The sequence below is a fragment of the Arthrobacter sp. Y3221160 genome, from assembly GCF_059092585.1.
Map to the genome: position 1 here is coordinate 1,762,042 of NZ_JBNHHU010000001.1, position 55,213 is coordinate 1,817,254.

Below are 55,213 nucleotides of genomic sequence, written 5' to 3' on the forward strand. Positions count from 1 at the left end.
GCACTGGGCGCCGTACAAATACACCCGCACCGCCGACGACGTGAACGGCGCGCGCGTGCTGGAGTTTCCCGGCTGGCTGGCCGAGTGGGGCCGTCGGGCGCTGGCCGACGCATCGGGGGATCCGGCCGCGGCGCAAGGCTACGAGCCGGACACGGCCCTGATCAACTTCTACGACGACACAGCGAAGATGGGCATGCACCAGGACAAGGACGAACAGGCGGACTTCCCGGTGGTTTCGCTCAGCGTGGGCGACGACTGCTTGTTCCGCTTCGGCAACACCGAAACGCGGACCAAGCCGTACACGGACGTCCGGTTGCGCTCCGGCGACCTGTTCGTCTTCGGCGGACCGGCCCGGTTTGCCTACCACGGCGTGCCCAGGATCTACCCGGGCACGGCCGATCCCGCCTGCGGGCTGACCGGCGGCCGGCTGAATCTGACCATGCGGGTGACCGGCCTGACCTGAGGGTTCGCGGTCTTCCACAGCATGTGGGGGCGGGCCTGCGGGCTGTGCCGCGGTAGGAGAGAATCGAATCATGGAGACAACCGCTTCCGGCGTAGTCCTCTGCGAGGACGGCCTGGCCCGGCCCACGTGGGCGGCGACGGATCCGCTGCTGCGCGAGTATTACGACACCGAATGGGGCATGCCCGTCCGGGGCGAGCAAGGCGTCTATGAGCGCATCACGTTGGAGGGCTTCCAGGCCGGGCTCTCCTGGGCCACGATCCTGCGCAAACGTCCCGCCTTCCGGCAAGCGTTCCATGATTTCCACGTGGATACCGTCGCCGCGTTCACCGAAGACGATGTCGAGGCGCTGATGCAGGACGCCGGAATCGTGCGGAACCGGGCCAAAATCCGCGCCGCCATCACCAACGCGAACGCCACCATCGACCTGCGCGCAGAAGGCGGCCTGAGCGACTTCGTCTGGTCGTTCCAGCCGAAGGAGACGCCCGCGCCGCGGCACATCCAGGACGTGCCCACCACATCGCCGGAGTCCGTCGCGCTGTCCAAGGCCCTGCGCAAGCGCGGCTTTGCCTTCGTCGGCCCCACCACCATGTTCGCCCTGATGGAAGCCATCGGCATGATCGACACCCACTTGGTGGACAGCCACCGCCGCGGCTCCTCCGGCGTCTGGAACTGACACCGGCTTTCACAATCACTTCACGCATCCGCCGCACCGTGGGATGCGTGCCACAATGATGTGCACCCGCTGCCTTCGGGGGAACCGGACGTGCATGTTCGACCTGGAGCCGGCACCGCAGGAGTTATCCGGTAAGGAGAGCACGTTGACGATTCTTGTTGCCTTCGCCCCGCGTCCCGAGGGCCGTGCGGCCCTGAGCAAGGGCATTCAAATGGCCACGCAGAACAATGAGAAGCTGGTGGTCGTCAACGCCAGTCCGGGCGGGGCGCAGAAGGACGAGTCGTTCTCGGACGCCCACGACGCGGCCTGGGTGCAGCAGGAACTGTACAATTCCGGCCTGCAGGCAGAGTTCAAGCAGTATGTCCGCGGCAAGGACGCCGTGGACGAGATCGTGGAACTGGTTGACGAGCTCTCGGTCTCGCTGCTGGTCATCGGCCTGCGCCGGCGCTCCCCGGTGGGCAAGCTGATCATGGGCAGCACCGCCCAGGAGATCCTGCTGACCGTCGACTGTCCGGTCCTGGCGGTCAAGGCCCGCTGACCCATGCAGGCCGGCCTGCCGCTGCTTCCGCCGTTCGACTCCCCGGCCGCGCTGGCTGCCCTGGCCGCCCATGCGGTACCCGGCCTGGAAACCGTCGACGTGGCCGCGGGCACCTGCACCCGCCTGTTCAACACCGGCACCGGGCCGGTGCCGGTCACGGCCACCCTGTCGCCCGACGCCGTCGAGTTGGACGTCGGCAGCGACTCCCCCGCCGCCCTGAGGGAGATTACGACGGCGGTGCGCGGCTGGCTCGACCTGGACCTGGAACCGGAGCGGGTGGCGGCGGCCTTGGGCACCGACCCGGTGCTCGGGCCCCTGCTCGCCGACCGCCCCGGGCTGCGGATCCTTGGGTACCCGGACGGCTTCGAAGGTGCCGTCTCCACCGTGATCGGCCAGCAGGTCTCGCTCGCCGCGGCCCGCACTTTCACGGCCCGGCTGGTCGCTGCCTTCGGCCCGCGGACCGGCACCGGCCTGGCGCTCTTCCCCACTCCGGAGGCCCTGGCCGCCGCCGGCCCCGACGCCCTCCGCGAAGCCGTCGGCCTGACCGGCGCCCGCGCCCGGACCGTCCAGGTCCTGGCCGAAGCCTGCGCGGACGGGCTGGACCTCTCTCCGGATACGGACCACGCAGACACCCGCCGCCGCCTGCTGGCGCTGCCCGGCATCGGCCCGTGGACGGTCGAATACCTCGCCATGCGGGCGCTGCACGACAGCGATGCCTATCCCGACGGCGATCTGGTGCTGCGGCGGGCCCTCGGAGTGAAAACCGCGGCCGAGGCCCGCGCGCTCGGCCGGCCCTGGTCGCCGATGCGGGCCTACGCCGTCTTCCATCTCTGGACCGCCTCGGCGTACCTGCCTTAGCAAAGCCCTGCACCGGCGGCCCGTGCAGGGGCGAAAGCGGCGATTCCTTCCGGCCGCTTCGGCTCCGGGGCGTGCACCCTCATCCCCGGGCCGTAGAGCCTGCCTGCTCGATGCGTTCCAACAGCTCCGCCGGCAAACGGACCTGCGGCGCCTTGAGGTTGGAGCGCAGGTGTTCCGGTTTCACGGTGCCGATCACCGCACTGGAGACCCCTGGATGGCTGAGCACGAAGGCCAGGGCGATCTCGCTCGCGGAGAGGCCGTCGACGTCGTTGATGAACCGGTATTTCCGGCCTTGCACAAACTTGTGCCGGTGGTTCTTCAGCGCCCGCAACAGGTACCAGACGTCGCTGGGGCCGGTGATCTTGAAGATGTCGCGCGAGTAGAGGGTCTGGGCCAGCGGTGACTTGAGCTTGACGCCCACTCCGGCTTCCTGAGCCTCGGAGATCACCGGCGCCAGGGACCGGTCCACGATGTTGTATTCCAGCATGAGGGCGTCGAAAATGCCCAGCTTCAGCGCCTTCGCTGCCCCGCCTCGGCCGGTGGAGACGCCGAGCGCCCCGACCTTCCCCTGTTCCTTCAGCTTCAACACGGTGTCGATCGCGGGACCGGCCGGACGGGGGAAACCATGGAAGTGCAGCAAGGGCAGGTGGTCCAGCTGGAGCCGCCGCAGGCTGCCGTGCACGCTCCTTTCGATGGCCCGGGCCGAGTAATCCTTCACATTCCGGTTGTTGATCCAGTGGGATCCGACTTTTGTGGAGATCACGAGATTTTCGGTGCGGCCCTTGAGGAGCCGGCCCAGCCGCTCTTCGGCGTTGCCGCGGCTGTAATTCGGGCCGGTGTCGAAGGCGGTGATGCCGCCGTCGAGCGCCTGGCCGATCAGATGCGCCGCCTGCCGTTCGGGGAAAGCCTTCATGCCCCAGTACCCGCCGGCCCCAAAACTCAGTTCCGAGACGTGCAATCCCGACCGTCCGAGTGCGCGCTTTTTCACCATGTGCCTTCCTGCAACTACAAATCTAACCATTCACCAAGCTACCCGAGGCGGCTCGCCGGCCCTGCCCCGGACCGGTCGGGCCAGGCAGGTCAGCGCACGACGCCGGCGCGGTTGCCGTAGGCGCGGAGGGCGACGGCCAGCCCCGAGCACAGCAGGTATCCGGCGCCCACCAGCAGCCAGCCGGTATCGAAGCTGCCGGTGGCCTCGAGCAACAGGCCCATGAGCAGCGGACCGGCGGCGAAACCGGCATACATCCCCATCGAGACAATCCCGGAGGCTGCTCCGACCCGTTCGGCCGGAACCACGCGCATCACCCCGGCGATCACCACCACGTTGGTGCCCAACACGGTGGCCCCGTGCAGGACGACGCCCACCCAGAGCAACGCCGGGATTCCGAGCGACCCCGCGGCCAGGAACGCCCCCGCTCCGCCGAGCGCCCCGATGCCGAGCAGGATGAGCAGCGTGGAGGCCCGCACGCCCTTGGCCATGCGCCGCCCCCACAGCACCCGGGAGGTCACCCCGACGACGCCGGAGACGCCGGCTGCCACGCCGCCCATGACCAGGCTGAAGTCCAGTTCCCGGACCGTGAACAGCGGCAGATAGACGTTGGTGGCCTGCATGCCCAGGCCGGACAGCAGTGCGTAGCCGGCGAACAGCCAGACCGAGAGCGGGAACCGGGCCGGCGCGCCGGCGCCCTCGGTTTGCTTCGTGCGGCCCGGCGGGGCGGTCGGGGCGCTTGCGCCAGGTGCGGCCGGGGCATCGGCCGCCGGGGTGGCGGAAGGCGCCGCGTGGGCGCGAGGCCCCTTCGCCGCCGTCGTTTCGGTGCCCCGTTCCGGGAGTTGGCGCAGGCCGTAGAGCAGCAGCCCGACGGCGACGACGGCCGCCAGGGCAGTGGCGCCTTGCCAGCCGGCCCAGAGCGCGGCGACGGGGAAGAACAAGCCCGAGAACAGCTGGCTGCCCTGAACGCCGGACTGCTTGACCCCGATCCAGCCCGGGCGCTTGGGCGCCGGAACCTGGGTCATGATGATCCGGTTCGTGGTCGGGTTGGAAATGGCCTGCGCGGGGCCGGCCAGCAGCGCGGCAATCACCAGGACCAGATAGTGGTGGGACAGCGCGGCGACCACCAGGGCCACCGCCGTGCCGGCGAAGATCAGGATCAGCTGGGCGCGGCTGGAAATCCAGTCGCTGAGTTTGCCCAGCCACATGCTGGAGACCGCGGCGCTGGCGAAAATGGCCGTGGCCAGCAGGCCGAATTGGCCCTCGCTGATGCCCAGGTCGTCAATGACCAGCGGGCTGACGGTGCTCAGGCCGTAGTTCAGCAGCGGGCCGACGCCCATGGCGCAGGTCAGGACGAAAAGCAGTGCGCCACTGGGGTGTTTGGACATACTGCTCTCCTCGCTGCCCGGGTCGGGCTCCGTCCAGCAGGCTACTCCCCGCGCCGAACTTCCGGCGGCAGGCTTCGCAGCAGAAGGGTCTCCCGCCGTAACAATGGAGAGTTGGCTCACGTTTGACGGCGCCGGCTGGACTCGGCCGCCCTCGTGGTGCCAGGACGGACGCGGGAGGGCGCGGGCAGGGGGCTTCCGCACCGCCGGCGGGCAGTCGCGGAGCCACCGGCGGCGACCCGGCACCAACTCAGCCGGCAGCCCGGGCCAGCGCCCTGCTGGCGGCCTGCCCCACACCCTGTCTTCTTGCGCGGGGCCCGCCTGCTTGCCCGGGGCCCGCCTGCTTGCCCGGGGCCCGCCTGCTTGCCCGGGGGCCTACGTCCGGCCCTTCTGCGTGCCGGCGTGTGCCTCCACGAAGGCGCGGCGCGGGTGCTGGGTCGCGCCCATCGATGTGATGTCCCGGCCGCCGAACACCAGCGGGCTCCAGCCTGCCAGCAGGCGCCACTTATGGATCCAGGTGGGCAGCGCCAAGGCGTGGTAGCCCATGGCGGCGTACCAGGCGGGCTTGCCCTTTAGCTCGTAGCCGAAGATCTTCGCGGCGCCCCGGCCGACGCCGTAGGTCGCGACCGTGCCCAGCGATTTGTGCCGGTACTCGGCCGGCGGCCGGCCTTGCACGGCGTTGACCACGTTTTGGGCGAGCAGCTTGGCCTGGCGGACCGCATGCTGGGCGTTCGGCGGGCAGTAGGCCGGCTGCTTCTCCGCTTCCAGATCGGGTACCTGGGCACAGTCGCCGGCGGCCCATGCGCCGTGCACTACCTGGCCGGCATCGTCGATGACCTGCAGCCGGGCGTTGGCGTTCACGTGTCCCTTCGGGCCGCGCGGCACGTTCGTGTCGTCCAGCACCGGGTTGGGCTTCATGCCGGCCGTCCAGATGATGAGACCGGCCGGGATGCGCTCGCCGGTACTGAGCTCGGCCACCGAGTCCTCGCAGGACGGCATGGTGGTGTTCAGCCGCACGTCGATGCCGCGCTGGCGCAGTTGGTCCAGGGTCCACTCCGAGAGATTCGGCCCGACCTCGGGGGCCACCCGGTCCAGCGCCTCGACCAGCACCCAGCGCAGCTGCGAACGGTCCAGCTCCGGATGCGCGTCCACGGCGAGCTTGGACAGGTCGCTCAACTCGGTCAGGGCCTCGACGCCGGTATAGCCGCCGCCGACCACCACGAACGTGAGTGCCTTGGCCCGTTCCTCCGGGTCGCTCGTGCCGGCGGCCAGCGCCACGTTGTCGAGCACCTTGTCACGGCAGTAGATGGCCTCTTCCACGGTCTTGAACCCGATGCCGTGCTGCTCCAGCCCAGGCGTGGGGAAGGTCCTGGTGACCGCACCGACGGCGAAGACCACATGGTCGTAGGCCACCGAAGATTGGTCGCCGCCGAGCTCGAGCAGCCGGGCGTTCTTCGCCTGGACGTCCAGTGAAACCAGCTTGCCGCGGACGATGTCCACCTTCTTCAGCGCGCTGCGGAGGTTGACCGTGACGATCCGCGGTTCGATTTCTCCGCCGCCCACCTCCGGCAGCAGCGGCTGGTACGTCATGTAGGAGTTGGGCTCAACCACCGTGATCCGTGCCGACGACGGTCCCAGCCGCTTGCGGATTCCCCAGGCAGTATAGAGGCCGACGTAGCCGCCGCCCAGGATGAGTATGTGGGGCGTCGCTGAATTGGTCATGGTCCAGGTTTCCTCCCTGTTTGTCGACAGTGATTCGGTGGTCCTGGTGCATCCTTCGCCGGCAGGTGCGGGGCCGGCCTGCGGCCAGACTAGCACCGCCCCAGACGCAGCTGAACCCTCGGTCGGGCCCCGCTTCCGGCAGGGCCGCATTCGCCGGCCCGCTCCCCCGGCGTGCCCTGCGCGCCGGGCGCACGCGGCTGCCTACAATGTGCTCAGGTGCCCCTATTCGTGGGGCTGTCGTTGGGGAGTAGGAAGCGTGGAGGCGGCTAAGCACACCGTGCGCGGGCGGTCGCTCCGCACCTACCGCCGGGCCCGCGCCACGCTCTGCGGCGTCATGGTTTTCTGGCTCTGGCTGCTGCTGGGAGCCGCGGCCTTCGTGACCGGCCTGTTTGATTCCCCCGCCAAGGTTTTCCTGGCCATGTATGCCGGCGCCGTTGCCGTGTTGGTCTCCATCCCGGTCGCCTTGCTCGCGGCCATCCTGATGGTGCTCAACCGGCCCGAGGCGGGTGGCCGGCGCCGGGCTGCCGAACGGCTTTCGGCCGCGGCACGCGCCGCCGGCCCGGCGATCTCCGCCCTGCCATGGGCGGAGGCCGCGGGTCGTGCCAAGGAGTTGGGCGGCAAGATTGCTCCCGCTTCGCGCAGGATTGGCGCTGCCGCCAAGTCCGGTACGGGGCGGCTGCGCGCCGGTGCCGGACAGTGGCGCGGCGTCGCGGGCCACCGGCCGGGGACACCGCGTGCGCCGCAGCCCGCACCTACCCGGCCGCAGCCCGCCGAACGCCCGTCCGCCGACCTGCTCGGTGCCCGAAAGCCGGTCGTCCCGCGCCGGCCGCCGATGCCCCCGCGGCGTCCCGCGGGCCCGCCGGCCGTGCGCCCGTCAGGACAGGACCTGGAGGACGTGGCCTCCTAGCACTCCACGACGTTGACGGCGAGGCCGCCGGTGGCGGTTTCCTTGTACTTGTCGCTCATGTCGCGGCCGGTCTCGCGCATCGTGATGATGACCTCGTCCAGCGACACCCGGTGCGTGCCGTCCCCCATCAGCGCCATCTTGGCCGCGTTCACGGCCTTGGCGGCACCGATGGCGTTCCGTTCGATGCACGGGATCTGCACCAGCCCGCCGATCGGATCGCAGGTGAGCCCCAGGTTGTGCTCCATCGCGATTTCGGCCGCGTTTTCCACCTGGGCCGGAGTTCCGCCGAGGATTTCGGCCAGTCCCGCGGCAGCCATCGACGAGGCTGAGCCGACTTCGCCCTGGCAGCCGACCTCGGCGCCGGAGATGGAAGCCTGCTCCTTGTAAAGGACCCCGATGGCACCGGCGGTCAACAGGAACTTCACGACCACCTGCTCCTTGTCCTCGCGGCTGGCCTGTTCCATGCCGGGTGCGTAGTGCGTGGCGTAGAACAGCACGGCGGGGATGATGCCGGCGGCCCCGTTGGTGGGCGCGGTGACCACCCGCCCGCCCGAGGCGTTCTCCTCGTTCACCGCCAGCGCCACCAGGTTGACCCATTCCTGCCAGTACTTGTGGTCCCGGTCCGGGTCTTCCTTGCGCAGCCGCTCATGCCAGGCGGGGGCCCGACGGCGGACGTTGAGTCCGCCGGGCAGCTCGCCCTCGCGGCGGATGGCCGAGTCCTTGCACTCCTCCATCACGTTGTAAATGTGCACGAGTCCGGCCTCGATCTCTTCCCGCGGGCGGGAGGCCTCCTCGTTGAGCATCATGATGTCGCTGATGGCCAGGCCGGTGCTGCGGCAGTGCTCCAGCAGCCCCGCCGCCGTGCGGAACGGATAGGGCAGCTGCTGTTTGGAGGACTCCAACTCCTCCCGGGCGGCTTCCTCCTCGCCGCCGCGGACAATGAAGCCGCCGCCCACGGAGAAGAAGGTGGCTTCGTGCAGAATCCGTGCCTCGCCGTCGTCGCTCGATTCCAGCACCTGGAACCTCATGCCGTTGGTGTGCCGGGGCAGCACGGTCAGCGGGTGCAGCACCATGTCCTGCACCCCGTAGTTCAGGGGCCGGGCGGCGGCGCCGGGCAGTTCCGCCCCCAGCCGCAGCCGGCCGGACGCGGCGATGTCTGCCAGCCGCTCCTCCACCTGGTCGGGCAGGATGTGCTCCGGTTCGAAGCCCTCCAGCCCCAGCAGCACGGCGGTGAACGTCCCGTGCCCGCGACCGGTGGCGGCGAGGGAGCCGTACAGGTCCACGCGCAGCCCGTTAACCCTGTCGAGCAGGCCGGCGTCGGCCACCTCCCGCACGAACGCGGAGGCGGCCCGCATCGGGCCGACCGTGTGCGAGCTGGAGGGACCGATGCCTACGGAGAAAAGGTCGAAAACGCCTACGGCCATGTCATCCCTTTCCTGTTTGAGTGGAGAGGTGCGGCGGCGCCGTCCCCGCGGCCGCGGGGACGGCGGCACCCTGAAAGCGGGTGAGGACTACTTCTCCCGCCGGTAGAACGGCAGCCCTACAACCTCGAACGGTTCGGGCTTGCCGCGCAGGTCGATGTCCACTCTGGTCCCGGGTTCGGCATACTCGGCGTCCACGTAGGCCAGAGCCACCGGATAGCCGAGGGTGGGGCTGGGCTGGCCGGAGGTGACCTCGCCGATGGTCCGGCCGTCTTTCAGCACCGGGTAGTGGGAGCGGCCGGCGCGCCGGCCAAGCCCCTTGAGTCCCACGAGCTTGCGGGCCGAGCCCTTCTCCTTCTGCGCCTCGAGGGCGCCGCGGCCCACGAAGTCGCCGTCCTTCTTCAGCGCCACCACGCCGCCCAGGCCGGCGTCGAACGGGCTGGTCTCGAGGGTGAGCTCGTTGCCGTACAGCGGCATGCCCGCCTCCAGCCGAAGCGAGTCGCGGCAGGCCAGCCCGGCCGGCAGCAGGTCGGCGCCCCGCCCGGCTTCCAGCAGGGCGTTCCAGAGCGCGGCCGCGTTGGTATTCGGGACGTAGATCTCGAAGCCGTCCTCGCCGGTGTACCCGGTCCGGGCCAGCAGCAGCTTCAGCGGCGCCCCGGACACCGTGAAGTCCACCTCGTCGGCCGCGTAGTACTTCATGTCCCGCACCGTGCCATGCTGGTTGGCGGGCACCAGCTGGAGCAGGATTTCCACGGACTTCGGTCCCTGCACTGCCACCAGCGAGGTCTCGGCCGTGGCGTCCTCCACCGTGGCGTCGAAACCTTCGACCCGTGCGGCGAGTTCCGCGGCAACCGTCGGGGCGTTGCCGGCATTGGGCACCACCAGGTAACGGTCCCCGTGCTGGTCGGCGGGACGCCGGTAGATGATCAGGTCATCGATGATGCCGCCGTCGGCGTTGCAGATCAGCGAATACTTGGCCCGGCCCTCGGTGACGGCGGAGAGCTTGCCGACGAGTGCGTAGTCCAGGAACTTCCCGGCCTCCGGGCCGGTGACCCAAACTTCGCCCATGTGGGAGAGGTCGAACAGGCCGGCGCTGTTGCGCACGGCGCGGTGCTCGGCCAGTTCGCTGCTGTACTTCAGCGGCATCATCCAGCCGCCGAAGTCGGTGAAGGAGGCACCCAGCCGCTCGTGTTCCTCGTAGAGCGCGGTGTGGCGGGGCATGGTGGTGGTCTCGGTAGTCATGCGGTGCTGACCTCTCTAGTTCTCGAAGGCTTCGGGCGGCGGGCAGCTGCAGATCAGGTTGCGGTCGCCGCCGGCGCCGTCGATCCGTCCCACCGGGGCGAAGTATTTGTCCACTTGCAGGCCCGGTACCGGGAAGGCGGCCTGCTCCCGGGTGTACGGCCGGTCCCAGTCGGAGCTGACCACGGCGGCGGCGGTGTGCGGGGCCAGGCGCAGCGGGCTGGCGTCGAGCGGGAAGTCGCCGGCGATCACCTGGTCGATTTCGCCCTTGATCGCGATCATCGCGTCGATAAACCGCTCAATCTCCGTCAGGTCCTCGGACTCGGTCGGCTCCACCATCAGGGTGCCGGCCACGGGGAAGGACAGGGTGGGCGCGTGGAAGCCGTAGTCGATCAGGCGCTTGGCCACGTCCTCGGCGGTCACCCCCGACTTGGCGGTGAGTTCGCGCAGGTCCAGGATGCACTCGTGCGCGACCAGCCCGTCGTTGCCGGTGTAGAGCACCGGGAAGTGCTCGTTCAGCCGGGCGGCGACGTAGTTCGCGGCCAGCAGGGCGCTCTTCGTTGCCTCGGTCAGGCCCTCGGCCCCCATCATGGCCACGTAGGCCCAGGAGATCGGCAGCACGCCGGCCGAGCCGTACTCGCTGGCCGAGACGGGCACGCCCTTGCCTTCGTGTTCGGCCAGCGCGGCGTTGCCCGGCAGGAACGGCACCAGGTGTTCGGCCACCGCTACCGGCCCGACGCCGGGGCCGCCGCCCCCGTGCGGGATGCAGAAGGTCTTGTGCAGGTTCAGGTGGGAGACGTCGCCGCCGAACTTGCCCGGCTGCGCGAGTCCTACCAGCGCGTTGAGGTTGGCCCCGTCGATGTACACCTGCCCGCCGGCGGCATGGACCGCCTCGCAGACGTCGCGCACGTCGGCGTCGTACACGCCGTGCGTTGACGGATAGGTGATCATGATGGCCGAAAGCGAGTCGGCGTTCTGGTCGATCTTCGCGCGCAGGTCGGCGTGGTCGATGGTGCCGTCCGGTGCCGTGGCGACCACGACAACCTTCATGCCGGCCAGCACGGCCGAGGCGGCGTTGGTGCCGTGCGCGGAGGCGGGGATCAGGCAGACGTCGCGCTGGTCGTCGCCGTTGGCCAAGTGGTAGCGGCGGATGGCGAGCAGGCCGGCGTATTCGCCCTGCGAACCGGCGTTGGGCTGGATGGAGACGCCGGCGTAGCCGGTGATCGCCGCGAGTCGTTCCTCCAGATCGGTGATCAGCTCGCGCCAGCCGGCGGTCTGGCTGGCCGGGGCGAACGGGTGGATGGACGCGAATTCCGGCCAGGTCATCGCCTCCATTTCCGCTGTCGCATTCAGCTTCATGGTGCACGAGCCCAGCGGGATCATGGTCCGGTCCAGGGCCAGGTCTCGGTCAGACAGCCGGCGCAGGTAGCGCAGCATCTGGGTCTCGGAGCGATGGCTGTGGAACACCGGATGGTCCAGGTAGGAGGAGCTGCGCAGCAGCTCCTCCGGCAGCTCGAAGCCGGCGTTCCCGGCCGTTTCGGCGGTCTTGCCGGCGGCGTCCTCCACGCCGAAGGCCTCCGCGACCAGGGCGAGGTGCTCCGCCGTCGTCGTTTCATCGGCGGAAATGCCGACGTGGTCGGCGTCGATGCGGCGCAGGTTCACGCCCTTGGCCTCGGCGGCGGCGGCGATCTCGGCGGCCTTGCCCGGAGCCTTCACCGTGAGGGTGTCGAAGAACCGGTCTGCCGCCAGCGCATACCCGGCGCCGGTGAGCACGCCTGCCAGCGTGCGGGCGGCCTCATTGGCGTGCTGCGCGATCGCCTTCAGGCCCTCGGGGCCGTGGTAGACGGCGTACATGCTGGCCACGACGGCCAGCAGTGCCTGCGCGGTGCAGATGTTGGAGGTGGCCTTCTCGCGGCGGATGTGCTGCTCGCGGGTCTGCAGCGCCAGGCGGTAGGCGGGGCGGCCGGCGTCGTCCTTCGAGACCCCCACCAGGCGGCCGGGCAAGGAACGCTCCAGCCCCTTGCGGACGGCCATGTAGGCGGCGTGCGGGCCGCCGAAGAAGAGCGGCACGCCAAAACGCTGGGTGTTGCCGACGGCGATGTCCGCGCCCTGCTCGCCCGGCGGCGTGATCAGGGTCAGCGCCAGCAGGTCGGCGGCCACGGTGACCAAGGCGCCGCGCTCCTTGGCCTGCGCGATGACCGGAGCCTGGTCAAACACCCGGCCGGAGGCTCCCGGCTGCTGCAGCACGATGCCCGAGATGTCGCCGTCCGGCAGGCCGGCGGAGAGGTCGGCAACCTCTACGTCAAAGTCCAGCGCCTCGGCCCGGCCCTTGACGACGGCGATGGTCTGCGGCAGCAGGTCCGCGTCCAGCACGGTCTTGCCGGCGGACTTGGACTTGTTGGACCGGCGCATCAACAGCACGGCTTCGGCCACTGCGGTGGCTTCGTCCAGCAGGGAGGCGTTGGCGATCGGCAGCGCGGTGAGGTCCTGGACCATGGTCTGGAAGTTCAGCAGCGCCTCCAGCCGGCCCTGCGAAATTTCCGGCTGGTACGGGGTGTAGGCGGTGTACCAGGCCGGGTCTTCCACCACGTTGCGGCGGATCACCGGCGGCGTGATGGTGTCGTAGTAGCCCTGGCCGATCATCTGCACGGCCGTCACGTTCTTCGCGGCGAGGGCGCGCAGGTCCCCCAGGACCTGGGACTCGCTGCGGGCGGCGGGCAGCGCCAGCGGTTCCTGCTGGCGGATGTCGGCGGGCACGGCCGCGTCCACCAGCTCGTCGATGCTGCCGTAGCCCAACTGCTTGAGCATGGTTTCCGCGTCGTTCCGGCGCGGACCGATGTGTCGGTCGGTGAAGGAGGCGCTGCCGGGCCGGGTAGCGCTGGTGGACTTAGCCGTCATGTGAGGAACTCCAGTTATCCCCGGCTGGGCTGACCATGCCGGTAGTGAAGGGTTCCTCCCCACTCTGTGACTGAACCTGAGAGATTCCGCAGGCTGTGGCCCAAGGGGCCGCCTCCTGCTTGCACCGTCGGTGAGCCGGTCCTGAACGGTCCGGCTGCTTTCCAGAGTTGCCTCTTCGCGGCGGTACAGGGGCCTGAGAGATTCCTGGGGAGGTATTGCTCCTACGGCGCCTGCTGACTGGTACCCAGCAGGACTCTCCCGCCGCATGTCGAAGGCTGTATGCAGTTGTACTGACTCCTTGAATGGTAGTCCAGCGGCTGGCGCGCAACAAGGCGGCGACGCCCGACGGCGCGGCTTGCGGCCGCCGCGGGGGCGCCGGAACCCGCGTGGCCGCCGCTAGGCATCGGTGCGCGAGAGCATGCCCTTCACGTAGGCGGCCTGTCCGACGTGCTCCAGGCAGTCGTCCAGGACGCTGACCAGCCGCACCCCCAGGCTGACGTGCGGGTCCCACCGGGTGTCCACGATCCGGTCCAGGTCATCCTCGCTCAGTCCGGCCAGATACTCCAGGGTGCCGGCATGGACGTCGTCGTAGTAGCCGCGCAGCAGGTCGGCCGATTCGACCCGGACGGCCGCCACCTGCTGCGACGTGTGGCCGTAGCCATGGTCCTTCCGGGGCAGCGGCAGGTCGAACCGCTCCGCCCAGCCGGTCAGCCAGTACTGGTCCGTGCCGGCGACATCGGCAATATGGTCGTCCTGGATGCGCGTGAGATGCCAGATAAGCCAGGCAATCGAGTTGCTGTCACCGCCGGGCCGGGCGGCCAGTTGTCCGGCGTCCAGCCCGTCCAGCACGGAGTGGACGCGCTCCTGGATCCTGCCGTAGGCATCTGCGAGCAGGTCGTTGAACTTCATGGCGCCTCCCGCCGGTCGACTGTGGCGCCAGCTTACCGGCCGGGGCCACGGCGAGGAATGCGTGCCTGCCCGCAGGCGCGGGGACGCTCACGCAGCCGCGCATCCGTCGCCCGGACCGCCTGCCTCAGCGGTCAACTGTAATCGGCCGTGATGGTTCGATCCCGGCCATTGAGCCGCATTGTCCCGCCGTAGGGCACGATCCATTGCGGACGGGTATGGCCGAACGGGACTCCGATGCAGACGACGGCGTGGTCGTTGTAGCGCTTTATCTCGGCGAGGACTGCATCGCGTTGCGCGGCGCGGAGCCGGGCACGCTCCTCCGCTGGCGGGACGGTATCGTGACTGCTCACCGGAGGCCGGGCGACGAGCACTCCTTCCACCGCCGAGAGGACGCCCCGTTCCCCCAATGCCCGGACCCATCTCTTGACCCACGCTGCCGGAGGCAACTCCTCACTGGTTTCAACAATCAGGATCGACCCCTCGAGGGCTACCAGGGGCGGCAGCCGATCGGCCATGGCCAGCTGATCGATGACTTCCAGGCACCCGCCCCAGGTGCGGCCGGTCGCTTCCCGCTCGGGCCCCGCCCACGTCCACGGCTGCGTGGGTTCCCGTTCACCGAAGTTGACAAGGGCTTGTGGCGTCAGCCAGTCCGGCCCGAAGTCCTCGGACTCGCCTGGGTCAACAATCTCCAGCTCACCGCCCTTAAAGAGCGCTGCCTTCAGCGACGCGAGGTGCTGGTCGTCAATGTGCGGCCCGGCTCCGAGGTGCACCTGGGTCGAGCCCCCGTAGTAGCCTGCTATCCCGACCGACCACAGCCAGTTCAAGAGGTTCGTGTTGTCGCTGTAGCCCATGAAGATCTTGGGGTTCGCGGCGGCGAGACCGGCGTCCAGATGGGGAATGAGGGCTACCTGGTCGTCGCCGCCGATGGTCGCGAGGATGGCCCGGATGGCCGGGTCGGACAAAGCGGCGTGCAGATCCGCGGCGCGTTCCGCGGCGGAAGCGCCAAGCTTCCGGGTCGTCGGGTATTCCACAGGGACCAGTCCCGTTTCGGCGCTGAGTCGACGCATCGCCTGCTCGTGGACATCCGGCGCGAACCCGGGGGCAGCAAAGGACGGGGAGAGAATCGCGACCCGGTCACCGGGCTCAAGCTTGGGCGGGGACACAAGGGCATGGCTCGGCATTTCCCCATCCAACCACGCGCTGTGCCTCAGCGGCCGCTATCCATCCCGGGCCGAATCCTCCAGATAGCGGGGCCGGCCCACGATGACCAGGCCCACCGCCAGGATGAGCAAGGCACCGCCCAGCAGGCCGAAGGAAGCACCCCAGCCGCCGCTGGCCTCGCGCAGCAGTCCGAACATCAGCGGGCCGGCGCAGGCGACCGTGTAGCCGATGCCTTGCGCGAACCCGGAGAGCAGCCCCGCGCCGGCCGTGGTGCGGGTCCTGAGGTTCACCAGCAGCAGGCCCAGCGCAAAGGTGCCCTGGCCGAGCCCCGCCAGGGTGATCCACAACCAGGTGCCGAACGAGGGTGACAGCAGCAGCCCGGCGTATCCGGCCGTGTAAAAGCCGATGAACAGCAGGCCCAGGCCCAGGGGATTGCGCAGCCGCCCCGCGATCAGCGGCACCAACAGACTGGTGGGCAGGCCCAGGATGGCGTAGTAGGCCAGCATGGTGCCCGCCGTCGGGGGCAGCATCCCGCTGTCCACCAGCAACGGCGGCAACCACGTGAACATGGCAAACGTGTTCGACAAGGTCCCGGCGAACACCAGAGCCAGGCCCCAGGCGACCGACGAGCGCCAGACACGGACCGACGTCGTCCCGACGGAACCGGCCTCAGCTCCCGCTGCGGGCTCCGAGGCTTCCGCAACGGGCGGCCCGTCGGCTCCTGCGGGGCCGGCCGCAGGCCCGGGGACGGTCACCGCCCCGGGGCCGGCAGCGCCGGGGCCGGCAGCACCGGGGCCGACTCCCGTACCGAGACTCACGGCAGGCCCGGAACCGGCCGGCTGCCGGGCGCTGCCCTCATCCGGCGGGAGGATGTCCAAGCCGCCGGGCCGGTAGGGCTGCAGCACCAGGCGCGCGGTGCGGCGGCGCCAATGTTCCGTCCACGCGGTCATCAGCCACGGCACGAGGGCGGCCGCGCTCACGGCCGCCCACACTCCGATCGAGAACCGCCAGCCGGCAGCCTGCTCAAGCGGCACGGCAAGCAGCGGGCTGAGCGCCGTACTGGCCGCCAGCAAGGTCACGTAAAGCGCGGTGATGAGGCCGATCCGGTCCGGGAAATAGCGCTTCACCAGCGGCGGCAGCAAAATGTTGCCGATCCCGTAGCCAACCATGGTGAGGCCGGACAGGACCAGGAACGCCGGCACGTCGGAGGCCAGCGCACGGCCCAGTTGGCCGACGGCGGCCATGCCCAGTGCCACGAGCAGCAGTGCTTCCATGCCGATCCGGCGCATCAGCAACGGAACTGCGAACCCGGCAGCGGCGAAGGCGGCGGTGGGCAGCATGCCCAGCACACCGGCGGAGGCCGTGCCGAACGGCAGATCCGCGGCAATATCCGCCAGCACCGGCGACACGCCGGAGACGGCCAGCCGCAGGCTGAGCGCCAGCAGCAGGACGCCGACGAGCACGGTCAGCCGGCCGGCAAACGGGGCAGGCCGCCGCGGGGCGGGGCTGGCACCCTGAGGCGGTGGGGAATCCGGGCTCGGTGGGGCGTCGGCGGTCAGTTGTGCGGGCGAGGGCAAGCGTGGTCCATGGGTCGAAAGGCCGGGCGGGCGGCCGGGATCAAAACCGGCCGGGAATCACTTTATCCCGTCGCGGCCCGGCTGCCCGGCAGGCGGGCTAGGAACCCTCCTGGCCCAGCCCTTCGGCGAGGATCCAGAATGTTTGGCGCAGCCGCTCCACCGCCGCCTCATGCTGGCCCCGCTGGAGGTACTGCACGGTCTCGCGCCAGCCGTCGGCCCAGAGAGGATAGGCGAGGGCGTGTTGGAACAGGTGCAACCGGGCCAGCGAGCGGTCGAGGACGTGCATGTTCACGGCCCTCAGTTCCTGGTGATCCGCGGCCCCCAGGATGACGGTTACCAGGCTGCCGGCGGCGCGGTAGGCGCCCAGGATGTCCTCCCGGTCGGTCGCCGCCCGCAGGTCCTCCGCCATCGTGGCCATGGTGTCGATCTCCTGAGGCGACAGCCGCGGGGCTGCCCGCTCGAACAGCGCCACCAGCACCACGCCCATCACATCCAGGAGTTGGATGGCCTGCTGGGGACCGGGATTGGCGATCCGGTGTTCGTGCCCGGTGGCCTCGATCAGGCCTTCTTGCGTGAGATCGCCGACGGCGTCGCGCACCAAGGCTTCCTCCGCACCGATGCGGCCGGCGAGCCCGGCAACGGTCACCCTGGAGCCCGGCTCCAAACCGCCCGCCAGGATGTCCTCCCGCAGCCTGCGGACCGCTTCGTCGCGGCCCGCTCCCCCGGGACCGCTGCCCCTCATCATGACCCCCTGCCGCGTATGACCGACGTCACATACGAGTAATGTACGCGAAAAGGTAGATCGGGGTCACTGGTGCTGGCTACTCTGATGGGACCTGCGGCACAGCGTCGTGCGGCAGGTTCTAAACGTGCAGTCAGGACGTGCGCAGAATGAACGCCACCTATACCGCCACCGCAACCGCCAACAGCAAGAACCACCAAGACTGGGGGCGGGCGATGGCGGCCGCGTTGGTCGATCTGGTCCAGCAAAGCGAAAGCGGCCCTTCCGGGCCCCGGGAGCTCTACGGCGACGAGCTGCGCTTGGTGATCGAAGAGACGACGGACGGGGTCCTGATCCACCTGTCCTGGACACCCGGCGGGCGGGACGCCTCCGGCACCGTCGCCTGAATCCATCCGTCCGGTGTCCGGCCGGCCGGGTGTCCAGCCTGCCGGTGTCCGGCCGGCCGGGTGTCCAGCCTGCCGGTGTCCGGCCTGCCGAAGATTGTTCCCGCGCAGCCGATGCTGCCAAGATGATTCCATGGTCTACCGCCAGCCGTACCTGCACGATCTCACGGGAGTATTTGCGGCACCCGTCCAAGCCTGGAGCGAGCCCCACGGGCAGATCCGGGGTACCGGGGCCCAAGGTGTCTACTGCGGGGACGACCGGGTGCTGGCCCGGTGCCTGCTGGCGGTGAACGGGCAGGAACCGGAGTGGATCTCCACCCAGTCGCGCTCGGCCGGGCGCGCCGACTTCTTCTCCTTCATCCGGACCGCCGAGGACGGGGCCGATCCGCTGATCACCCTGAACCGCTCGCGGGCGGCAGAAGGCGGCCGGCTGGCCGAGGCGCTGACGTTCACGTCGGCCCTCGAGGACGAGTTGGAACTCCAGGTCCGCGTCGACCTGGTGGCCGATGCCATTCCCTTGGAGCAGGTGCGGGCCGGGGCCGCGGGCGAGGCCGGCTCGGTGGCCCCCGGCGGCGCCATCTGGAGCTGGCGGGACAAGACACGCGCCGCGCTGACGGCCGAAGGCGCCCGGGTCAGTTTCGACGGCAGCTTGGTCCGGCTGGAGTGGACGGAACTGCTCAAGCCGGGCGCCGTCGTCGTCCTGTCCTGGAGCCTGGAGCTTGACGATGCCGAGGCTCCCCTGACCGGCGCGGCCGCGCCCCCGCTGCGCACGCCGTCGCTGGCCGGGGATCCCCGGCTCCAACGACTGATGAGCCGCTCCATGACCGACCTTAACAGCCTGCGGATGGCCGGGCGCCAAGCCCCCGGCGACGTCTTCCTGGCCGCGGGGGCCCCATGGTTCCTGACGCTGTACGGCCGGGAGGCGCTGGTTGCCGCCAGGCTGCTGCTGCCGGTCGACGCCGCGGTAGCGGAAGGGACGCTGCGGGCAGTGGCAGCCTGGCAGGGCACGGCCGAGTCGGCGGAATCGGGCGAACAGCCCGGCCTGATGGTCCAGGAGGTGCGGCAGCGCCGCCTGTCGATGCCCGCGGACGCCGTGGTCCGGCAACTGCCCCCGGTCCTGTACGGGTCGCCCGACGCCACGCTGCTGTGGATCGTGCTGCTGCACGACGCCTGGCACTCGGGGATGCCGGAGGATGCCGTCCGGGACCTGCTGCCCCATTTGGAGGCCGCGCTGGACTGGCTGCGCATCGACGGCGACCCCGACGGCGACGGCTTCCTGGAGACGCCGGTTCCCGCCCTGCAGGGTCCGGGACACCAGGGGTCCGGCGACACGCGGGCCGCCTACCACTATCTGGACGGCAGGCCGGCCACCGGAACGGTCGCCTCGGCCGAACTCCAGGCCTACGCCTATGAGGCGGCCCGTGCCGCGGCCGTGCTGCTCGACTACTTCGGCGAAATGAACGCCGGCGCCGAGTGGCGCGACTACGCGTCGCGGCTGGCGGAGAACTTCCGCAGCCGGTTCTGGTGCGCCGACGACGCCGGCCCGTACCCGGCGATGGCACTCGACGAACGGAAGCAGCGGGTGGACGGGGTCGGGTCCGGCATGGGACACCTGCTGGGCACGGGGCTGCTGAACCCCGAGGAGACCCGGACGGTGGCCGCGCGGCTGATGGACCGGACCTTGTTCTCCGGCTACGGCGTCCGCACCCTGTCGACGGCGAACCCCGGGTTCTGGCCCACCCGCCGCCGCTCGGGGGCGGTCTGGACGCAGGAGACCGCGTGGATTGTGATGGGGCTGCTGCGCACCGGCTTCCAGGAACAGGCCGCACAGCTGGCGGCAGGACTGCTCGACGCGGCCGAGGGATTCGGCTACCGGTTGCCGGAACTCTTCAGCGGGCAGGCCGCGGTGGAGGTCCGGCCGGCGCTGCCGTATCCGTCCGCCTGCCGGCCGCACGCCGGGGCAGCCGCCGCCGCGGTGCCCGTGGCGCTGGCACTGGGCGGATTCAGCGCCTCGGCCGTCTAGCCGCCCGGCTGCCCGCTGGCCCGCCGGCCCGCCGAAGGACCTTAGCCGCGCGGCACGTCGGGGCCGGTGGGCCAGCGCAGCAGCGCCGCTATGCTCTTGCCTCCCGGCAGGGCTCCTTCGGGGACCATGGTCACCCGCGCGTCGGTCAGCGCCGCTGCCCGGACCAGCGCCGCCGGGGCAGGCACCTTGGCCAGCAGGTCGCCATTGACGGCTTGCTCCCCCGCCGTAGCGATCCACGGTTCGGCCGTCAGGGCATGCACGTTGTGATCGGCGAGGGCGTCGTCGTTCATGAGCAGCGTGCCGACCTGCGCCTGCTGCAGGGCCCGGACGCACTCGCCCAGGCCCGCCGTCCACTCCGGATGGGCCTGCCCGGTTTGGTTGGCCAGGCGGTCGAGGATGGCTTTGCGCTGTTCCGTCCACACATGGGCCACCCGGGCGGCTATTTCGGCACGGAGCGCGTCCTTGTCCGCGCCGCCTGTGCGGGTGTGCGACTCGATGGTGACTTCGATCGCCCGGCTGGCTTCGGAAAGCTGGTCGACCACCAGTTCCCGGGCCCGTATATCGCCGGCCACAATCAGCAGCCGCGCCTTGCTGGCCTGCACCACGCGGTCGATCTCGGCGGCGATTTCATCGGCATTCTTGCGCCAGATTTCCTCGGTGCGGTGCTGATAGCGGCCCTGGGACCAGCCGCCGCCGGGAACCTTGGTCAGGTTCTCCCGCTCGCCCTCCACCGTCCTCGTTTCCACCACGCCGTTCCGGCGAGCGTACTGCAGGTGGACCTCGCCGCCGTCCCGGCCCACTTCGGCCACCACGTACGGGAAGTCGTCGCCGCAGGCCTTTAACAGGGGCACCAGGTCCGGAATCGGGCCGGTGTGAACCACCTCAGGGCCGGACATTTCGCCCGGGAGCACCTCGTTGATTTCGGCCTCACCGCCGCGCACCAGGACGAAGCGGGAGACCGGGGACGGAACGCCGGTGGCCGGCGAAACGGCGTCGATCACGGCCTCGATGTCCGCTTTCGCGGCGCCCTGCTTCCCGAGCGATTCCCGCAGCCTGTCCGGCAGCACATCGCCTGCCCGCAGGGAGTCCACGGTCCCCGTGCTGGCGTCCACGTAGACCGTGATCCAGGGTCCCGGCTTCTTGTACAGCTCGGCGTACCTTTTGTTGGCTGCGTGGGTCGTGTTGACCTGCTCGGTCATGGTGATCACCTTCCCTGCTATTGGAACTGCGGGTTTTCTTGATCAGTAGACTCACGGTAGCACCGGACGTTTTGCCCTTGAAGGGGGGCCGGTCCTGTCCCGACCGGCCCGGCGAATCAGTGCGCCGGGCCGGTCAGCCGACGTTTGTCCGACCGGCCCGGGCGGTTAGCTCCGCTGGTATTCCGCGTGTTGGCGGTGGGCCTCGGCCACTTGTTCGCGGATGATGTCCACGTCCTTGGCCTTGTTGCGGTACTTCGGATCCATTTGCACGATCTGGCGCTCTTCTTCCACCAGCAGCCGGTAAATGCGTTCACGTTCTGCCGGGTCAGCGGTGTAGGAGAGATCCATGTAGTTGACCGCGTGCCGGCGTGCGTTGTTGATGGCGTTCTGTGCCTTGCCGGCCTTGCTCAGCAGCGAGGCGACGACGGTGACCACAAGGATGCCGATGATGACGGTGAGCGAAAGTCCGGTGGTGATCTCGACCACGGGAACCGGGTTGCCGTCATTGACGAAGGGCAGGTTGTTCTCGTGCAGTGCGTGCAGGATCAGCTTCACGCCGATGAAGGCCAGGATTGCTGCGAGGCCGTAGGACAGGTAGATCAGCCGGTCCAGCAGGCCGTCGATCAGGAAGTACAGCTGGCGCAGGCCCATCAGCGAGAATGCGGTGGCGGTGAAGACGATGAAGACGTTTTGCGTCAGGCCGAAGATCGCGGGAATGGAGTCGAGGGCGAACAGGATGTCCGTGCCGCCGATGGCCACCATGACCAGCAGCATCGGCGTCATCGCCTTTTTGCCGTCCTTGACGGTGAACAGCTTGTCGCCGTCGTAGTAATCCGTGGTGTGGAAGAAGCGCTTGGCCAGCCGGATGATGAAGTTGTCCGCCTCGCCGCCGTCGTGTCCGGGCTTGAGCAGGTTGCCCGCCGTGATGATCAGGATCAGGCCGAAGGCGTAGAACACCCAGGCGAACGTGTTGATCAGCGCCGCGCCCAGGAAGATGAACCCGGTGCGGGCGATCAGCGAGAACACAATGCCGAACAGCAACACTTTCTGCTGGTCTTCGCGCGGCACCTTGAAACTGGCGATGATGATGAGGAAGACAAACAGGTTGTCCACCGACAGCGCCTTCTCGGTGATGTAGCCCGCGAAGTACTCGGAGCCCATGTCCACGCCGCCGTAAATCAGCACCAGGATCCCGAAGACGATGGCGATGCCCACGTACAAGGCGGACCAGATGGCCGCTTCCTTCAGCGAGGGCACGTGCGCCTTGCGGATGTGGAAGAAATAGTCGAAGGCGAGCAACGCGAGGATCACGGCGATCGTGATGCCCCAAATCAGGGGAGAAACGCTCATGGGTTTCCTTCCGTAAGCGGGTAGCGGTGAGCCCGCAAGTCTCTCCTCCGGCACGGCCGGCCACTGCAACCGGCCGGGCGTCGGCGCCCTACGTGTTGACGGCTGCAGCGCATCTGGATACTCCCTTACGCAACTGCCAGTCTAACGACGACGACGCTGCACGGCTAACCGGCCGCGGGCGAATCCGGGGCGGCTGGGACGGGAACGCCCCGCCGGAGGGGGTTGGACTCCTGCGGCCTATGCACCGCATTTCGGCTGTGACAGGCTGGGGGCCCGGGCCGCCGCCGTGATTGACCGGCGGCCGACAGCGCCGAAAGGAGCACCGCCATGTCCTATTACCTGGAGTACACCATTCCGGCCGCGCCGGACGGGGAAAGCTTCGAGTTCCCGGTCAGCGACGAGCACCGCGGCTATACGGTCCCGCTCAGCGAAACCGATGCGGAAATCGTCCGCACCGACCAGTTGCCTGCCCGCAGCGAGGTGTTCGGGGCCTCGCTGGCCGAGGCCAAGGAAGCGGCGGAGTCCATCCTGTCCAACAGCAAGGCGGACGCGGCGCAGCTCTACGACGATCCCGACGACTCGATGCAGCCCGGGGCGGGCACGCTGGTCGCCAGCTACACGGTCGGCGGCGGGTGGCAGGAAGCGGGATAGGTTGCGCCGGGGCTAATCCCGCAGCACCACGTCCGCGGCTTCCGTGGAGCGATCGGTGACCGTGGTGGGCGATTCCAGGTGGACGGCGCCGGAGGGCAGGATGCCGGCACCGCCGTAGCGTTCCATGACCCTCAGCTGCGCCACCACGTCTTCCCCGGCGTGGGCCGGCGGCAGTTCCTGCCAGAATCCGAACCCGCCGCACTCCAGCAGCGCGCTCCGACGGTACAGCACGCAGCCGCCGGCCCACGCGATCTTGTACAGCCGCCAGCCACCGTCCGGAATGCCCAACCCGGCGGCGATATGCGTCAGGTTTGCCGCGTTATGCAGCTGCCAGCGGCCGAACCGGTGGTCCTCGCGGCGGATGCGCTCGGGCCGCACCGGGCCGTCCCACAGTTCGAAGGGTTCCTGCTCCCCCGGCCGCACGTCGTCCAGGTAGGACATGCCCTGCACCGCTGCACCGATAAATCCGCAGCCCGCCTCCCGAATGGCCGCCGTCATCCGGACCAGCATGCCCGGTTCCAGCCACACGTCGTTGTCCAGGAACAGCACGAGTTCAGCCGTGGCAAGCCGGAGCAGGAAGTCGCGCTGCTCGGCCAGCCCGCGCCGGGGCAGATTCCGCTCCAGCCGGACCGGGCGCCCCTGGGCTTCCAGCACCCGGATCATCGCCCCGGCGGCCGGGTGCTCCCAGGCGGGGGCGCCGTCGGTCTGGTCGCTGACGATGACCGAGAACTCCGGGCCGTCCTGCGCCGCCAACCCGGCGAGCGTCACCGCCAGCTCCGCTTCCCGGCCATAGCTGGGCACCAACACGTCCAGCTCCGGCCCTGTTTCCGGTGGAGCGAGGGCCCAGCTGGCTGAACTCCTGCGGCTCACGCCGAATCAAGTCCCGAGGCCGGATTCGCTCCCGCGGCCGGGGCGGGACCTGTTTCCGCCGGGGGCGCCGAGCCGCGGATCCGGCGGACCACCGCCGTGGTGGAGTGGTCGGACACATAGTCCAGGATGCAGACCTCGCCGCCGCAGGCTTCCACCACCGCCGTTTCCTCGAGCATCTCCGGAGAGTAGTCCCCGCCCTTGGCGTAGATGTCGGGCCGGATCGCTTCGATCAGCGGGATGGGCGTGTCCGTGTCGAACACGGTCACGTAGTCCACGCAGCTGAGCGCGGCGATGATGCCGGCCCGGTCGGCGGCCGGGTTGATCGGCCGGTCCGGCCCCTTCAGCCGCCGGGCAGATGCGTCGCTGTTCAGCGCCACGACCAACACGTCGCCCAGTTGCTTGGCTTGGTTCAGGTAGCGGGTGTGGCCGCGGTGCAACACGTCGAAACACCCGTTCGTCAGCACAATGCGCTTGCCCGAGGCCCGCTCGGCGGCGATCGCCTGCCCGAGCGCCTCCGCATCCAGGGCCGCATCGGAGAAGGTGCCCAGGTGCGAGGCGAGGTCGGTGGTGCTGCAGACCGACGTGCCGCGCCGGCGCACCACGACGTCCGCGGCGGCCTGGGCCAGGTCCAGGCTGGTGCTCAGCTGCAGCCCCGCGGCCCGCGCCAGGGTCAGGCAGGCCACGTAGGTGTCGCCGGCGCCCGAAGCCTGCTTCTCGGTGACCGGGGTGGCCCACGTGCGGTGAGTCCCGCCGTCGGGGGTGAGCAGGAAGGAGCCGTCCTTGTCCAGGGTGACGACGGCGGCGCCCGCCCCGGTCGCCTCCAGCAGTTCCCCGGCGTGATCGGCTATGGCGGCCGCCCGGTCCGTGTCGGGATCCAGCGTCACGCCCAGCAGCGCGGCAGCTTCGGCGGCATTCGGCGTGACCAGGTCCGGCGCAACCTCCGACCAGGGCCGCGGGTCGTGGGCGTCGACCACCAACAGCCGGCCGCCGCGGTGACGGGCCAGCACGCTGCGCACGGCACCGCCCAACGCGCCGGAACCGTAGTCGCAGACCACCACGGCGTCGCTGCCGGCGAGCGCGTCCGGAACTGCTGCGGCCAGCCGCTCCTGCGCCGCTTCCGGCACCCGCTCCGTGCGCTCGTCCAGCCGCAGCATGATCTGGTCGCCGCCGATGATGCGGTACTTGGTGGTGGTCAGGACGTCTTCGTGTTCCACCAGCCCCGAAATGTCCACCCCCGCACCCTGCAGGAGGGCAGCGAGCCGTCGCCCGGCGTCGTCCCCGCCGACCAGGCCGAGAATGCGCACCCGGGCGCCGAGTGCGGCGAGGTTCATGGCCGTGTTGGCGGCGCCGCCCGGCGCGTACTCCCGCCTGGTCATATCCACTACCGGGGCCGGGGCTTCCCGGCAGAACCGTTCGATCCGGCCGCTGAACCAGCCGTCCAGCATCACGTCACCGACCACGGTGACCCGCGGGGCGGCCTCCGCCAGCCGGGACGGCAGCCAACCGGCCAGCCCGGAAACGTCCGACAGGGGCGTGCTCATGGCCGCACCCCGCCGGGCAGGCCCACGTGGACCACCTTCACCGCACAGAACTCGTCCAGCAGTTCGGGGCCGTAGCCGAAGCCATCGCCGCTGTCCCGGCGGGGCTGGGCGGAGCCGCCCGGGGCGCCCCCGAAGACGGCGTTGACCTTGACCGTGCCCACCTGGAGCGCGGCAACGGCCCGGTGCGCATGCTCCAGGTCCGCGGTCAGCACCGTGGCGGCCAGGCCGTACCGGCCCTCCGCCGCCAATTGAAGCCCGTCGTCAAAGCTGTCCACCACCCGGACCGGCGCCACCGGGCCGAAGGTCTCCTCCTGCATCACGGTCATGCGGTCCGTGCAGTCCAGCAGGACGGTGGCCGGATAATGGGCGCCCGGCCCCTCTGGCACCGAGCCGCCCTCGGCAGCCGTCGCCCCTAGCGCGAGCGCCTCGGCCACCTGGGCGTTGACGCTGTCCCGGAGCCTGCGGTCCACCAGCGGCGCCATCGCCCCGCCGTCGTTGCGTTTGCGGGCCTCTGCGGCGAGCGCCTCACAGAACGGGCCCGCGACGTCGCGGTGCACATAGATGCGTTCCACCGACGTGCAAATCTGGCCGCTGTTGGCGAACGCCCCGATGGCCGCCTGCTCCGCCGCCCACGCCGGATCCACGCCGGCGTCAACGATCAGCGGATCGTTTCCGCCGTTCTCGCGGATGACATGGGCGCCGGTGAGCGCCGCGGCCCGGGCAATCCTCGCGCCGGTGAGGCTCGATCCGACGTGCGCGATCACATCGACATCCGGGTGGCCGGCCAGCGCCGCCCCGACCGCCGGGCCGCCGGTCAGCGTGGTCATGACCTGCGGCGGCAGCACCTCCGAGAGAATCCGGCCGAGCAGCTCACCCAGATGCGGGCAGCGTTCGCTTGGCTTGTGCAACACCGTGTTTCCCGTCGCCAGCGCGGCACCCAGCAGCCCGGCGGCCACCGCCACCGGATCGTTCCAAGGCGTGAGCACTACGGCCACGCCCCGTGGTTCGTTCACGGTGTAGTCGGCGGCAAGCGAACCGCCGCGCAGGCTTCGGCCGCGGTGCACCGGGCCCAGCTGGGCGTACTGGCGCAGGGTTCCGGCCCCGGCCAGCACGCCCTCCAGGGCTTCATGTTCCGGCCGACCGGTCTCCCGCGCGTTCATCGCGGCCAGCTCCTGCGAGTGCTCCTGCAAGGCCGCCGCGGCCGCTTCCAGCAGTTCGCCGCGGGCGGCAGCGTCGGTGGCTGCCCAGCCTGCTTGGGCCGCCTTGGCGGCGGCGACGGCGGCCCGCACCTCGTCGGAGCTTGTTTCCTCCAGCACGCCCACCAGGCTGCCGTCCCGCGGGTCGTGCACCTCCAGTAAGGCAAGGTCCCGGGCGGTATCGGAATCGGTGGTCATATTGCTCCTCCCCTCCAAGGCGGCCTGGGCCTGCCCATTGGTGTCTGGCCAAAGTCCACTGTCACGCGGCGGCGGTGCAGTGCCCGTCGCGGGCACGCAACACCGGCAACAATGCGTGGTACTGGTTCCCTACCCCCCATCGCGCGGTTTCAGACACGCCGCCGGTTTCAGACACGCTGCCGGTTTCAGGACGCCCGGTGCGGGCGGTTCCTGCGGGCCGGTTCCTGCCTCCGGTCCCGGTTCCGGCTCTGGCCAGCGGCTCGAATGCACCTTAGGGTGAAGTTCACGAGGGGCCCGCGGGGGCGGGCCCAGGGGGTTGCGGCAGGCACGGCACCCCCGCGCCGGGTGGCTGCGCCGCAGGCGGAACGTTAATCCAGGAGGTGGAGATGGCTGGTTCTCCCACAGGCGGCGCCGCTTTCGGTGGCCAGAGGCTCAGTACCGAGGCCCGGCATGGCCGGGGCATTGGGCCGGTGTTGGAGCCCTTCGAGGGGGTGCGGAAGATTGCGGTGCTCCGGGGCGGAGGGCTGGGCGACGTGCTTTTTTCGGTTCCGGCACTCGAGTCGCTGGCTGCCGCCTATCCCGAGGCCAGCGTGACCCTGCTGGGCACGGAGGCCCATGCCGCCCTGTTCCGCGGCCGGCCGGGCCCGGTGCACCGGGTGGAACCGCTGCCGTTCGCGCACGGGGTTCGCCCGGGGCCGGAGGATCCGCAGGCCATCGCCCGGTTCCACCAGCTGATGCGCGGCGAGCAGTTCGACCTGGCCGTGCAGCTGCACGGCGGCGGCCGGAACTCAAACCCGTTCCTGCTGGAACTGGGCGCACGGCACACGGTGGGCACCCGGACCCCGGACGCGGCCGCGCTCGAGCGGACCATCCCCTACCTGTACTACCAGCACGAGGTGTTGCGCGCGCTGGAGGTGGTGGGCCTGGCCGGCGCGGCTCCGGCCGCGCTGCAGCCGGAACTGCAGCCCCTCGCCGATGAAGAGGCATTGCTGGCCGGGCTCCTCGAGGAAGGCCGGCCGTCGCTGGTGACCATCCACCCGGGCGCCACGGACCCGCGGCGGCGGTGGCCGGCGTCGGAGTTCGCCCAGGTGGCCGCATGGGCGGCCGACGACGGATGCCAGGTCCTGGTGGTTGGCGATCAGTCCGACGTGGCGCTGGCCGAGGAGGTTGTGGGCCTGGCCCGCGGGGCGTCCGGTGCCGGCGGCGGGGGCAGCATCGAGTCCGTGGCCGGCCGGCTGGAACTGGATGAACTGTCCGCCGTGCTGCGCGCCAGTGACGTGATGGTCGGCAACGACAGCGGGCCGCGGCACCTGGCGCAGGCGGTGGGAACGCCCACGGTGGGCATCTACTGGGCCGGCAACATGATCATGGCCGGGGCGCTGGGCCGGACCCTGCACCGGATCCACATGTCTTGGATGACGCAGTGTCCGGCCTGCGGCTCCGACCTGACCCAGGTGGGCTGGACCGCCGGACGCTGCAGCCACGAATTCTCCCTGACGGACCAGGTCCGCGCAGAGGATGTCTACGCGGACCTGCGCGAGCTTAGGGCCACGAGTCTTCTTCTTCGTGGCAAATGACCATCTCGCGCACCTCGCAGCCCTTCGGCTGTGACAGCGCGAAGATGATGGCATCGGCCACCCGCTCGGGGTCGTTGAGCCGGGAGTCGTCCTGCGGCTTGTACTGTTCGGTCCGGTCGTCGAAGAACCTGGTCTTCATGCCGGCCGGAATCATGGTGGTCACTCCGACCTGACCGCGGGTTTCGGCCGCCAGCGCCCGGCTGAAGCCGACCACGCCGAACTTGGAGGCGCAGTAGGCGGTGGCGTCGGAGACGGCCTTGATCCCCAGCGACGAGGCGACCGTGATGACCCGCCCGTGGGAGGACATCAGATGCGGCAGGGCCGCGCGCACCACGGAGACGGTGCCCATCAGATTGACCCCGATGACCTTCTCCCATTCCTCGGCCGGCACGTCTTCGAGGCGCCCGCAGCGGTCGATCCCGGCCGCCGTCACGACGGCGTCCAGCCCGCCGAGGGTGTCGGCGGCCTGCTGCACGGCCGCCTCGACCGCGGCCCGGTCGGCGACGTCCACCTCGATGCTCTTGGCCCGCCCCACACGGCTGACGTCACGGTCCAGCACGACCGGCGTGCCGCCGGCGGCGAGGACCGCCTCCACGACGGCGGCTCCCAGGCCGGAGCCTCCGCCGGTGACCAGGACGCGGCCGGGGTTCGTTGGGGCAATGCTCATGGTTTCCTCCTCAGGTTCGGGATTCTTCAGTTCAGGGCGCGCCGGATCTGCGGAGCAGTCCGGCGTGTCAGCCGACCTTGGCCAGGGCGGCGGCCAGGCCGGTGGTGGAACGCGCCGGGTAGTAGGGCACGGTGACGGTTTGCCCGCCCCAGGATTGCAGCAGGCGTGCTTCCGGCAGCTGGTCCGCGGTGTAGTCCCCGCCCTTGACCCAGATGTCCGGCCGCAGCCTTTCGAGCGCCGCTTCAGGGGTGGCTTCGTCGAAGACCAGCACCGCATCCACGCACTCCAGCGCCAGCAGCAATTCGGTGCGGTCCTCCTGGTTCATGATCGGACGCTCTTCGCCTTTGAGGCGGCGGACCGAATCGTCCGAGTTGAGACAGACGATCAGGCAGTCGCCCAGCTTCCGGGCGGCGGCCAGGGTTCTGGCGTGCCCGGCGTGCAGCAAGTCGAAGCAGCCTCCGGTGGCTACCACCGTTCCGCCGGCTTCGCGGGTCTGCGCCGCGGCCCGCATGGCGTCTACCCCCGGACCGCGCAGCTGGACCGGGGCCGTTTCCCGACGAAGCGATGCCACCCCGCCTGCGGCGAGGAAGGCTGCCGCCTGCCCGACGGCCTCTTCCACCGCCTCGGCCAGCGGCCGTCCGGAGGCCAGCGCCACCGCCAGGGAGGCGGCAAACCGGTCCCCCGCGCCGCAGGTGTCGGCCGGGTCGAGCGTCGGGGCTGGAACGGCCTGCGGCAGGCCGCCGTCGGCCTGGATCAGGGCCCCTTCCCCGCCCAGCGTGACGACGACGGCGCGGCTGTTCCAGCGTGTGCGCAGTTCCGCCGCGGCCAGCGCAGCCTCCCGGGTCCCGCTGTCCCGCAGGCCGGCGATCCGCAGGGCTTCGGGCAGGTTGGGCGTCGCCGCGGCCACGCCCTCGACCGGGACCGGGCCGGCCGGGTGCGGATCCCATACCACGGGGATCCGGTGCACGAGCGAGGCCAGGGCGTCGCGCAGCCCGGGTGCGGCCGCCAGGCCGCGGCCGTAGTCCGCCACGATGATGGCGTCGGCCGTTTCGAGCGCGTCGAGCATGTCCGGTGTCGGTACCGGCACCGGTGCCGGGGCGCAGCCTTCGTCGACCCTGACCACCGACTGCCCGCCGGCACGGATCCGGGTTTTCACCGGCGTGGGGGCGCCGGATGGCCCGGCGACCACACGGACGCCGTCCAGGGCGTCGCGCAGCCGGGAGGAAGCGCCGTCGTCGGACAGTGCCGTGACCAGGAGGACGTCCCGGCCGTCGCGGGCCAGCATCCGTGCCACCAGCCCGGCTCCTCCGGCGCGGTAGGTCGTTTCGGCCGCGTCAACCACCGGCACCGGTCCGTCCGGGCTCAGCCGGGTTGCCGCACCCTCCACGTCCGCGTCCAGCAGTACGTCACCCACCACCACGATCCTCATGGCCGGCCTCCCTGCCCGCGCCCGCCCGCGGCGCCTCCCTCTAGACGCGCCACCTCGGCGTCGAACGCCCGGCAGAGGGCATGAAGCGCCATGAGGTGCCCCTCCTGCACATTGGCCGGCAGCGCCTCCACTGCCACATAGTCGTCGCACAACTCGGTCAGCGGATTCGGTGCTTGGCCGGTCAGCGCCCAGCAGGTCACGCCGATGCTGCGGGCAGCTTCGGCCGCGCGCAGCAGGTTCCCGCTCTTGCCGCTCGTGGTCAGCAGGAGCAGCACGTCGCCGGCCCGCCCGTGGCCCAGCACCTGCCGGGCAAACAGCTGGTCGAAGCCGTAGTCATTGGAGATGGCCGTGACCGCCGAGGTTTCCGCGTGCAGCGAGATGGCGGAGAACGCCCGGCGTTCGCCGTCGAAGCGGCCCACCAGTTCGGCGGTGAGGTGCTGGGCTTCCGCCGCGGAGCCGCCGTTGCCGGCCGCCAGCAGGCGCGCGCCGCCCGTCAGCCGCCGGGCCAGCTCCGTCCCCCAACCGGCCAGCTGGCCGGCCTGGGCGCGCAGCGACTCCACCGCCGGTGCCACCGCCTGCAGGTGCGCCAGGACCGCGTCCACCGCTTGGGTCCCAACCGGCTCCCGGCCGGTCGCCGGCACCGGGACGAGGGCGGGTCCCGGTGCGGGCGGCCGCAGGTAAGCCTCCGTGCCGGCCGGGCCGGCGGGGTCGGCTGGGGCCGCGGCGGTGGCCAGTGCCGTGGTCCGTGCTGCTGTCTTGGCCATGGCGGCTGGGCGCTTCACAGTGCTTCCCCTTCCAACTGCCGGACGCCGGCGGCGACGGCGCCCGCGCTCCTGCTGACCGCCAGGTGATAGGCCTTTTCGGTGTCGGCGGCCACCCGGTCCCAGGAGTAGCGGTTCCGCACGCGCTGCTGGCCGGCGCGGCCGAGGTCGCGGCGCAGCTGGGGATTCGCCAGCAGCTCGGCCACGGCTTCGGCCACCGCCTCCGGGTCCCGCGGCGGCACGTGCAGGCCGGTCTTGCGGTCCACCACGGTGTCGATCAGCCCGCCGACCGAGGCCGCGACCACCGGAACGCCGCACGCCATTGCTTCCAGCGGAACAATCCCAAACGGTTCGTACCACGGCGCGCAGACGACGACGTCGGCGCTGCGCAGCACCGCAGGGATTTCTTCCCGGGGCAACTGGCCGCGCAGCACCAGTTGGTCTTCCACGCCGAGCTCACGGGCGAGGCCTCGCAGCCGCTGGGCCTCGGGGTCGGCCGCCAGCCCGGTGGCACCGGAGGCGCCGCCGACCACGATCAGTTCGACGTCGTCCAGTCCCCGGTCCTTGAGCAAGCGCAGGGACTGGACGGCCAGGTCGATGCCCTTGCGCGGAACCAGGCGGCCCAGCGTGACGATGCGGTGGGTGCGGCCGCGCGGTTCGACCTCCCCGTCGGCCTTGAAAAGTCCCAGGTCCACGCCGCAGGGGGCAATGGAAATATTGCCGCGCGGGATGTCCATGGCCGCCAATTCGAACACTTCGTCCGAGCACGTCGCGATGATCCGGTCCACGCTGCGGCCGACGGACGGTTCCAGCCAGGCCCGTTCGGCCGGGCTGGTGTCCTGCGCGCCCTGGTGCCGCCGTTTCACGGTGCCGAGCGCGTGGAAGGTCTGCAGCACCGGCACCGGGGGGCTTCCCGGGCGGCGGGCGGCGTCGAGGGCCGCCACCCCCGACATCCAGAAGTGCGCGTGCACGAGATCCGGCGGGCTGTCCGCCCAGTCGGCGCTGATCCCGTCGGCCAGCTGGCCCATGTAGGGCAGCAGCTCATCCTTGGCGACCGGTTCGGGTGGTCCGGCGTTGACGTGGACCACTTCCACTCCCGGCCGCACCGTGACGCGGGCGGGAAGCATCGGATCGTCGCGGCGGGTGTAGACGCTCACGCTGTGTCCCCGCCGGGCGAGGGCGGCGGAGAGGGCCGCCACATGCACGTTCTGGCCGCCGGCGTCCACACCACCCAGCGCCGCCAGCGGGCTGGCATGTTCGGAAACCATCGATATCCTCACGGCTCTCTCCTCTCGTTGACGGCAAAGACCCGTCCGGCGCGCGTGGTGGTCTCTGCCAGCAGGCTGTCCCAGTTGTCCAGGAAGGCCTGCAGCCCGTAGTTCCGCAGCGCCGCCTCGCGCGCGACTGCTCCGCGCGCAGCGGCCTCGTCCGGGTCCTCCAGCAGCCGGGCCGCTTCGCGGCGCAGCTGGTCCACATCGGACGAGATGGCGCCGGCCCCCGGCGGCACGGCCCGGGCGGCCTCTGTGCTGGCCAGCACCACCACCGGCATGCCCAGATGCATGGCTTCCAACAGCGCCAGGCCCAGCGAGGTCCAGCGCAGCGGGTGCAGGTAGAGGCGGCAGCGGGCCAGTTCGGCGTGCAGCAGCGGACCGGGCAGGTCGCCGCGCACGCGCAGCTTGTCCGGGCCCAGCCCGGTGGCCGCGCCCAGCTGGTCGGTGCCCATGCCGAACACGTCCAGCGGTCCTGCCTCTGCGAAGGCCGGCAGCAGGTCCGTTCCGGTCACCCGCCAGCGGCGGACCGGCTCGTTGACCACCACGCCCTGGCGTTCCAGTTCCCCGGTGTAGAGCGGACCGGGATCCACGATGCCGTGCTCAATCACGGTGGTCCGGGCTGTTCCGCAGTCCCAGAAGAGGCGGTTGAAGTGGGTGACATGCACGACGGTCATGTCCTGCTGGTCGGCCAGCGGGTGAAGCGAGTTGGGCACGTCCCCCTTGGGGGTGTTGTGCTCCAAAAACACCGCCGGGATGTCCCGTCCCGGCCGGCGACCCAGCAACCGCTCGCATTCCTCGATTTCCTCGGGCCGCTGCAGCACCACGACGTCGGGTTCTTCGTCCCGCAGGCGGTCCGGGTGCACGTCCCGGACCGACGACGGCCAGTCGCGGCCGGCGCGGCCCAGGCCCCACGGCCCGCCCTCCGCCGTCGCGGGCAACAGGTATTCGTGGCGGCCGCGGACAAAAGCGTCGGTCCAGCCGCCGTGGACATGCCAAAGCAGGATCTTCATGCGTTCCTCGTCTTTCTCCTGGCGGACAAGTACGTCACGCCGCGGGTCAGCCGCTGTACAGCCTCGAGCACTTCTTCGGGGGCCACCTGGGACAGGCAGGGATGGCCGGGAACCGGACAGTTGCGCGCCCGGCTCAGCCGGCAAGGCGCCTGCTGGTCCCCGAGCAGCTCCACCGGGACCTTGTACGGTGCCCAGCGGACCGCCGGAACCACCGGCGCAAACAGGGACACGACCGGCGTGCCCACGGCCGCGGCCAGGTGCGCCGGCCCGGTATTTCCGGTCACGACGGCGGACGCGCCGGCCAGGACCCCCGCCAGGCTCCGCAGGTCGGTCTGCCCGCCCAGGTCCAGCGCGCCGGGGACGGCGACGGTGGCCGTCAGTTCCTGCTCCTGCGGGCCCCCGGTGACCACCACCCGGTAGCCGGCGCCGATCAGCAGTTCGACGGCGGCGGCGTGGTGCAGGGGCGGCCACGCGCGCGCCGGGACGGAGGCGCCGGGGTGCACGGCGATGTAGGGTTCGCCGCCGGTCAGGTCGGTGGTGTCCGGGATGCCTTGCACCTGCAGCCGGCCGTCGTCGTCGGGCGGAAGCCGGTACCCGGCGGCAGCGGCGATCTGCAGCGCCCGTTCGGCCTCCGGCTGGTCCTCCGGGAAGTCCTCGCCGGGGCGCAGCCGCTGATCCAGCAGCGACCCGGCGTAATCGACGGAAGCGCCGGTGATGCGCCCGACGCCGGCCAGCCGCAGCAGCAGCGCCAGCGGCAACGGCGACTGGTGGAAGGACGTGAGGATGACGGCCTCGGAGATCTCTGAGGCCCGGACCCAGTCCGCCAGCGCGGCCACGTGCTCCCGGGTCGCCGGTGGGGCGGGGTCGACGATCCACGGGCTGGCCCAGCTGAAAACGCCTGCGACGCCGGGCAGCAATTCGGCGGCGGCTTTGCCCTGCGGGCCGCACAGCATCATGACGTCGCGGGCATTGCCGTCGTGGCCTGCCGCGATTGCCCGTACCGCCGGGCCCGCCAGCAGTACGTCTCCGACGCTGTCCAGCCGCGCCACCAGTACGCGGCTCATCGCCGGCCCTCCAGCAGCAGCGTGACCGCGGCGGTGAGGTCTTCGGCGACCATGGCGGCGGCCTCGACCTCTTCGCGCCGGGTCACCGGGGTCGGTACCAGGACGCCGGTGGCGCCGGCGGCGGCAGCGGCCTCGACGTCGGCCCCGATGTCCCCGACGTAGGCCACCTCCTCGGGAGCGAGCCCGAGCCGGCGGCAGGCCGCAAGGATCATCCCGGGCTGCGGTTTCCGGCAGGGGCATCCGTCGTCCGGGTTGTGCGGGCAGATCTCCCACACGTCAAACGGTCCCAGCAGCTCTTCCACCCGCCGGTTGACGGCGTCGACCTGTTCCCGGCTCAGCAAGCCCCGGCCGATGCCTGATTGATTGGTGAGCACCCCGCAGGGCAGCCCGGCGGTCCGGACCGCGTCAACGGCCGCGCGGGCGCCGGCTACCGGCCGGACCTCCGCGGGGTCCGGGTTGTAGGGCACGTCCGTGACCAGCGTGCCGTCCCGGTCGAAGAGGATGGCCCGCAGCGGGTGTGCAGCAGTTGTGCTCATACCAGCACTGTTCCCAGCGCGGCTCCGACCTAAACACTTCTCCTGCTACTACTTTTGTGTCGCCCACTTCCCGCCACGGCAACCGCAGCCGCGGGAGGCGCACGCTGCGGGCATCTGGAAGGATGGGCACAGCCGGAACGAAGGATGGGTGCAGTGGCAGAAGCTGAAGGACTCGAACGGGACGGACGCCCGGAACTGCTGGTGCTCCGGGCGCTCAAACTGGGCGATCTGCTGGTCGCGGTTCCGGCGTTGCGGGCACTGCGCGCGGCCTACCCGGAACACCGGATTATCTACGCCGCCCAGGCCTGGCTGCGGCCCCTCCTCGGACTGACCGGCTCGGTAGACGACCTGCTGGCCACCCATGGCCTCGATGTTCCCCTGGCGCTGGCACCCGGCCGGGTAGAGATCGCCGTGAACCTGCACGGCAACGGGCCGGAGAGCCGCGGCCGGCTGGAAGCCCTGCAGCCCGCCGGGCGCATTGGCCACCGCGCCCCCGGGTGGGACGGCCCCTCATGGCCGGAAGGCGCGCACGAACGCGAGCGCTGGACCCGGCTGCTGCAGTGGCACGGAATCGACGCGGATCCGCTCGACTACCGGCTGGACAAGCCCGCCGTCCAGAGCCCCTGCCCGGGAGCGACGGTACTCCATGTCGGTGCCGCCTACGGCAGCCGGCTGTGGCCCGCCGAGCGGTTCGCCGCGGTCGCCCGGGAACTGGCAGCCCAAGGGCACCGCATCGTGTTCACCGGCAGCGCGGCGGAACGGCCCCGGGCACAGGCCGTGGCCGAACTGGCCGGGCTGGGTCCTGACACCGTCGTCGCGGGGACGCTGCCACTGGCGGAGTTTGCCGCGGCGATCGCCGAGGCCGCGCTCGTCATTTCCGCCGATACCGGTGCCGCCCATCTGGCGTCGGCCTATGCCCGGCCGTCGGTGGTCATTTTCGGCCCGGCACCCGTCAGCGTATGGGGTCCGCCACCCGGACCCCATACGGTCCTGACCGACGAGAGCCTGCGCCTGGGCGACACGTTCTCCGCCGACCCCGACCCTGCCCTGCTGGCCGTCGGCCCGGACGACGTCCTGGCCGCCGTCGCACAACTGCCGGTCGCTACGCCGTCCGCATCCGCTGCCGCCCGGGGGTCTGCCGTTCCCCCAGCACCCGGCGCTGAAGCTTGACCAGGATCCTGGCGAGCGCGCGGGACACCTGCATCTGGGTCATGCCGATGCGCTCCCCGATGAGGCGCTGGGATTCTTCCTGGAAGTACCGGTAGAAGAGCAACTGCCGTTCCTGCGGCTCCAGCTCGCGGATGGCGCCGCGAAGCATCAGCAGTTCCTCGGTCCGTTCGGTCCCGCCGTCGGAGGCAGCCAGCGTCTCCGCCAGGCCCTGTCCCTCGGGGGTCCCTTCCAGTGATTCCGGCCGCAGGCTGCCGTGGCAGTTGAGGGCTTCGGCGACCGTTTCCGGGTCTTCGGCGAGCGCGTCGGCCAACTCCTGCAGCCCGGGCTCGCGGCCCAGCCGCTGCGCGAGTTCGGAGGTCATTTTGATCGCCGCCGTCCGCAGGTCCTGAAGGTGGCGCGGCGGGCGGATCATCCACGAGCTGTCCCGAAGATAGCGCTTCAGTTCGCCGTGGACCGTGGGAGCCGCGTAGGCACGGAAATCGGCGCCGTGGTCGGGGTCGAAGCCGCGGACCGCCTTGAGCAGCCCCAGCCGCGCAACCTGGTTCAGGTCATCGAGCTCCCTGCCCGGGCCCGAATAGTTGCGGGCGATCCCCTCGGCAATGCCCAGGTGCCCCAGCACCAACTCCTCTTCCAAGGCGGCGCGCAGGGACCCCTTGGCGCGTCTCGCCCTGCGGAACAAGACCTGTATCTCTTTGTCATCCTTGTCGTTGTATTGCACCAGAGGCCCACTCTCTATCCGGGAAGCGCGGACCAGAAGCGCTTCTCCCCCAAGAGACCATAAGCATGCTGATTATGCAACAGGCGAACGGTGAAAAAATGCCCGAAAGTCTTTTCTTCTCCCGGGAGAAGAAGGTATAAGCAGCCGCCGCTCCGACCGCGCCCCGGGCCACCGGGGGCGGAGGAGAGCGGCAGCAGCCGAAATCATCCAGAGCGGCCGAGCCATGCGGGAACGTCCGTCCCTGACGTGCCCGCGTCGGGTATCAGCCGCTCTCGATGGCAGCGCGGGACCGGAGCGAAACGGGGACGGAAATCACGCCCAGGGCGTGTCGGGTTTCTCCTGCGGTTTGCCGTCGACCACGAGGTCCACCTTCTCGTTGTAGAAGCAGAAGAGATCGCGGATCTTGGGGTTTTCCGGGATCGGGTTCGGGTAGCTCCACACAACGTCGCGGACAACGTTTTCGCCTACCCGCACCGACCAGTAACGGGCCTCGCCCTTATAGGGGCAGCTCGTGACGGTGTCGCTGGACTCCAGCAGGTCGGTCCGCACGTCCTCGGCCGGCAAGTAGTAGCGGGTGGGCAGGTGGGTTTCGAACAGCAGCAGCGGCCGGATGCTGTCCGCCACTTTCTCGCCGGCGAGGTAGACCTGCACCCGCCGGGAACTGCGCAGGGTATCTACCCGCTTATAGGGATCACGGGCATGGACCAGCACCCGCTCGTCTTCCTCGTACCACTCCAGCTGCCGCCAGGAGAAAGTCACGTGGCCGGCCAGGTCGCTCATCGAGCCGTGCGCTTCCGGATGCTCCCACGCCCCGGCCTCCGCGCGCTTCTTGCCGATGGCCACATCCCAGAGCTGCTGGCCCGCCGGCCCGGGGCGCGCATTGGCCAGCACCCCTGCCGCGACGTCCTCCCGCGGCAGATAGTAGGTCGGCAGACCGTCCCGGCCATACTGGACCATCAGCCTGGCCCGCGTGCTGTCGGCCACCAGGCTTCCACCCAGCCGCACCCGGATCCGCCGTGCAGTGGGTTCCGTGAAGGGTGCATCGAATTCCATGGGGCACACGCTACTCCTCCGCGGCTCCCGTCGGCAGTGCTGAGAGAATGAAGGCCGACCAGCAACACAGGAGGCATGAGTGAGTTCCGACAATCGTCCCGCCAAGTTCTACATCGACAAGCAGACGCCGGCAGCCTATCGCGCGCTCAACGGACTGGCGCTCAAGGTCGGCGAAGCGGCCGAAGCGGCAGGCCTGGACCGGAAGCTGGTGGAACTGCTGAACCTGCGCATCTCGCAGATCAACGGCTGTGCGTACTGCCTGAACATGCACACCCGGCTGGCCCTGGGCGAAGGCGAGACGGCCCAGCGGCTTTCCGTGCTTCCGTCCTGGCGGGACACCGAGGTTTTCACGGACAAAGAACGGGCCGCGCTGGCCCTGGCCGAGGCGCTGACCGAACTGCCGGACCACCACAGCCAGGAGCGAGCCTATTCCGCCGCCCGCGAGGAACTCACCGACGACGAGTTCTCCGCGGTCAGCTGGATCACCGTCGCGATGAACGCCTTCAACCGGGTCTCCATCGTCAGCAAGCACCCGGTCCGCCCGCAGTAAGCAACCCGGGCCGGGCAGGCCGCCACCGCGCCAGGGTGGCAGGGCAGCGCACGACGGCGGTGGCTGCGGTCCCTGTCAGCGGCTACGCAGGCCGCGGCTACTCGGGCTGCGGCGGGACCTGGGCGAGTGCGTCGATCTCCACCAGCACGCCGGGCCGCGCGGACCCCACCTGCAGGACGGTGATTGCCGTCGGCACCGGCCCCCACACCTCCGCTGCCGCGGCGTACCCCGCGTTCGCGTCCTGCCCGGCGGCGAGGTAGATGTTCAGCTTGGCCACGTCCTGCTGCGTTGCACCGGCCTCCTCGAGGACCGCAAGCACGTTGCGCATCGCCTGCCTGGTCTGGCCGGCAAGATCGTCACTGACCATCTCGCCGTCCGCGTTGATCCCGTTCTGGCCGCCGACGATCAGCAGCCGGCCGGGGCCGTCCACGAGCACGCCCTGGGAAAAGGCCGGACTGCGGAACATGCCTGCTGGATTAATGTGCGTGAGAGCCATTGGCTTTCCTCCGTTTTTCCGGTTCGGGGCGCACGGCACCGGCACCGCGTGCCGGTGCCGCTATGGGAGCGTAACCACGGTAGGCCGATGCGGCACCGGGCACCAGACCCGCGCAGTGGTGAAGCCCACATGAACGCCCGATGCACTCTGTGAAAAAATAGGGCATGCGTCCCATGCAACATTCCAGCAAACTCCAGAACGTCCGGTACGAACTTCGCGGCCCGATTTTGCACGCGGCCAAGAAGATGGAGGCGGAGGGCCACCGCATCCTGCGGATGAACCTCGGCGATCCGGCACCGTTCGGGCTGGAGGCGCCGGAGTCGATTGTGGTGGACATGATCCACCACCTGCGCGGCGCCCAAGGCTACAGCGATTCGAAGGGCATCTTCTCCGCCCGCACGGCCATTTCGCAGTACTACCAGACCAAGGGTTTGATGCAGATCGGCGTGGAGGACATCTTCATCGGCAACGGGGTGTCCGAGTTGATCTCCATGACGCTGCAGGCGTTCCTGGAAAACGGCGACGAGGTGCTGATCCCCGCGCCCGACTACCCCCTGTGGACCGCGTCGGTCACACTCTCCGGCGGCAAGGCCGTGCACTACCTCTGCGACGAGGACAACCACTGGTGGCCGGACATGGCGGACGTCGAAGCCAAAATCACCGACCGGACACGGGCGATCGTGCTGATCAACCCGAACAACCCCACCGGCGCCGTCTACCCGCGGCACGTGCTGGAACAGTTCGCGGCCTTGGCTCGCAAGCACGATCTGGTGCTGTTCTCGGACGAAATCTACGAGAAGATCACCTACGACGGCGCCGTGCACGTCCACACCGCCTCGGTGGCCCCGGACCTGCCGGTGCTGACGTTCAGCGGGCTCTCCAAGGCGTACCGGATGCCCGGCTACCGCGCCGGCTGGGTGGCCATCAGCGGGCCGCGCGCCGAGACCGCGGCCTACCGCGAATCACTGGAACTGCTGGCCTCGCTCCGGCTGTGCTCGAACGTCCCGGCGCAGCACGCCATCCAGACCTCGCTGGGCGGCTACCAGTCCATCGGGGACCTGGTGAAGCCCGGGGGCCGGTTGCACGAACAGCGCGACCTGGCCTGCCGGCTGCTCAACCAGATCCCGGGCGTCAGCTGTGTGCCCGCGGCCGGGGCGATGTACCTGTTCCCCAAGCTGGATCCTGCCGTTTATCCGTTCGAGGACGACGAGAAGTTTGTCCTGGACCTGCTCGAGGAGGAGAAAATCCTGGTTTCGCACGGCAGCGCCTTCCACTGGCCCACGCCGGATCACTTCCGGTTCGTAATCCTGCCGTCGGTGGAGGATATCGAGGAGGCGGTCCGCAGGATTTCTTCCTTCCTGGCCATCCACCGGAAGAAGACGGCCGACGCCGCTGCTGCCGCAGCCGTCTAAAGCCCGGCTGGCCCGCCCGGCACGGCGGCAAGGCCCCGCGACGCAAGCCGGACCGATGGGTCCGCTAGCAGTGTGGCCGTGGGCGGGGCGCGCCCCGGCCCTCCGGCACACCCTGCTAGGCTGCTCACAATTCCAGCCGCCGGTCGGGCGGCTGCAGAGCCGGCATCGGGGGAACATGCGGAATAGGCCGATGGCCGCCCTCATGGCGCTATTCGCGCTGCTGCTCGCGGGCTGCACGGAACCGGGGGCGGAAGCTGGAGCGGCATCCCCGGCCACGGCTAGTGCCACTCCGCCAGCCTCCGGCGGCGGGTACGCCAGCGGCCCTGCCGCCGGCACATCCCAGGGACCCGTCCGGCTGGCCTCTCCCCCGCCGGGTCGCCCGACCATGGCACCCGCGGAGACCGTGGGAGCAGCGGATCCGGAGGGCACTAGTGCCTACATCGACGACTTCCTCGCCACGCAATGGTCTTCCGGCGTGGAGCCCTCGGCCCTGAGTGAGGCAGCCGTCGGCGACTGTGCGTTCTTCGATTGGGAGTATTCCTCCGGCCCCACGACCACCGCGTTGTTTCAGGTGCCCTGCCAGGAACCGCATGAAGGCGAGATATTCGGCACCATCACCCACGCCGGCGAGCTGTATCCGGGTCAGTCAGCACTGGAACGCGAGGCCGGACCCCGGTGCGGCGAGGTGATGTCCCAGTTTCTCGAAGCCCGGTTGATTCCGGACGGAACGCACCGGCTCTTGTTCCCTACGCAAGCGGATTGGGATTCGGGTGATCGCACGTCCGTTTGCCTGTACCACCCCGGCTCCCTGTTGGAGCGCGGCTATTTCGGGGATTAGCTGGCCGCGGCCGCCATCGGGTGCATCATCTCTGGCTGGCCACAGCTGCTCCCACCCGTGCCGCCTGGCTCCCACCCGCGGCCCCTGTTCGAAACGTCCGAGGGGTACCGGCTCCATCTGGTTGCGGACCGGGCCTGACCGCAGTCCCGCGCCAACCCCTACCGCCGGGCGCCCTGCCGGCGCTAGCGTGTCCGGCATGGAGATGAAACTCGAACTGGTGGCCGTGCCGGTCACCGACGTCGACCGGGCCAAACATTTTTACGTTGAGCAGGTCGGCTTCCACGCCGACCACGACCACCGGGTAAGCGACGGCCTGCGGTTCGTGCAGCTCACGCCGCCCGGCTCGGCCTGTTCCATCGTGATCGGCGAGGGCATCACGGAGATGGCACCCGGCTCGCAGCAGGGGCTCCAGATGGTCGTTGCCGATGCCCAAGCGGCCCGGGAAGAACTGCTCAGCCGCGGCGTCGCAGCGAGCGACGTGGACGCGCAGCCGTGGGGTAAGTTCGTCTACTTCAGCGACCCGGACGGCAACACCTGGGCGCTGCAGCAGCTGCCGCCCAGGGACTGAACCTGCCGCTCGCGTGCTGGCCCCTGAGGCTTCCGGGCCTGGCCAGTGGCGCCGCAGCGCCGCGGGAAACCGCCCGCCGTCTGCCGTGGACGCAGCCTGGCTCCGTTTGCGGCCACCGGCGAGGGCCCAAAAAACTTTTCCTGCTCCGGCGGAATAATCCGGCCCTCCAAAGGTGTTCCTTAAAGTGAGACTGCCAACGGACAGCTGAGGGACCACCAACAAGTTTGCAGCAGGGATCAGCGGAGAAGCTCTTTCCCGCGCCCTGCCGCCTCGCAGCCCCTGTCGTCAGCGCTCGCCGCCACCTGGCAGGAGCCGGCGCTTCACGCCTGACGAGCAGTCCCCGAACGATGCCACGGCAGGGTCGGCCCCACAGCTGATCCGCCTGGCACAGCACGCCCTTACCGCCACAACACAGGAGGTCACGGATGACACTATCCGCACCCGGTCAGTCCCCGCTGGTCAATTCCACCCCCACCCGTATCCGCAATCTCGGACATCTGCGCCGCGGCGATTCGGTCGAGGCCCGCATGGACAATGCCGTCCAGTACCGGGGCCGCGTCGACCGTACCGCGCCCGGCGTCGGCCTGGTGTGGATCCGTGATGAGTCGGACGGCTCGCGCCGCGCCATCAGCACGCAGGACTGCACGGTCTGGCGGCTGCCGCAGAAGGGCTGACATCAGCACGGGGCGGCACAGCCACCCCAACGGAGCGGACGGCTTCGGCGACCACACGGCGCCGGCGTCGTCCGTTGCTTCGTTAACCCGGACCTTCCCGGTTCTGCGCTTGTCCGGCGGGCCTGGCCGGAGTTGAATGGAGCCAGCATTGGGGCCGGCTTCCGTCCCGGCCACCGCCTTCGGAGCATGCCATGGCCGTCTCGTTCAACCACACCATCGTCTACGCCGCAGACAAAACGGCGTCGGCGGAATTCTTTGCGGAGATCTTCGGCCTCGATCCGCCGCAGCCCATGTTCGGACACTTCATGACGGTCCTGCTGGAGGGCGGCGTGGCACTCGACTACGCGGACACCGCCGGGAACGTGCAGCCCCAGCATTACGCCTTCCTGGTCGCCGAGGACGACTTCGACGGGATCCTCACGCGCATCCGGTCGGCCGGAATCGCCTACTGGGCAGACCCGGGCCGCAGCCGACCCCAGCAAATCAACCGCAACGACGGCGGCCGCGGCGTGTACTTCACCGACCCGAACGGCCACTTTCTGGAGGCCATCACGCGCCCCTACGGTTCCGGCGCTGCCTGAAGCGAGGCGCCGTCGTACGCTGGACCGATGTTCGAACAGGAGCGAAGCATGCAACAGGAACCCACCGGGAACGTCCGCCTGAGCGCGACGGTGAGCGGCCGGGTCCAGGGAGTGGGCTTCCGGTACTGGGCACGGGAACGCGCCGAACGCCTGGGGCTGGTGGGCTCGGCCGTGAACCAGGCGGACGGCACCGTGGGCGTGGTGGCAGAGGGGCCGCGCGATGCGGTGCGGCAGTTCGCGGCCGCGTTCGAATCCGGCACGGCGCCGGGGCGGGTGGACGCGGTCGAAGCGACGTACGGCCCGCCCACCGGCGGGTTCAGGACCTTCGAAGTGGGCTGAAGGGGTCTGCACTGGGCTGCAGGGGCTGCAGGGGCTGCAGGGGCGCCGGGGACGCCTGCGGGCGGCGCCTATGGTGTGACGTTTAAATCGAGCCGGCCCCGCGGTATGTTCACGCGGGACCGGCTCTTTGGGGGATCGCCGGCCCGGCAAAAACGTGGGGGTCCGAACCGGCTAATGCTGGAATTATGCCACTGGCCGCGCCTTTAAATTGCAGCACTGTGATTTATGTTACGAAACGTCGTAACACTTCTCCCCGCCGTGTTTGGTTACGGGCGGAGTGCGTTTCCGATTACCGAAGGATCAAGAAAAGCGTGCCCGGGCCGCGTGCCGTAACGGTTGCGGCGTTATCGCGGACGTGCCGGGTCCCGTCGCGGAAAACGCCCCTATCCTGAGTGCATCTGTCACCCCCATGAAAGGCGGTGTGCCATGCGCAAGCTCCCCACATGGCTGTCCGTAATCCTGTTGGTTCTCGGCCTGGGATTGGTGGCGCCCGGCCCCGCCACCGCGGCGCCCTACTGCGGCATCACCTGGGGCTCGACGCCGGAGTCCGCGCCGGGGACCACGACCGCACCCATTACCAACGTGCGCACCGGCCGGCACGCCTGTTTCGACCGCATGGTTGTGGACCTGCGCGGCGACGTGGCCGGCTACTCGGTGAGGTACGGGACGGTGCGGGCCCAAGGATCCGGCCATGTAATCCCCTTGCGCGGCGGCGCCGATCTGGCCGTGGTCGTGAAGGCTCCGGCGTATGACTCCAACGGGCGCGGCACCTACCGGCCTGCCAACCCGAAGGAGCTGGTGAACGTCACCGGCTACACCACCTTCCGCCAGCTCTCCTGGGGCGGCAGTTTCGAGGGGTACACCACCATCGGCCTCGGCGTGCGCGCCCGCCTGCCGTTCCGGGTCTTCACCCTGGACGGCCCGGGCAGCATGTCCCGCCTGGTGATTGACGTGGCCCACCGCTGGTAAGCCTGGAACTCTGCAGGCAGGCCGGCGGCTGGCGGGCGAAGGCCGGGCCTTGGCCGGCCGCTGGCGACGTCGGTGCCCGCCTTCGGTGCCTTCAGGCACCTTGGCGGGCGCCGGCGTCGTCGTCGTCGTTTGATGCCTAGCCGGCGGCGGCTTCCAGAAAAGCCTCGGCCAGCGGGCCCGCGGTTTCGGAGCCCAGCTCGCCGTCCTCCACGAACACCGCGATGGCAAGGTCCCCGTGGCCGGCGATCACCCAGGAGTGGGTCTGCGGCGGGTCCTGCGAGCCGTACTCTGCGGTGCCGGTCTTGCCGATGGCGGGCTTCCCGGGCAGGTCGGCCAGGTTGGCCAGATAGCCGTCCACCACGGCCGAGCGCATCATGCTGCGCAACTGCTTGGCTTCCCCGGCGGTCAGTTCAGGCACGTCCGGGAGCTCGGCCTTGGGGTCGTGACCGTCCACCAGCGTCGGCACGACCGAACCGCCTTCCACCACGGCCGCCATCATCGTGGCCAGCGCCAGCGGCGACGCCTGCACCCGTGACTGGCCGATCAGCGAGGCCGCGTGCGCGGTCCCCTTGGTGTCCTCCCGCGGCACGTCGCCCATGAAGGCCTCGATGCCGGGGTTCGCGGTCATGCCGATGCCCAGGGCGCCGGCGGCATCAGCCAGCTGGTCCTGGGAAAGTTCCCGGTGCTCGGCGATGAACGCGGTGTTGCAGGAGTGCGCGATGGCCTCGGTCAAGGTGATCCGGCCGGTGAACTCGGCGGGGTAGCTGTCCGCGTTCTCGAAGCTTCGGCCGTCCACGACCAGTTCCGGGTCGCAGGTGACGGCGGAATCGGGGGTCGCGCCGTTGCGCAGCATGCCCAGCGCGGTGGCGATCTTGAAGGCGGAACCGGGGGCGTACCGGCCCAGGAACGCGGTGTTGTAGCCTTCGCTGTCCGGACCGTTCGCGGCCGTCAGGACGGCACCGGTCGACGGCCGCAGCGCGACGATCGAACTCGGCGAGTCGATGTCGGCCAGGATGTCCTCGGCCGCCGCCTGCAACTTCGGCACGAGCGTGGTTTTCACGTTTTCGCCGTCCACCGGGTCTTGGCGGAACAGCTGGCGGGACGGCGCTTCGCCGCCCTCTTCGGCGGGCAGCCCGACGGCGGAGACGGTGACTCCCGGCGTGCCGGAGAGCTCGGTGTTGAAGGCTGCCTGCAAGCCGGACGAGCCAACGGTCTCGCCCGCGGCCACGGTGCCCTTGGACTTCTCGATGTCTTCGGCCGTGGCCTCCCGGACCGATCCCAACACCGGCGCGGCGAAGGTGCGGTTGGGCGCCAACGGAATCTGGTCACCTACCGCCAGGAAGCCCTCGATGTCCTTCAGCTTCTTCTGGTCCAACTTGTCAAAGGCGTCCTCACGCAGCGTGATGGCGTCCACGAATGCCTTGGGCCCGTAGGCTTCAACCTTTTCCAGATAAGCGGCGGCATCGATGTTTACCAGCTTGGCCAGCGCGCGCGCGGAGTCCTCGGCGGTCGCTGTGTCCAGGCCTGTCTTGTCGATGCCGACGACCCTGACCGGGCGGTTCTTCACGATCGCCTCTCCCTCGGCGTCGAGGATCTGGCCGCGCCGCGGTTCCTCGGTGGAGAGCACCAGCCGTTCGCCCTCGGCAAGCGAGGGCTCCAGGATTTCGGGCTTCCACCGCACGTGCCAGGTGTCCTCGGCGTAGTGCAGGTCGGCCCTGGTGGTGTAGCTCCAGCCCTGCTCCGCATCGGCCACCGGCCAGTCATAGGAAAGGGTGGCCCGGAAGAGGTTGGATTCGACCTCTTCGACGCCTTCCACGGTGACTTCGGGCTCCAAGGGGTCCATCCCCTCGGTCAGCGCGGCCAGTTGTTCCTGCACCTGGGCGCCGGTGGCATCGGCGAAGGCCACGTTCGACACGTCGTTGGCAGCCAACGCTTCCGCCAGTGCCCGGGCGGTCGGTTCCGGCGATTCCCGCTCCGGAGCGCAGGCAGAGACCGCTACCGTCAGCAGCAGGGCGGTGATTGATGCAAGTGCGCGCCGAAGCAATTCTTCTCCCGGATCCGAGGGTGTCCTGTTAGAACCTATAAGCGGCCAGCAGCGATGTCGAGCCGGGCGGCACCGGCGGGATGGTGCTTGAATGGGTTCGTCGGGACGTCGGCCTTCAGCCGGCAAACAGGACAGTAAGGACACCATGACCGAATCCGCTCCCCCAGCTTCCCGCCGTGCCGCGGTGGTCTGGAACCCGTCCAAGAAGTTCAACTTCGACCTGGTGGCGCTGGTCGAGGGCCTGTGCGCCGAGACCGGCTGGCAGCCGCCGCTCTGGCTCGAGACCACGCTGGAGGATCCGGGCGCCGGCCAGGCGCACCAGGCGCTGGAAGCGGGGGTCGACCTGGTGATCGCCGCCGGCGGTGACGGGACGGTGCGGCGGGTGGCCGGCCGGCTGGCGGCAACGGACATGCCGCTGGGCGTGATCCCTTTGGGCACCGGCAACCTGCTGGCCCGCAACCTGGACCTGCCGGTTGACGACCCTGAGACCGCTGCCGGCATCGCGTTGGCCGGCCGGGACCGGCGGATCGACGTGGTCCGGGCCACCGTGGACAGGTCGGGCGGTGACTCCGTGTTTTTGGTCATGGCCGGCCTCGGATTCGACGCCGCCGTGATTGGCGGCACCGACGACGGCCTCAAGGACCGCATCGGGTGGCTGGCGTACGTGGAAGCCGGCCTGCGCAACCTTCCGGGCAAGCCGGTCCGCGCCACGGTCACCATAGACGGCGGCAAGCCCATGACGGTGCGGATGCGCAGCGTCATGGGCGGGAACTGCGGCAAGATCCAGGGCGGATTCGAGATGTTCCCCGGTGCGCAGCTCGACGACGGCCTGCTGGACGTCATGACCATCTCCCCGCGTGGGCGGCTGGGCTGGCTCGGCGTGCTGGCCGGGCTCGCCAAACGCGGCCGGAGCGTGGATCCTTCGGTTGACTACTACCAGGGCAAGCACGTGGAGATCTACGCCGGCCGGCCCCAGGAGATGCAGCTGGACGGCGACCATATTGGCATGGGGTCCCGTTTGATGATGGGCGTCGATCCGGGCGCACTCGTGGTGCGGGTGGCACCCGAATAGAACACTGACGACGCCGGTGCGCGCCTCACCGAACTCAGAATTCCAGGGCGGGCAGGATTCACAGGCTTAGTGACCTGAATCGGGTTCCTGTTTCTCCTCAGCGTTGTCAACGCGCTTCCGCTTGAAGATGCCACCAACCGCGCCGACACTTCCGACTGCGGCACCCTTGATCGCGAATCCGGTGCGTTTCGCGGCAGTGAGCGCCCGCGCTTCGTCCGGCACCCCATCGCCGTCGATGTCAACCGACCGGAATACACCGACGACGTCATTCGCCTTGTCCTTGACGGCCTCGCCGAAGCCCGACACATTGTCCGCGGCGGATTGCAATGCCTTCACTGCACGCGACGGCTCCACAACCCCTGGCTCCGGCTTCTCGAAGTCCAGAAGCACCGCCGGGAAGGCAGTGGGGGGCTCGGGGAACGCAAGACGCACGGCCTTGACGACATCGCTCCCAAACGTGAAACTTCCGACCCCGCCAACGACGGCGCCGAGGCCGAAGGGGATTGCCTTGCCAAGCGTCCCGGCTCCGAGCTTCGCGCTGTTTTTCAGCGCCTCCCGCGCGAGGACCGTAGCCAATGGCGCGAGCGCCGAATCGGGAAGCTGCTGAGTGAGCACCTCTCCCCAGCCGTTTGGGAGTGCCTGCTTGACGGTACCGGAGGCGAGCGTGCGAGCCTGATTGACGCCTCCGGCCCCGGCGGCCTGGTATACGATCTTCGTCACCTGGCTCTGCGACTTCTGGCCGAGCAGCATCCCGAAGACAAGCGGCCGGGCTCGCTCTGCGTCGCTCACTTCGATCCCGTGGAGTTCCGTGGCGGCGAGGACATAAAGGGCGCTCGTCTCGTAGAAGAACAGCAGATCGGCTACCCCAAGCCCCAACGCAATAGACGTGCCTACGCCGGGGATGGCTGCCGAAGCACCGACTCCCGTGCTCGCGATAGTCACGGTGGCCACGTAGCGCTTATCGAGCTCCTTGAGCATTTCTTGGGGCGAAGCGTCCGGCTTTTCCCGGCGAAGCGACTTCAAATACTCCAGCACGACAGGCCGCTGCACCGAGATGGCTTGGAAGATCTTCAACTTTAAGCCATCAGGCTCGGAGACGTCACTTGCTTTCTCATCGACGGCGACGAGAGCACCCTCCCCGTTCGCGGCAGCGGGTGTCGGCTTATTCGTGGTCATTGGTTCTCCGGTCGGTTGGCGTCGCGTAGAAGGGAGTCGCACCATGAGGGAGCTGACCGCAACACTACCGGGCGACAGGGCGGCTGCATGGCGACATGTCGATCGTGTCGGACCTGTTTCAGTACCCGCAAGGATGGGCTCCATCGTCTTGAGTCAGACACTTGTTCGTCGCCTCGTTGCCACTCCTAACGACGCCGGTGCGCGCCGCCGGGAGTGCGGCTGCTCACATTGCCGACACAGTTCGGAACATATCTTGAGGTACCCGTTGTTGTACGTGCTAGCTTCAGCGTTTGCCGGCCACCTGCCGGTTGGCTCGTCGTCCCACATCACAAGGGGTTTTCCACCATGATTCGTCGTCGTTTGTCCGTCCTCGGTGCCGCCGCAGCCGCCGCCCTGGTGCTGGCCGGCTGCAGCACGTCCTCGCCGTCGGGGTCGGAGCCGGCGACCTCCTCCGCCGCGACCACGCTGCAGGAGATCCAGGACGCAGGCGTGATCACCGTGGGGACCGAGGGGACCTACCGCCCGTTCTCCTTCCACGAGAACGGCACCGGCGACCTGACCGGTTACGACGTAGAGGTCGTCACCGCGGTGGCGGACAAGCTCGGCGTCGACGTGCGGTTTGAAGAGACCCAGTGGGACGCCATCTTCGCGGGGCTGGAGGCGGGCCGTTTCGACGTAATCGCCAATCAGGTTTCGATCAACGAAGACCGCCTGGCCAAGTACGACTTCTCGGACCCGTACACGGTCAGCACCGGCGTCGTCGTCGTGAAGTCGGACAACAACGACATTTCCTCCCTGGCGGATCTGGAGGGCAAAACGTCCGCCCAGTCGCTGACCAGCAACTTCTACAAACTGGCCAAGGGCGCCGGAGCCAATGTCGAGGCCGTGGAGGGCTGGGCGCAGGCGGTTTCGCTGCTGGAGCAGGGCCGGGTGGACGCCACGGTCAACGACAAGCTGACCTACCTGGACTACCAGGCCACCAACGACAACAAAGACATCAAGGTAGCCGCCGAAACGGACGAAGAAACGCAGAGCGCCTTCGCCTTCCAGAAGGGCAGCGACGAGCTGGTCGAGGCCTTCAACACGGCGCTGGAGGAGCTGCGCGCCGACGGCACGCTGGCAAAGATCTCCGAGAAGTACTTCGGCGCGGACGTCAGCAAGTAAATCCGGCCGCTTCAAAGGGAGACGCTAACGTAACCGTATGGACATCGACTGGGAGCTCGTCGGCAGTTCACTCTGGCCTATAGTCCAGGGCGGGCTGACCGGCACCATCCCCCTCTCGCTGGCCAGCTTCGCCATCGGCCTGCTGCTGGCGCTCGTCGTGGCCCTGATGCGCTTGAGCCGCAACCGGATCCTGGCCGGCATCGCGCGCGCCTACGTCTCGGTGATCCGCGGCACCCCGCTGCTCGTCCAGCTGTTCGTGATCTTCTACGGCCTGCCGTCGATCGGCGTGGTGCTTGAACCGTGGCCGAGCGCCATCATCGCGTTCTCCCTGAACGTGGGCGGCTATGCGGCCGAAATTATCCGCGCCGCGATTCTGTCCGTCCCCAAGGGCCAGTGGGAAGCCGGCCACACCATCGGCATGGCCGGCACCACCACCCTGCGCCGCATCATCCTGCCGCAGGCCGCGCGGGTGTCGGTGCCGCCGCTGTCCAATACGTTCATCTCGCTGGTCAAGGACACCTCCCTCGCTTCCCTGATCCTGGTCACCGAGGCGTTCCGGGCCGCCCAGGAAATCGCGGCGTTCAGCCAGGAGTTCATGCTGCTCTACATTGAGGCCGCGGCGGTCTACTGGGTGTTCTGCCTGGTGCTCTCCGCCGGGCAGTCCCGACTGGAGAAGAGGCTGGACCGCTATGTCGCCCACTGACGTCCCCTCCGCCGCCGCTTCGCAGCCCGGCTCCGCCGCAGGGCCGGTGCTCTCCGTAGAGGGGCTGCGCAAGTCCTTCGGCAGCAACCAGGTGCTCAAGTCCATCGACCTCTCCGTCCAGACGGGCGGGGTACTGGCCCTGATCGGACCCTCCGGGTCGGGCAAAACCACCGTGCTGCGCTGCCTGAACGGCTTGGAAATCCCCGACGGCGGGCGGGTCGCCTTTTCGGGCGGGCCGGCCGTGGATTTCGGTTCGCCGGTGAACCGAAAACAGATCGCCGCCCTGCGCGACCGCAGCGCCATGGTGTTCCAGCACTACAACCTGTTCCCGCACATGACCGTGCTGCAGAACATCATCGAGGGCCCGGTCCAGGTGCAGAAGCGGTCCAAGGCCGAAGCGGTGCGCGAGGCCAGGTCGCTGCTGGACCGTGTCGGGCTCTCCGGCAAGGAAGACCAGTACCCGCATCAGCTCTCCGGCGGACAGCAGCAGCGGGTCGGCATTGTCCGGGCGCTGGCGCTCAAACCTTCGCTGCTGCTGTTCGACGAGCCCACGTCCGCACTGGATCCTGAACTGGTGGGCGACGTGCTGCACGTGATCAAGGAACTGGCTGACGAGGGCTGGACCATGGCCCTGGTCACCCACGAGCTGGCCTTCGCCCGTGAAGTGGCCAGCGAAGTGGTGTTCATGGACGGCGGCGTGGTGGTGGAACGCGGACACCCCGAACAGGTGCTGCGCGAACCGCGGGAGGAGCGCACCCGGCAGTTCGTCCACCGGCTGCTCAACCCGTTCTAGGACCGGGTTCACTTCCGGCTGCCCCCGCCCTCCCCCCGACGGCTCCCTGCATCCGCGGTGGGGGTCCCGCCTGCACCGGTTCGCAGCACCACGCCGCCACGCCGGGTGTGGCGCACGCCACGCCGGTGCGAAATTCATCTGATGTCATCTGGGATGGCAGAATGTAAAGTTCCATGCACCGTTCCGCATGGCAGGCTCGTTCCGGCCGGAAGCTTCCATCCCGCGTTTCTCCTGCGCGGAAACCTCCGGCCACGAAAGGCAGAACCATGGCCACTTCCCTGGCTACCAAGTCGTTGACCGCACAGACGGCTTCCGAAGCGCACGATCTCCTGAATGCTGCGGTCGAAGAGTTGCAAAAGCTCGCCGCCATCGACGGCGATTGCGGCATCTTGGTCACTCGCACCGGCCCCGGGCAGTTTACGGTGGAGCTGAGCGACGACGTGCCCTACGGCATCACCCAGGAATCGCATCTGTACTAAGCGGTTGGCGGGCCGGTCCCGGTTATATGACGCCGCCCGGTTGCCCGGAATGAAGCGCCGGCCCGCCCCGGTGGGATAATTTCGCCCATGGCTCCAGCGATTGCGTACCAAGGTGAACCCGGCTCGAACTCCCACATGGCTTGCCTGGAAGTGCGCCCCGGTTGGGAAGCGGTGCCGTGTGCCAGCTTCGAGGATGCGTTCGCTGCCGTCACCGGCGGCGAGGCGGAACTGGCCATGATCCCCATCGACAACTCGATCGCCGGGCGGGTGGCGGACATCCACGCCCTGCTGCCGAAGACCACCCTGCAGATCGTGGAGGAATTCTTCCTGCCCATCCGTTTCAGCCTGCTGGGCGTACGCGGGGCCACCGTGGAGCAGGCCCGGGAGGTGCACAGCCACATCCATGCTTTGGGCCAGTGCCGCAAGCTGATCCGCAGGCTCGGGCTCACTCCGGTCATCGCAGGCGACACCGCCGGTTCGGCCCGGGAGGTGGCCGAATGGAACGACCCGACCAAGGTCTCCCTGGCGCCGCCGATGGCCGCCGAACTCTACGGCCTGGAGGTTTTCGCGGAAAAGGTCGAAGACGATCCGACGAACACCACACGGTTCGTGGTGCTGGCCGACCGCCGGCCGGTCCCGTCCCGCGAGGAACTTCCCGGTCCGGCCGTGACCAGCTTCGTGTTCCGCGTGCGGAACGTGCCGTCCGCGCTGTACAAGGCGCTGGGCGGTTTCGCCACCAACGGCATCAACATGACCCGGTTGGAGAGCTACATGGTGGGCGGCGAGTTTGCCGCCACCATGTTCATGGTGGACGTCGAAGGCCACCCGGACGATCCCGCCATGGTCCATGCCTTCGAGGAACTGGACTTCTTCACCACGGAAATCCGCATCCTGGGCGTGTACCCGGCGCATCCGTTCCGGCAGCAGACCGTGCGCCCGGGCGCCGCGGCGCAGTAGCCGTGGGGCCAGCAGTCGGACAGTAGCTTCGGGGCAGCAGCCGTCGCACGGCCGCCCGTCGGGCAGAAGCCACCTCGCGTGGCCCGGGAGTAAAACGCTGCATTTGACGAACTGTTACCGGCGTTTGACCCAGGCCCTTCCCCGCTCTTAGCGTGGAGACGAATCAAGAGCGCCAACTTCACAGCCCTGGCTGGTTGGCCGGCAACCCTCTACCGTAGCGGGGTGCTCCAGGTGATGATTCGGCCCGCCGGGGATGTCGGCAGGCAAGTACGCGTATCCACCCGCAGCAGCTCGGCCGCAGCGGATGCGCCCAAGCCCCAAGGACGCCATGTCGCTACACCATGACCTGACCCCCCACACGTTGCGCTCCGCCTTCGGCCGGTTCCCCTCGGGCATCGCGGCGCTGTGCGCGACCGTCGACGGCGAGCCGCAGGGCATCGTCGCCTCCTCGTTCACCGTGGGCGTCTCCCTCGAGCCGCCGCTGGTGATGTTCGCCGTGCAAAACACCTCACGGACCTGGCCGCTGGTCCGCCGGGCCAACCGGATCGGCGTCTCGGTGCTCGGTACCGGGCACGACGGTGTCTGCCGCCAGATCGCGTCCAGGACCGGTGACCGCTTTGCCGGCCTGAGCCTGCACGGCACGGACGATGGCGCGCTTTTCCTCAACGACGCGGCGCTCTGGCTGGACTGCTCGGTGCACCAGGAGGTCCCGGCCGGGGACCACCACGTCGTGCTGCTGCAGGTGCACGGACTGTCCACGCACGACGGCACCCACGAGCCCCTGGTCTTCCACGATTCCGCGTTCCGCCGGTTGGAACAGCCGGCCTTCGTCTAGGACGCATGGTCCCGGCTCCGCCCGCAGCCGGCGCGGCCGGGCGCGGGCAGCTAAGGCAGCGGCCTGCCTCGGGCCGCCACCCACAGGGAGTACCACTCCTCGCGGGTCATCGATGCTCCAACCGCTTCCGCCTCGGCACAGGCCCGGATCCGGTCCGGGCTGCTGGTACCGACGACCGGCCGGATGCCTGCCGGATGCCGCAGCAGCCAGCCCAGCACCACGGCCTCGGGCGGGCACCCCTTGTCCCGGGCAAGTTCCGTGACCAGGGCTGCCGCTGCATGATCCGCCGGGGGTGGGGCATCCGCGGGCGCGGAAGCATCCGGTGTCGCGGCCTCCGCTGCCGCACGCCCGCTGTACCGGCCCTGGGCCAGCGCGCCCCAGGCCTGCAGCTCCACCCCGTGGGCGGCGCAGTATTCCAAGGTGCCGTGCGGGAAGCTGATCCCCGGTCCCTCCGGGTGGTTCACCAGCACCCCTGACTCCAGCCAGTCGCGTCGGTGCAGGCTCATTTCCAGCTGGTTCACCGCCAGCGGTTCATCCAGCGCCGACTGCAGCCAGCGCATCTGTTCGCCGGACATGTTCGAGACACCAAGGCGGCGCACCTTCCCGGCCATCCGAAGCTCGTTGAACGCCGCGGCGATCTCTTCGGCCGGCGTCAGCGGATCGGGCCGGTGGATCAGCAGCGTATCCAGGTGATCGGTGTGCAGTCGGCGCAGGCTCTCGTCGGTGCGGGCCAGGATGGCTTCCCGCGAGGAGTCGTAGTGCCCGACCATGCCGGGGACCGGCAGCCGGATGCCGCATTTGCCCTGCAGCCGGATCGAGTCGCGCAGCTCGGGACTTTCCGCCAGCACCCGCCCGAACGCGGCCTCGGCCTTGCCGTGGGCGTAGATGTCGGCGTGGTCGAAAGTCGTGATCCCGGCCTCCAGCGCCGCCGCCACGGCCGCGTGCGCGGCGGCCACGTCGGCCGCTTCCAGCGGCCCGCTCCCCCAGCCCCCACCCAACCCCATGCAGCCGAAAATGAGGCGCGAGCCGGCGTCGTTCATTGATAGTTCCCCCTTCGCTGGGCAGGTTTCCAGCGTACGACGGCGGTGCCCGGGGAGGCATCGGCGCCGGCCCCGGGTGATGCTGACACCGAAGAACACTCCTCGTAGCGAGCCGGTCAACTCCGGCGGCATCAGCCGGTGTGGCGGCGGAGGAACGCCACGCTGCGCTCCAGCACCTGCCACGCCGCTTCCAATTCCAGGTTGAACTGGAACTGGTGCCCCAGGCCGGCCTCGGTTTGGGGGAAGAACTCCTCCACGGCCGCGCCCTTGATCCGCAGCGCTTCGACCAGCCCGAGCGAGTGCGGCAGCAACGGGTCCGTGTTGCCCGCTGACACGAAAGCCGGCGGGTAGTCGGCGCCCACGTGCTTGGCCACG

General features: G+C 69.6%; 54 protein-coding genes and 2 riboswitches (2 of these 56 running past the window's edge). Of the genes, 25 read left to right on the plus strand and 29 right to left on the minus strand.

The window, feature by feature from the left end:
• The 4 genes from AC5RWG_RS08185 to AC5RWG_RS08200 all read left to right on the plus strand — a co-directional run.
• On the plus strand, positions 1–463 hold the 3' portion of the coding sequence (locus AC5RWG_RS08185) for an alpha-ketoglutarate-dependent dioxygenase AlkB family protein (RefSeq protein ID WP_494166737.1). 203 nt of this gene lie to the left of the window's left edge; 463 of the gene's 666 nt are visible here — the last part of the coding sequence; its start codon lies beyond the left edge, outside the window; its stop codon occupies positions 461–463.
• A 70-nt stretch (positions 464–533) separates the two neighbouring features.
• The gene (locus AC5RWG_RS08190) at positions 534–1,136 is read left to right on the plus strand and encodes a DNA-3-methyladenine glycosylase I (RefSeq protein WP_494073966.1); all 603 of its coding nucleotides are present in this window, start codon (positions 534–536) and stop codon (positions 1,134–1,136) included.
• Positions 1,137–1,281: 145 nt separating this feature from the next.
• Positions 1,282–1,674 carry a universal stress protein gene (locus AC5RWG_RS08195; protein ID WP_494166738.1) on the plus strand — a complete coding sequence of 131 codons (393 nt, stop codon included), beginning with the start codon at positions 1,282–1,284 and terminating at the stop codon, positions 1,672–1,674.
• Between the two features lie 3 nt (positions 1,675–1,677).
• Positions 1,678–2,532 carry a DNA-3-methyladenine glycosylase family protein gene (locus tag AC5RWG_RS08200; RefSeq protein WP_494166739.1) on the plus strand — a complete coding sequence of 285 codons (855 nt, stop codon included), beginning with the start codon at positions 1,678–1,680 and terminating at the stop codon, positions 2,530–2,532.
• Between the two features lie 79 nt (positions 2,533–2,611).
• Here AC5RWG_RS08200 and AC5RWG_RS08205 read toward each other — a convergent pair whose 3' ends face one another.
• From AC5RWG_RS08205 to AC5RWG_RS08215, 3 genes are all read right to left on the minus strand, one after another.
• Positions 2,612–3,523: an aldo/keto reductase gene (locus AC5RWG_RS08205; RefSeq protein ID WP_494166740.1), complete on the minus strand. Its 912-nt coding sequence runs from the start codon at positions 3,521–3,523 to the stop codon at positions 2,612–2,614.
• An 89-nt stretch (positions 3,524–3,612) separates the two neighbouring features.
• Positions 3,613–4,908 carry an MFS transporter gene (locus tag AC5RWG_RS08210; protein ID WP_494166741.1) on the minus strand — a complete coding sequence of 432 codons (1,296 nt, stop codon included), beginning with the start codon at positions 4,906–4,908 and terminating at the stop codon, positions 3,613–3,615.
• A gap of 372 nt (positions 4,909–5,280) precedes the next feature.
• Positions 5,281–6,627 (minus strand): NAD(P)/FAD-dependent oxidoreductase, encoded by a 1,347-nt coding sequence (locus AC5RWG_RS08215; protein WP_494166742.1) that lies wholly within the window; start codon positions 6,625–6,627, stop codon positions 5,281–5,283.
• 256 nt (positions 6,628–6,883) lie between these two features.
• Between AC5RWG_RS08215 and AC5RWG_RS08220 the strand changes: the two genes are divergently transcribed.
• Positions 6,884–7,534: a hypothetical protein gene (locus tag AC5RWG_RS08220; protein ID WP_494012940.1), complete on the plus strand. Its 651-nt coding sequence runs from the start codon at positions 6,884–6,886 to the stop codon at positions 7,532–7,534.
• Here the strand turns inward: AC5RWG_RS08220 and AC5RWG_RS08225 are convergent.
• From AC5RWG_RS08225 to AC5RWG_RS08255, 7 genes are all read right to left on the minus strand, one after another.
• Positions 7,531–8,958: an L-serine ammonia-lyase gene (locus AC5RWG_RS08225; protein WP_494166743.1), complete on the minus strand. Its 1,428-nt coding sequence runs from the start codon at positions 8,956–8,958 to the stop codon at positions 7,531–7,533. The two genes, AC5RWG_RS08220 and AC5RWG_RS08225, sit on opposite strands and share 4 nt — an antisense overlap.
• Before the next feature lie 87 nt (positions 8,959–9,045).
• Positions 9,046–10,197, minus strand: coding sequence for a glycine cleavage system aminomethyltransferase GcvT (gcvT, locus tag AC5RWG_RS08230; RefSeq protein ID WP_494012942.1), 1,152 nt, complete (start codon positions 10,195–10,197; stop codon positions 9,046–9,048).
• A gap of 15 nt (positions 10,198–10,212) precedes the next feature.
• Positions 10,213–13,092, minus strand: a complete 2,880-nt coding sequence (gene gcvP, locus AC5RWG_RS08235; RefSeq protein WP_494012943.1) for an aminomethyl-transferring glycine dehydrogenase — start codon at positions 13,090–13,092, stop codon at positions 10,213–10,215.
• Positions 13,093–13,263: 171 nt separating this feature from the next.
• Positions 13,264–13,363: riboswitch (glycine riboswitch) on the minus strand.
• 125 nt (positions 13,364–13,488) lie between these two features.
• Positions 13,489–14,001, minus strand: coding sequence for a mycothiol transferase (locus AC5RWG_RS08240; protein WP_494012944.1), 513 nt, complete (start codon positions 13,999–14,001; stop codon positions 13,489–13,491).
• 131 nt (positions 14,002–14,132) lie between these two features.
• Positions 14,133–15,182 (minus strand): S66 family peptidase, encoded by a 1,050-nt coding sequence (locus tag AC5RWG_RS08245; protein WP_494166744.1) that lies wholly within the window; start codon positions 15,180–15,182, stop codon positions 14,133–14,135.
• Positions 15,183–15,218: 36 nt separating this feature from the next.
• Entirely contained in the window at positions 15,219–16,739 is a 1,521-nt protein-coding gene (locus tag AC5RWG_RS08250; protein WP_494166745.1) for an MFS transporter, read from the minus strand.
• Positions 16,740–16,836: 97 nt separating this feature from the next.
• Positions 16,837–17,481, minus strand: a complete 645-nt coding sequence (locus AC5RWG_RS08255) for a GntR family transcriptional regulator (protein ID WP_494166746.1) — start codon at positions 17,479–17,481, stop codon at positions 16,837–16,839.
• Between the two features lie 149 nt (positions 17,482–17,630).
• Between AC5RWG_RS08255 and AC5RWG_RS08260 the strand changes: the two genes are divergently transcribed.
• Together AC5RWG_RS08260 and AC5RWG_RS08265 are read left to right on the plus strand one after the other, a co-directional pair.
• Entirely contained in the window at positions 17,631–17,867 is a 237-nt protein-coding gene (locus AC5RWG_RS08260) for a hypothetical protein (protein WP_494000776.1), read from the plus strand.
• Between the two features lie 130 nt (positions 17,868–17,997).
• A complete protein-coding gene (locus tag AC5RWG_RS08265) occupies positions 17,998–19,887 on the plus strand; it encodes a glycogen debranching N-terminal domain-containing protein (protein ID WP_494166747.1) in 1,890 nt (629 codons plus the stop codon).
• Positions 19,888–19,928: 41 nt separating this feature from the next.
• On the opposite strand, the gene AC5RWG_RS08270 is transcribed toward AC5RWG_RS08265, so the two are convergent.
• Both AC5RWG_RS08270 and AC5RWG_RS08275 read right to left on the minus strand, forming a co-directional pair.
• Positions 19,929–21,086, minus strand: coding sequence for a baeRF2 domain-containing protein (locus tag AC5RWG_RS08270; protein ID WP_494166748.1), 1,158 nt, complete (start codon positions 21,084–21,086; stop codon positions 19,929–19,931).
• A gap of 165 nt (positions 21,087–21,251) precedes the next feature.
• Positions 21,252–22,436 (minus strand): TerC family protein, encoded by a 1,185-nt coding sequence (locus tag AC5RWG_RS08275; RefSeq protein ID WP_494000779.1) that lies wholly within the window; start codon positions 22,434–22,436, stop codon positions 21,252–21,254.
• A 327-nt stretch (positions 22,437–22,763) separates the two neighbouring features.
• On the opposite strand from AC5RWG_RS08275, the gene AC5RWG_RS08280 reads away from it, so the two are divergent.
• On the plus strand, positions 22,764–23,087 hold the full coding sequence (locus AC5RWG_RS08280) for a hypothetical protein (protein ID WP_494000780.1): 324 nt from the start codon (positions 22,764–22,766) through the stop codon (positions 23,085–23,087).
• A 12-nt stretch (positions 23,088–23,099) separates the two neighbouring features.
• On the opposite strand, the gene AC5RWG_RS08285 is transcribed toward AC5RWG_RS08280, so the two are convergent.
• Genes AC5RWG_RS08285 through AC5RWG_RS08295 form a run of 3 tightly spaced genes read right to left on the minus strand, consistent with a single transcriptional unit; the run spans position 23,100 to position 26,892 of the window.
• On the minus strand, positions 23,100–23,957 hold the full coding sequence (locus AC5RWG_RS08285) for a glycosyltransferase family 2 protein (protein ID WP_494000781.1): 858 nt from the start codon (positions 23,955–23,957) through the stop codon (positions 23,100–23,102).
• Positions 23,954–25,498 carry a D-glycero-beta-D-manno-heptose 1-phosphate adenylyltransferase gene (gene rfaE2, locus AC5RWG_RS08290; protein ID WP_494000782.1) on the minus strand — a complete coding sequence of 515 codons (1,545 nt, stop codon included), beginning with the start codon at positions 25,496–25,498 and terminating at the stop codon, positions 23,954–23,956. The genes AC5RWG_RS08285 and rfaE2 overlap by 4 nt, the downstream gene beginning before the upstream one ends.
• Entirely contained in the window at positions 25,495–26,892 is a 1,398-nt protein-coding gene (locus AC5RWG_RS08295) for an aldehyde dehydrogenase family protein (RefSeq protein ID WP_494166749.1), read from the minus strand. Before AC5RWG_RS08295 ends, rfaE2 begins: the two co-directional genes overlap by 4 nt.
• Before the next feature lie 386 nt (positions 26,893–27,278).
• On the opposite strand from AC5RWG_RS08295, the gene AC5RWG_RS08300 reads away from it, so the two are divergent.
• Positions 27,279–28,469 carry a glycosyltransferase family 9 protein gene (locus tag AC5RWG_RS08300; RefSeq protein ID WP_494000784.1) on the plus strand — a complete coding sequence of 397 codons (1,191 nt, stop codon included), beginning with the start codon at positions 27,279–27,281 and terminating at the stop codon, positions 28,467–28,469.
• On the opposite strand, the gene AC5RWG_RS08305 is transcribed toward AC5RWG_RS08300, so the two are convergent.
• From AC5RWG_RS08305 to AC5RWG_RS08335, 7 genes are all read right to left on the minus strand, one after another.
• Complete coding sequence (locus AC5RWG_RS08305) at positions 28,435–29,136, minus strand: SDR family oxidoreductase (protein ID WP_494000785.1); 702 nt, start codon at positions 29,134–29,136, stop codon at positions 28,435–28,437. The two genes, AC5RWG_RS08300 and AC5RWG_RS08305, sit on opposite strands and share 35 nt — an antisense overlap.
• Positions 29,137–29,203: 67 nt before the next feature.
• Entirely contained in the window at positions 29,204–30,565 is a 1,362-nt protein-coding gene (locus tag AC5RWG_RS08310) for a PfkB family carbohydrate kinase (RefSeq protein WP_494166750.1), read from the minus strand.
• The gene (locus AC5RWG_RS08315) at positions 30,562–31,347 is read right to left on the minus strand and encodes a D-sedoheptulose-7-phosphate isomerase (RefSeq protein WP_494012953.1); all 786 of its coding nucleotides are present in this window, start codon (positions 31,345–31,347) and stop codon (positions 30,562–30,564) included. The genes AC5RWG_RS08310 and AC5RWG_RS08315 overlap by 4 nt, the downstream gene beginning before the upstream one ends.
• Positions 31,344–32,606: a glycosyltransferase gene (locus AC5RWG_RS08320; protein ID WP_494166751.1), complete on the minus strand. Its 1,263-nt coding sequence runs from the start codon at positions 32,604–32,606 to the stop codon at positions 31,344–31,346. Before AC5RWG_RS08320 ends, AC5RWG_RS08315 begins: the two co-directional genes overlap by 4 nt.
• The gene (locus AC5RWG_RS08325; protein ID WP_494012955.1) at positions 32,603–33,607 is read right to left on the minus strand and encodes a glycosyltransferase family 4 protein; all 1,005 of its coding nucleotides are present in this window, start codon (positions 33,605–33,607) and stop codon (positions 32,603–32,605) included. The genes AC5RWG_RS08320 and AC5RWG_RS08325 overlap by 4 nt, the downstream gene beginning before the upstream one ends.
• On the minus strand, positions 33,604–34,671 hold the full coding sequence (locus AC5RWG_RS08330) for a glycosyltransferase family 9 protein (RefSeq protein ID WP_494012956.1): 1,068 nt from the start codon (positions 34,669–34,671) through the stop codon (positions 33,604–33,606). Before AC5RWG_RS08330 ends, AC5RWG_RS08325 begins: the two co-directional genes overlap by 4 nt.
• Positions 34,668–35,207 (minus strand): D-glycero-alpha-D-manno-heptose-1,7-bisphosphate 7-phosphatase, encoded by a 540-nt coding sequence (locus AC5RWG_RS08335; protein WP_494012957.1) that lies wholly within the window; start codon positions 35,205–35,207, stop codon positions 34,668–34,670. The genes AC5RWG_RS08330 and AC5RWG_RS08335 overlap by 4 nt, the downstream gene beginning before the upstream one ends.
• Before the next feature lie 144 nt (positions 35,208–35,351).
• Between AC5RWG_RS08335 and AC5RWG_RS08340 the strand changes: the two genes are divergently transcribed.
• Positions 35,352–36,377: a glycosyltransferase family 9 protein gene (locus AC5RWG_RS08340; RefSeq protein WP_494012958.1), complete on the plus strand. Its 1,026-nt coding sequence runs from the start codon at positions 35,352–35,354 to the stop codon at positions 36,375–36,377.
• On the opposite strand, the gene AC5RWG_RS08345 is transcribed toward AC5RWG_RS08340, so the two are convergent.
• Positions 36,310–37,095, minus strand: coding sequence for a sigma-70 family RNA polymerase sigma factor (locus AC5RWG_RS08345; protein WP_494012959.1), 786 nt, complete (start codon positions 37,093–37,095; stop codon positions 36,310–36,312). The genes AC5RWG_RS08340 and AC5RWG_RS08345 overlap by 68 nt on opposite strands.
• Before the next feature lie 312 nt (positions 37,096–37,407).
• Entirely contained in the window at positions 37,408–38,148 is a 741-nt protein-coding gene (locus AC5RWG_RS08350; protein ID WP_494012960.1) for a DUF427 domain-containing protein, read from the minus strand.
• Positions 38,149–38,227: 79 nt separating this feature from the next.
• Here AC5RWG_RS08350 and AC5RWG_RS08355 point away from each other — a divergent pair, with 79 nt between their 5' ends.
• Positions 38,228–38,698: a carboxymuconolactone decarboxylase family protein gene (locus AC5RWG_RS08355; RefSeq protein WP_494012961.1), complete on the plus strand. Its 471-nt coding sequence runs from the start codon at positions 38,228–38,230 to the stop codon at positions 38,696–38,698.
• A 97-nt stretch (positions 38,699–38,795) separates the two neighbouring features.
• On the opposite strand, the gene AC5RWG_RS08360 is transcribed toward AC5RWG_RS08355, so the two are convergent.
• Positions 38,796–39,194, minus strand: coding sequence for a RidA family protein (locus AC5RWG_RS08360; RefSeq protein WP_494012962.1), 399 nt, complete (start codon positions 39,192–39,194; stop codon positions 38,796–38,798).
• Between the two features lie 164 nt (positions 39,195–39,358).
• Here AC5RWG_RS08360 and AC5RWG_RS08365 point away from each other — a divergent pair, with 164 nt between their 5' ends.
• The 7 genes from AC5RWG_RS08365 (at position 39,359) to AC5RWG_RS08395 (ending at position 44,575) form a co-directional block, all read left to right on the plus strand.
• On the plus strand, positions 39,359–40,606 hold the full coding sequence (locus tag AC5RWG_RS08365; protein ID WP_494000797.1) for a pyridoxal phosphate-dependent aminotransferase: 1,248 nt from the start codon (positions 39,359–39,361) through the stop codon (positions 40,604–40,606).
• A gap of 403 nt (positions 40,607–41,009) precedes the next feature.
• The gene (locus AC5RWG_RS08370; RefSeq protein WP_494166752.1) at positions 41,010–41,444 is read left to right on the plus strand and encodes a septum formation family protein; all 435 of its coding nucleotides are present in this window, start codon (positions 41,010–41,012) and stop codon (positions 41,442–41,444) included.
• 196 nt (positions 41,445–41,640) lie between these two features.
• Positions 41,641–42,012, plus strand: a complete 372-nt coding sequence (locus AC5RWG_RS08375) for a glyoxalase superfamily protein (RefSeq protein ID WP_494000799.1) — start codon at positions 41,641–41,643, stop codon at positions 42,010–42,012.
• 425 nt (positions 42,013–42,437) lie between these two features.
• Complete coding sequence (locus AC5RWG_RS08380; RefSeq protein ID WP_494000800.1) at positions 42,438–42,686, plus strand: hypothetical protein; 249 nt, start codon at positions 42,438–42,440, stop codon at positions 42,684–42,686.
• A 191-nt stretch (positions 42,687–42,877) separates the two neighbouring features.
• On the plus strand, positions 42,878–43,267 hold the full coding sequence (locus AC5RWG_RS08385; RefSeq protein WP_494012963.1) for a VOC family protein: 390 nt from the start codon (positions 42,878–42,880) through the stop codon (positions 43,265–43,267).
• A 48-nt stretch (positions 43,268–43,315) separates the two neighbouring features.
• Positions 43,316–43,606 carry an acylphosphatase gene (locus AC5RWG_RS08390; protein WP_494000802.1) on the plus strand — a complete coding sequence of 97 codons (291 nt, stop codon included), beginning with the start codon at positions 43,316–43,318 and terminating at the stop codon, positions 43,604–43,606.
• A 426-nt stretch (positions 43,607–44,032) separates the two neighbouring features.
• Positions 44,033–44,575: an AMIN-like domain-containing (lipo)protein gene (locus tag AC5RWG_RS08395; protein WP_494000803.1), complete on the plus strand. Its 543-nt coding sequence runs from the start codon at positions 44,033–44,035 to the stop codon at positions 44,573–44,575.
• A 136-nt stretch (positions 44,576–44,711) separates the two neighbouring features.
• On the opposite strand, the gene AC5RWG_RS08400 is transcribed toward AC5RWG_RS08395, so the two are convergent.
• A complete protein-coding gene (locus AC5RWG_RS08400) occupies positions 44,712–46,619 on the minus strand; it encodes a penicillin-binding transpeptidase domain-containing protein (RefSeq protein WP_494166753.1) in 1,908 nt (635 codons plus the stop codon).
• A 145-nt stretch (positions 46,620–46,764) separates the two neighbouring features.
• On the opposite strand from AC5RWG_RS08400, the gene AC5RWG_RS08405 reads away from it, so the two are divergent.
• A complete protein-coding gene (locus tag AC5RWG_RS08405; protein ID WP_494166754.1) occupies positions 46,765–47,691 on the plus strand; it encodes a diacylglycerol/lipid kinase family protein in 927 nt (308 codons plus the stop codon).
• 66 nt (positions 47,692–47,757) lie between these two features.
• Here the strand turns inward: AC5RWG_RS08405 and AC5RWG_RS08410 are convergent, their stop codons facing one another.
• Complete coding sequence (locus AC5RWG_RS08410; protein ID WP_494166755.1) at positions 47,758–48,867, minus strand: hypothetical protein; 1,110 nt, start codon at positions 48,865–48,867, stop codon at positions 47,758–47,760.
• A 345-nt stretch (positions 48,868–49,212) separates the two neighbouring features.
• Between AC5RWG_RS08410 and AC5RWG_RS08415 the strand changes: the two genes are divergently transcribed.
• From AC5RWG_RS08415 to AC5RWG_RS08440, 6 genes are all read left to right on the plus strand, one after another.
• Positions 49,213–50,031 carry an amino acid ABC transporter substrate-binding protein gene (locus tag AC5RWG_RS08415; RefSeq protein ID WP_494000806.1) on the plus strand — a complete coding sequence of 273 codons (819 nt, stop codon included), beginning with the start codon at positions 49,213–49,215 and terminating at the stop codon, positions 50,029–50,031.
• Positions 50,032–50,074: 43 nt separating this feature from the next.
• Positions 50,075–50,734: an amino acid ABC transporter permease gene (locus tag AC5RWG_RS08420; protein WP_494001307.1), complete on the plus strand. Its 660-nt coding sequence runs from the start codon at positions 50,075–50,077 to the stop codon at positions 50,732–50,734.
• Positions 50,721–51,527, plus strand: a complete 807-nt coding sequence (locus AC5RWG_RS08425; RefSeq protein WP_494000807.1) for an amino acid ABC transporter ATP-binding protein — start codon at positions 50,721–50,723, stop codon at positions 51,525–51,527. Before AC5RWG_RS08420 ends, AC5RWG_RS08425 begins: the two co-directional genes overlap by 14 nt.
• Positions 51,528–51,793: 266 nt before the next feature.
• Positions 51,794–52,006, plus strand: coding sequence for a hypothetical protein (locus AC5RWG_RS08430; RefSeq protein WP_494000808.1), 213 nt, complete (start codon positions 51,794–51,796; stop codon positions 52,004–52,006).
• A gap of 87 nt (positions 52,007–52,093) precedes the next feature.
• Positions 52,094–52,963 carry a prephenate dehydratase gene (locus tag AC5RWG_RS08435; protein ID WP_494025240.1) on the plus strand — a complete coding sequence of 290 codons (870 nt, stop codon included), beginning with the start codon at positions 52,094–52,096 and terminating at the stop codon, positions 52,961–52,963.
• Positions 52,964–53,124: 161 nt separating this feature from the next.
• A riboswitch (SAM riboswitch) is annotated at positions 53,125–53,239 on the plus strand.
• 52 nt (positions 53,240–53,291) lie between these two features.
• Positions 53,292–53,798 (plus strand): flavin reductase family protein, encoded by a 507-nt coding sequence (locus tag AC5RWG_RS08440; protein ID WP_494000810.1) that lies wholly within the window; start codon positions 53,292–53,294, stop codon positions 53,796–53,798.
• 50 nt (positions 53,799–53,848) lie between these two features.
• Here AC5RWG_RS08440 and AC5RWG_RS08445 read toward each other — a convergent pair whose 3' ends face one another.
• Together AC5RWG_RS08445 and AC5RWG_RS08450 are read right to left on the minus strand one after the other, a co-directional pair.
• Entirely contained in the window at positions 53,849–54,838 is a 990-nt protein-coding gene (locus tag AC5RWG_RS08445) for an aldo/keto reductase (protein ID WP_494166756.1), read from the minus strand.
• Positions 54,839–54,969: 131 nt separating this feature from the next.
• A protein-coding gene (locus tag AC5RWG_RS08450) for an alpha/beta hydrolase (RefSeq protein ID WP_494166757.1) crosses the window boundary here: on the minus strand, positions 54,970–55,213 show its 3' end. Its footprint extends 773 nt past the window's final position; the window shows 244 of its 1,017 coding nt (coding positions 774–1,017); its start codon lies beyond the right edge, outside the window; its stop codon occupies positions 54,970–54,972.

Coding starts and splice junctions, on each gene's coding strand:
- AC5RWG_RS08190 (WP_494073966.1), top strand. CDS start 534: ATGGAGACAACCGCTTCCGGCGTAGTCCTCTGCGAGGACGGCCTGGCC.
- AC5RWG_RS08200 (WP_494166739.1), top strand. CDS start 1,678: ATGCAGGCCGGCCTGCCGCTGCTTCCGCCGTTCGACTCCCCGGCCGCG.
- AC5RWG_RS08205 (WP_494166740.1), bottom strand. CDS start 3,523: ATGGTGAAAAAGCGCGCACTCGGACGGTCGGGATTGCACGTCTCGGAA.
- AC5RWG_RS08210 (WP_494166741.1), bottom strand. CDS start 4,908: ATGTCCAAACACCCCAGTGGCGCACTGCTTTTCGTCCTGACCTGCGCC.
- AC5RWG_RS08215 (WP_494166742.1), bottom strand. CDS start 6,627: ATGACCAATTCAGCGACGCCCCACATACTCATCCTGGGCGGCGGCTAC.
- AC5RWG_RS08225 (WP_494166743.1), bottom strand. CDS start 8,958: ATGGCCGTAGGCGTTTTCGACCTTTTCTCCGTAGGCATCGGTCCCTCC.
- gcvT (WP_494012942.1), bottom strand. CDS start 10,197: ATGACTACCGAGACCACCACCATGCCCCGCCACACCGCGCTCTACGAG.
- gcvP (WP_494012943.1), bottom strand. CDS start 13,092: ATGACGGCTAAGTCCACCAGCGCTACCCGGCCCGGCAGCGCCTCCTTC.
- AC5RWG_RS08240 (WP_494012944.1), bottom strand. CDS start 14,001: ATGAAGTTCAACGACCTGCTCGCAGATGCCTACGGCAGGATCCAGGAG.
- AC5RWG_RS08245 (WP_494166744.1), bottom strand. CDS start 15,182: ATGCCGAGCCATGCCCTTGTGTCCCCGCCCAAGCTTGAGCCCGGTGAC.
- AC5RWG_RS08255 (WP_494166746.1), bottom strand. CDS start 17,481: ATGAGGGGCAGCGGTCCCGGGGGAGCGGGCCGCGACGAAGCGGTCCGC.
- AC5RWG_RS08260 (WP_494000776.1), top strand. CDS start 17,631: ATGAACGCCACCTATACCGCCACCGCAACCGCCAACAGCAAGAACCAC.
- AC5RWG_RS08265 (WP_494166747.1), top strand. CDS start 17,998: ATGGTCTACCGCCAGCCGTACCTGCACGATCTCACGGGAGTATTTGCG.
- AC5RWG_RS08270 (WP_494166748.1), bottom strand. CDS start 21,086: ATGACCGAGCAGGTCAACACGACCCACGCAGCCAACAAAAGGTACGCC.
- AC5RWG_RS08275 (WP_494000779.1), bottom strand. CDS start 22,436: ATGAGCGTTTCTCCCCTGATTTGGGGCATCACGATCGCCGTGATCCTC.
- AC5RWG_RS08280 (WP_494000780.1), top strand. CDS start 22,764: ATGTCCTATTACCTGGAGTACACCATTCCGGCCGCGCCGGACGGGGAA.
- rfaE2 (WP_494000782.1), bottom strand. CDS start 25,498: ATGAGCACGCCCCTGTCGGACGTTTCCGGGCTGGCCGGTTGGCTGCCG.
- AC5RWG_RS08295 (WP_494166749.1), bottom strand. CDS start 26,892: ATGACCACCGATTCCGATACCGCCCGGGACCTTGCCTTACTGGAGGTG.
- AC5RWG_RS08300 (WP_494000784.1), top strand. CDS start 27,279: ATGGCTGGTTCTCCCACAGGCGGCGCCGCTTTCGGTGGCCAGAGGCTC.
- AC5RWG_RS08305 (WP_494000785.1), bottom strand. CDS start 29,136: ATGAGCATTGCCCCAACGAACCCCGGCCGCGTCCTGGTCACCGGCGGA.
- AC5RWG_RS08310 (WP_494166750.1), bottom strand. CDS start 30,565: ATGAGGATCGTGGTGGTGGGTGACGTACTGCTGGACGCGGACGTGGAG.
- AC5RWG_RS08325 (WP_494012955.1), bottom strand. CDS start 33,607: ATGAAGATCCTGCTTTGGCATGTCCACGGCGGCTGGACCGACGCTTTT.
- AC5RWG_RS08330 (WP_494012956.1), bottom strand. CDS start 34,671: ATGAGCCGCGTACTGGTGGCGCGGCTGGACAGCGTCGGAGACGTACTG.
- AC5RWG_RS08335 (WP_494012957.1), bottom strand. CDS start 35,207: ATGAGCACAACTGCTGCACACCCGCTGCGGGCCATCCTCTTCGACCGG.
- AC5RWG_RS08340 (WP_494012958.1), top strand. CDS start 35,352: ATGGGTGCAGTGGCAGAAGCTGAAGGACTCGAACGGGACGGACGCCCG.
- AC5RWG_RS08350 (WP_494012960.1), bottom strand. CDS start 38,148: ATGGAATTCGATGCACCCTTCACGGAACCCACTGCACGGCGGATCCGG.
- AC5RWG_RS08360 (WP_494012962.1), bottom strand. CDS start 39,194: ATGGCTCTCACGCACATTAATCCAGCAGGCATGTTCCGCAGTCCGGCC.
- AC5RWG_RS08365 (WP_494000797.1), top strand. CDS start 39,359: ATGCGTCCCATGCAACATTCCAGCAAACTCCAGAACGTCCGGTACGAA.
- AC5RWG_RS08375 (WP_494000799.1), top strand. CDS start 41,641: ATGGAGATGAAACTCGAACTGGTGGCCGTGCCGGTCACCGACGTCGAC.
- AC5RWG_RS08380 (WP_494000800.1), top strand. CDS start 42,438: ATGACACTATCCGCACCCGGTCAGTCCCCGCTGGTCAATTCCACCCCC.
- AC5RWG_RS08385 (WP_494012963.1), top strand. CDS start 42,878: ATGGCCGTCTCGTTCAACCACACCATCGTCTACGCCGCAGACAAAACG.
- AC5RWG_RS08390 (WP_494000802.1), top strand. CDS start 43,316: ATGCAACAGGAACCCACCGGGAACGTCCGCCTGAGCGCGACGGTGAGC.
- AC5RWG_RS08395 (WP_494000803.1), top strand. CDS start 44,033: ATGCGCAAGCTCCCCACATGGCTGTCCGTAATCCTGTTGGTTCTCGGC.
- AC5RWG_RS08405 (WP_494166754.1), top strand. CDS start 46,765: ATGACCGAATCCGCTCCCCCAGCTTCCCGCCGTGCCGCGGTGGTCTGG.
- AC5RWG_RS08410 (WP_494166755.1), bottom strand. CDS start 48,867: ATGACCACGAATAAGCCGACACCCGCTGCCGCGAACGGGGAGGGTGCT.
- AC5RWG_RS08415 (WP_494000806.1), top strand. CDS start 49,213: ATGATTCGTCGTCGTTTGTCCGTCCTCGGTGCCGCCGCAGCCGCCGCC.
- AC5RWG_RS08425 (WP_494000807.1), top strand. CDS start 50,721: ATGTCGCCCACTGACGTCCCCTCCGCCGCCGCTTCGCAGCCCGGCTCC.
- AC5RWG_RS08430 (WP_494000808.1), top strand. CDS start 51,794: ATGGCCACTTCCCTGGCTACCAAGTCGTTGACCGCACAGACGGCTTCC.
- AC5RWG_RS08435 (WP_494025240.1), top strand. CDS start 52,094: ATGGCTCCAGCGATTGCGTACCAAGGTGAACCCGGCTCGAACTCCCAC.
- AC5RWG_RS08440 (WP_494000810.1), top strand. CDS start 53,292: ATGTCGCTACACCATGACCTGACCCCCCACACGTTGCGCTCCGCCTTC.
- AC5RWG_RS08445 (WP_494166756.1), bottom strand. CDS start 54,838: ATGAACGACGCCGGCTCGCGCCTCATTTTCGGCTGCATGGGGTTGGGT.